Origin of the sequence: Flavobacterium helocola (assembly GCF_038289885.1) — a bacterium.
Taxonomy (GTDB): Bacteria; Bacteroidota; Bacteroidia; order Flavobacteriales; family Flavobacteriaceae; genus Flavobacterium; species Flavobacterium cheniae.
Genome location: NZ_JBBYHT010000008.1, coordinates 1 through 57671 on the forward strand (window position 1 = coordinate 1; position 57671 = coordinate 57671).

Annotated in this window: 55 protein-coding genes and 1 rRNA gene (1 of these 56 running past the window's edge); 19 read left to right on the forward strand and 37 right to left on the reverse strand. The window is 30.3% G+C overall.

What is annotated here, in order from left to right; genetic code table 11:
* Positions 1-82, forward strand: a 5S ribosomal RNA gene (rrf, locus tag AAEO58_RS12710); the annotation flags it as partial.
* 955 nt (positions 83-1037) lie between these two features.
* Here the strand turns inward: rrf and AAEO58_RS12715 are convergent.
* The 3 genes from AAEO58_RS12715 to AAEO58_RS12725 all read right to left on the reverse strand — a co-directional run bounded on the left by AAEO58_RS12715 (position 1038) and on the right by AAEO58_RS12725 (position 3917).
* Positions 1038-2447, reverse strand: coding sequence for an MBL fold metallo-hydrolase (locus AAEO58_RS12715; protein WP_341683778.1), 1410 nt, complete (start codon positions 2445-2447; stop codon positions 1038-1040).
* A gap of 61 nt (positions 2448-2508) precedes the next feature.
* Positions 2509-3285 carry a sulfite exporter TauE/SafE family protein gene (locus AAEO58_RS12720; protein ID WP_341683779.1) on the reverse strand — a complete coding sequence of 259 codons (777 nt, stop codon included), beginning with the start codon at positions 3283-3285 and terminating at the stop codon, positions 2509-2511.
* Positions 3285-3917 (reverse strand): Crp/Fnr family transcriptional regulator, encoded by a 633-nt coding sequence (locus tag AAEO58_RS12725; RefSeq protein ID WP_341683780.1) that lies wholly within the window; start codon positions 3915-3917, stop codon positions 3285-3287. The genes AAEO58_RS12720 and AAEO58_RS12725 overlap by 1 nt, the downstream gene beginning before the upstream one ends.
* Before the next feature lie 189 nt (positions 3918-4106).
* Here AAEO58_RS12725 and AAEO58_RS12730 point away from each other — a divergent pair, with 189 nt between their 5' ends.
* Genes AAEO58_RS12730 through AAEO58_RS12745 form a run of 4 tightly spaced genes read left to right on the forward strand, consistent with a single transcriptional unit; the run spans position 4107 to position 6833 of the window.
* Positions 4107-5693, forward strand: a complete 1587-nt coding sequence (locus tag AAEO58_RS12730; protein ID WP_341683781.1) for an ATP-binding protein — start codon at positions 4107-4109, stop codon at positions 5691-5693.
* Complete coding sequence (locus AAEO58_RS12735; RefSeq protein ID WP_341683783.1) at positions 5686-6066, forward strand: response regulator; 381 nt, start codon at positions 5686-5688, stop codon at positions 6064-6066. The genes AAEO58_RS12730 and AAEO58_RS12735 overlap by 8 nt, the downstream gene beginning before the upstream one ends.
* 10 nt (positions 6067-6076) lie before the next feature.
* Entirely contained in the window at positions 6077-6610 is a 534-nt protein-coding gene (locus AAEO58_RS12740) for a hypothetical protein (RefSeq protein ID WP_341683785.1), read from the forward strand.
* A 4-nt stretch (positions 6611-6614) separates the two neighbouring features.
* Positions 6615-6833, forward strand: coding sequence for a hypothetical protein (locus AAEO58_RS12745; RefSeq protein ID WP_242004848.1), 219 nt, complete (start codon positions 6615-6617; stop codon positions 6831-6833).
* Here AAEO58_RS12745 and AAEO58_RS12750 read toward each other — a convergent pair whose 3' ends face one another.
* Positions 6834-7391 (reverse strand): 2'-5' RNA ligase family protein, encoded by a 558-nt coding sequence (locus AAEO58_RS12750; protein ID WP_341683788.1) that lies wholly within the window; start codon positions 7389-7391, stop codon positions 6834-6836.
* Between the two features lie 3 nt (positions 7392-7394).
* Positions 7395-8393, reverse strand: a complete 999-nt coding sequence (locus AAEO58_RS12755) for a metal-dependent hydrolase (RefSeq protein ID WP_341683789.1) — start codon at positions 8391-8393, stop codon at positions 7395-7397.
* Positions 8394-8561: 168 nt separating this feature from the next.
* Here AAEO58_RS12755 and AAEO58_RS12760 point away from each other — a divergent pair, with 168 nt between their 5' ends.
* Positions 8562-9854 (forward strand): hypothetical protein, encoded by a 1293-nt coding sequence (locus AAEO58_RS12760; protein WP_341683790.1) that lies wholly within the window; start codon positions 8562-8564, stop codon positions 9852-9854.
* Between the two features lie 2 nt (positions 9855-9856).
* On the opposite strand, the gene AAEO58_RS12765 is transcribed toward AAEO58_RS12760, so the two are convergent.
* A complete protein-coding gene (locus AAEO58_RS12765) occupies positions 9857-10579 on the reverse strand; it encodes a class I SAM-dependent methyltransferase (RefSeq protein WP_341683791.1) in 723 nt (240 codons plus the stop codon).
* Between the two features lie 428 nt (positions 10580-11007).
* Between AAEO58_RS12765 and AAEO58_RS12770 the strand changes: the two genes are divergently transcribed.
* The 10 genes from AAEO58_RS12770 to AAEO58_RS12815 all read left to right on the forward strand — a co-directional run bounded on the left by AAEO58_RS12770 (position 11008) and on the right by AAEO58_RS12815 (position 20615).
* Entirely contained in the window at positions 11008-11385 is a 378-nt protein-coding gene (locus AAEO58_RS12770) for a hypothetical protein (protein ID WP_341683792.1), read from the forward strand.
* A 212-nt stretch (positions 11386-11597) separates the two neighbouring features.
* Positions 11598-12434: a DUF3347 domain-containing protein gene (locus AAEO58_RS12775; RefSeq protein ID WP_341683793.1), complete on the forward strand. Its 837-nt coding sequence runs from the start codon at positions 11598-11600 to the stop codon at positions 12432-12434.
* A gap of 6 nt (positions 12435-12440) precedes the next feature.
* Positions 12441-12905 (forward strand): TlpA family protein disulfide reductase, encoded by a 465-nt coding sequence (locus tag AAEO58_RS12780; protein WP_341683794.1) that lies wholly within the window; start codon positions 12441-12443, stop codon positions 12903-12905.
* A gap of 1 nt (position 12906) precedes the next feature.
* Positions 12907-13404: a heavy-metal-associated domain-containing protein gene (locus AAEO58_RS12785; RefSeq protein ID WP_341683795.1), complete on the forward strand. Its 498-nt coding sequence runs from the start codon at positions 12907-12909 to the stop codon at positions 13402-13404.
* The gene (locus tag AAEO58_RS12790) at positions 13404-14222 is read left to right on the forward strand and encodes a hypothetical protein (protein ID WP_341683796.1); all 819 of its coding nucleotides are present in this window, start codon (positions 13404-13406) and stop codon (positions 14220-14222) included. The genes AAEO58_RS12785 and AAEO58_RS12790 overlap by 1 nt, the downstream gene beginning before the upstream one ends.
* Before the next feature lie 18 nt (positions 14223-14240).
* Positions 14241-14981: a DUF3347 domain-containing protein gene (locus AAEO58_RS12795; RefSeq protein ID WP_341683798.1), complete on the forward strand. Its 741-nt coding sequence runs from the start codon at positions 14241-14243 to the stop codon at positions 14979-14981.
* Positions 14982-14993: 12 nt separating this feature from the next.
* The gene (locus AAEO58_RS12800) at positions 14994-15554 is read left to right on the forward strand and encodes a helix-turn-helix domain-containing protein (protein ID WP_291251911.1); all 561 of its coding nucleotides are present in this window, start codon (positions 14994-14996) and stop codon (positions 15552-15554) included.
* A 79-nt stretch (positions 15555-15633) separates the two neighbouring features.
* Positions 15634-18054, forward strand: a complete 2421-nt coding sequence (locus AAEO58_RS12805; RefSeq protein ID WP_341683799.1) for a heavy metal translocating P-type ATPase — start codon at positions 15634-15636, stop codon at positions 18052-18054.
* Between the two features lie 12 nt (positions 18055-18066).
* A complete protein-coding gene (locus AAEO58_RS12810) occupies positions 18067-18288 on the forward strand; it encodes a heavy-metal-associated domain-containing protein (protein WP_341683800.1) in 222 nt (73 codons plus the stop codon).
* Positions 18289-18350: 62 nt separating this feature from the next.
* Positions 18351-20615 carry a multicopper oxidase domain-containing protein gene (locus tag AAEO58_RS12815; RefSeq protein ID WP_341683801.1) on the forward strand — a complete coding sequence of 755 codons (2265 nt, stop codon included), beginning with the start codon at positions 18351-18353 and terminating at the stop codon, positions 20613-20615.
* Between the two features lie 31 nt (positions 20616-20646).
* Here the strand turns inward: AAEO58_RS12815 and AAEO58_RS12820 are convergent, their stop codons facing one another.
* The 17 genes from AAEO58_RS12820 to AAEO58_RS12900 all read right to left on the reverse strand — a co-directional run bounded on the left by AAEO58_RS12820 (position 20647) and on the right by AAEO58_RS12900 (position 41604).
* On the reverse strand, positions 20647-21291 hold the full coding sequence (locus AAEO58_RS12820) for a nucleotidyl transferase AbiEii/AbiGii toxin family protein (protein WP_026726488.1): 645 nt from the start codon (positions 21289-21291) through the stop codon (positions 20647-20649).
* Positions 21291-21785 carry a helix-turn-helix transcriptional regulator gene (locus tag AAEO58_RS12825; protein WP_341683802.1) on the reverse strand — a complete coding sequence of 165 codons (495 nt, stop codon included), beginning with the start codon at positions 21783-21785 and terminating at the stop codon, positions 21291-21293. Before AAEO58_RS12825 ends, AAEO58_RS12820 begins: the two co-directional genes overlap by 1 nt.
* Before the next feature lie 251 nt (positions 21786-22036).
* Complete coding sequence (locus AAEO58_RS12830; protein ID WP_341683803.1) at positions 22037-22324, reverse strand: DUF6922 domain-containing protein; 288 nt, start codon at positions 22322-22324, stop codon at positions 22037-22039.
* A gap of 73 nt (positions 22325-22397) precedes the next feature.
* On the reverse strand, positions 22398-23648 hold the full coding sequence (locus AAEO58_RS12835) for a type II toxin-antitoxin system HipA family toxin (RefSeq protein ID WP_341683804.1): 1251 nt from the start codon (positions 23646-23648) through the stop codon (positions 22398-22400).
* Positions 23649-23654: 6 nt separating this feature from the next.
* Positions 23655-23945: a helix-turn-helix domain-containing protein gene (locus AAEO58_RS12840; RefSeq protein ID WP_341683805.1), complete on the reverse strand. Its 291-nt coding sequence runs from the start codon at positions 23943-23945 to the stop codon at positions 23655-23657.
* A gap of 240 nt (positions 23946-24185) precedes the next feature.
* Positions 24186-26327 carry a UvrD-helicase domain-containing protein gene (locus tag AAEO58_RS12845; protein ID WP_341683806.1) on the reverse strand — a complete coding sequence of 714 codons (2142 nt, stop codon included), beginning with the start codon at positions 26325-26327 and terminating at the stop codon, positions 24186-24188.
* Positions 26328-26332: 5 nt separating this feature from the next.
* On the reverse strand, positions 26333-26971 hold the full coding sequence (locus tag AAEO58_RS12850; RefSeq protein WP_341683807.1) for a ribonuclease H1 domain-containing protein: 639 nt from the start codon (positions 26969-26971) through the stop codon (positions 26333-26335).
* Positions 26971-28761 carry a GmrSD restriction endonuclease domain-containing protein gene (locus AAEO58_RS12855; protein WP_341683808.1) on the reverse strand — a complete coding sequence of 597 codons (1791 nt, stop codon included), beginning with the start codon at positions 28759-28761 and terminating at the stop codon, positions 26971-26973. Before AAEO58_RS12855 ends, AAEO58_RS12850 begins: the two co-directional genes overlap by 1 nt.
* Before the next feature lies 1 nt (position 28762).
* Entirely contained in the window at positions 28763-30802 is a 2040-nt protein-coding gene (locus tag AAEO58_RS12860) for a hypothetical protein (protein ID WP_341683809.1), read from the reverse strand.
* Positions 30786-31778, reverse strand: a complete 993-nt coding sequence (locus tag AAEO58_RS12865; RefSeq protein WP_341683810.1) for an HNH endonuclease family protein — start codon at positions 31776-31778, stop codon at positions 30786-30788. The genes AAEO58_RS12860 and AAEO58_RS12865 overlap by 17 nt, the downstream gene beginning before the upstream one ends.
* A complete protein-coding gene (locus AAEO58_RS12870; protein ID WP_341683811.1) occupies positions 31775-33922 on the reverse strand; it encodes an AAA family ATPase in 2148 nt (715 codons plus the stop codon). The genes AAEO58_RS12865 and AAEO58_RS12870 overlap by 4 nt, the downstream gene beginning before the upstream one ends.
* Positions 33923-34001: 79 nt before the next feature.
* Entirely contained in the window at positions 34002-34856 is an 855-nt protein-coding gene (locus AAEO58_RS12875) for an abortive infection system antitoxin AbiGi family protein (RefSeq protein ID WP_341683812.1), read from the reverse strand.
* A 9-nt stretch (positions 34857-34865) separates the two neighbouring features.
* Positions 34866-37193, reverse strand: a complete 2328-nt coding sequence (locus AAEO58_RS12880) for a hypothetical protein (RefSeq protein WP_341683814.1) — start codon at positions 37191-37193, stop codon at positions 34866-34868.
* Entirely contained in the window at positions 37183-37389 is a 207-nt protein-coding gene (locus tag AAEO58_RS12885) for a hypothetical protein (protein WP_341683816.1), read from the reverse strand. Before AAEO58_RS12885 ends, AAEO58_RS12880 begins: the two co-directional genes overlap by 11 nt.
* Before the next feature lie 156 nt (positions 37390-37545).
* Entirely contained in the window at positions 37546-37821 is a 276-nt protein-coding gene (locus AAEO58_RS12890) for a hypothetical protein (RefSeq protein WP_341683817.1), read from the reverse strand.
* Positions 37822-37991: 170 nt separating this feature from the next.
* Positions 37992-38840, reverse strand: coding sequence for a hypothetical protein (locus AAEO58_RS12895; protein ID WP_341683818.1), 849 nt, complete (start codon positions 38838-38840; stop codon positions 37992-37994).
* Between the two features lie 28 nt (positions 38841-38868).
* The gene (locus tag AAEO58_RS12900; protein ID WP_341683819.1) at positions 38869-41604 is read right to left on the reverse strand and encodes a class I SAM-dependent DNA methyltransferase; all 2736 of its coding nucleotides are present in this window, start codon (positions 41602-41604) and stop codon (positions 38869-38871) included.
* A gap of 475 nt (positions 41605-42079) precedes the next feature.
* Here AAEO58_RS12900 and AAEO58_RS12905 point away from each other — a divergent pair, with 475 nt between their 5' ends.
* A complete protein-coding gene (locus AAEO58_RS12905) occupies positions 42080-42595 on the forward strand; it encodes a hypothetical protein (protein WP_341683820.1) in 516 nt (171 codons plus the stop codon).
* Between the two features lie 175 nt (positions 42596-42770).
* Here the strand turns inward: AAEO58_RS12905 and AAEO58_RS12910 are convergent, their stop codons facing one another.
* From AAEO58_RS12910 to AAEO58_RS12970, 13 genes are all read right to left on the reverse strand, one after another.
* Complete coding sequence (locus tag AAEO58_RS12910; RefSeq protein ID WP_166236821.1) at positions 42771-42995, reverse strand: hypothetical protein; 225 nt, start codon at positions 42993-42995, stop codon at positions 42771-42773.
* A gap of 68 nt (positions 42996-43063) precedes the next feature.
* Positions 43064-43654 (reverse strand): AAA family ATPase, encoded by a 591-nt coding sequence (locus AAEO58_RS12915; protein WP_341683821.1) that lies wholly within the window; start codon positions 43652-43654, stop codon positions 43064-43066.
* A 15-nt stretch (positions 43655-43669) separates the two neighbouring features.
* Positions 43670-44446, reverse strand: coding sequence for a plasmid recombination protein (locus AAEO58_RS12920; protein WP_341683822.1), 777 nt, complete (start codon positions 44444-44446; stop codon positions 43670-43672).
* A gap of 435 nt (positions 44447-44881) precedes the next feature.
* Entirely contained in the window at positions 44882-46075 is a 1194-nt protein-coding gene (locus tag AAEO58_RS12925; RefSeq protein ID WP_341683823.1) for a VapE domain-containing protein, read from the reverse strand.
* Positions 46076-46171: 96 nt separating this feature from the next.
* Positions 46172-46459 (reverse strand): helix-turn-helix transcriptional regulator, encoded by a 288-nt coding sequence (locus tag AAEO58_RS12930; protein WP_166236825.1) that lies wholly within the window; start codon positions 46457-46459, stop codon positions 46172-46174.
* A gap of 75 nt (positions 46460-46534) precedes the next feature.
* On the reverse strand, positions 46535-47560 hold the full coding sequence (locus AAEO58_RS12935) for a hypothetical protein (protein WP_341683824.1): 1026 nt from the start codon (positions 47558-47560) through the stop codon (positions 46535-46537).
* Between the two features lie 4 nt (positions 47561-47564).
* Positions 47565-48695, reverse strand: coding sequence for a tyrosine-type recombinase/integrase (locus AAEO58_RS12940; RefSeq protein ID WP_341683825.1), 1131 nt, complete (start codon positions 48693-48695; stop codon positions 47565-47567).
* Positions 48696-48843: 148 nt separating this feature from the next.
* Positions 48844-50256: a tRNA uridine-5-carboxymethylaminomethyl(34) synthesis GTPase MnmE gene (gene mnmE / locus AAEO58_RS12945; RefSeq protein WP_341683826.1), complete on the reverse strand. Its 1413-nt coding sequence runs from the start codon at positions 50254-50256 to the stop codon at positions 48844-48846.
* A gap of 255 nt (positions 50257-50511) precedes the next feature.
* Positions 50512-51630 (reverse strand): DNA polymerase III subunit beta, encoded by a 1119-nt coding sequence (gene dnaN / locus AAEO58_RS12950; protein WP_073584276.1) that lies wholly within the window; start codon positions 51628-51630, stop codon positions 50512-50514.
* An 87-nt stretch (positions 51631-51717) separates the two neighbouring features.
* Positions 51718-53400 (reverse strand): gliding motility-associated ABC transporter substrate-binding protein GldG, encoded by a 1683-nt coding sequence (gene gldG / locus AAEO58_RS12955; RefSeq protein ID WP_423972066.1) that lies wholly within the window; start codon positions 53398-53400, stop codon positions 51718-51720.
* Positions 53400-54125, reverse strand: a complete 726-nt coding sequence (gene gldF, locus AAEO58_RS12960; protein ID WP_133610940.1) for a gliding motility-associated ABC transporter permease subunit GldF — start codon at positions 54123-54125, stop codon at positions 53400-53402. The genes gldG and gldF overlap by 1 nt, the downstream gene beginning before the upstream one ends.
* Positions 54126-54168: 43 nt before the next feature.
* Positions 54169-54465, reverse strand: a complete 297-nt coding sequence (locus tag AAEO58_RS12965; RefSeq protein ID WP_341683828.1) for a putative quinol monooxygenase — start codon at positions 54463-54465, stop codon at positions 54169-54171.
* Positions 54466-54474: 9 nt separating this feature from the next.
* Complete coding sequence (locus AAEO58_RS12970; protein WP_341683829.1) at positions 54475-55302, reverse strand: SAM hydrolase/SAM-dependent halogenase family protein; 828 nt, start codon at positions 55300-55302, stop codon at positions 54475-54477.
* Between the two features lie 106 nt (positions 55303-55408).
* On the opposite strand from AAEO58_RS12970, the gene AAEO58_RS12975 reads away from it, so the two are divergent.
* Both AAEO58_RS12975 and AAEO58_RS12980 read left to right on the forward strand, forming a co-directional pair.
* Positions 55409-56362: a PhoH family protein gene (locus tag AAEO58_RS12975; RefSeq protein ID WP_262318035.1), complete on the forward strand. Its 954-nt coding sequence runs from the start codon at positions 55409-55411 to the stop codon at positions 56360-56362.
* A 122-nt stretch (positions 56363-56484) separates the two neighbouring features.
* Positions 56485-57435 carry a phosphoribosylaminoimidazolesuccinocarboxamide synthase gene (locus tag AAEO58_RS12980; protein WP_341683830.1) on the forward strand — a complete coding sequence of 317 codons (951 nt, stop codon included), beginning with the start codon at positions 56485-56487 and terminating at the stop codon, positions 57433-57435.
* A gap of 108 nt (positions 57436-57543) precedes the next feature.
* On the opposite strand, the gene AAEO58_RS12985 is transcribed toward AAEO58_RS12980, so the two are convergent.
* Positions 57544-57671, reverse strand: the final stretch of a protein-coding gene (locus AAEO58_RS12985) for an AIPR family protein (protein WP_341683831.1). 1561 nt of this gene lie beyond the right edge of the window; only the last 128 of its 1689 coding nucleotides appear in the window; the start codon falls outside the window, past its right edge; the stop codon is at positions 57544-57546.

Sequence of the window (57671 nt, forward strand, 5' to 3'; positions counted from 1 at the left end):
TCTTCCCATTCCGAACAGAGAAGTTAAGCCCGATTGCGCAGATGGTACTGCAGTTATGTGGGAGAGTATGTCGCCGCCTTTCTTTTGAAAAGCCCTATCAGTAATGATAGGGCTTTTTTGTTATTAATAAATGCCCCGATGGGACTCTAAATATAAAAAACCACCTCAATAGGGTGGTTTTGTTGTTTTTATACTTCATGAAAGGCTAACGCGAGCGTCTCGCTCGTGGATTTCGTTTGTTTTGTGAGCACGATCTGGAGATAGAAATTTTACTTTAGTTATAAATTATTCTAGACATGGATAAAAATTTTTAAAAATTACTTCTTTATTACTACATGTATTTTCTAAATTTATTTCAAATATATGATCATATATCTTGGGTCCTGAATAAAAACAACTATCAGAAATACTTGTAAATTTAAATTGGTTGTTATCTAAATAGAATAAGATGTTGTTTTTATGGTAATTAGAATATGGATTATTAGAAGATTCATTAATTTCAATTTTATTATTTTCTATGTTGATATAGTAGAATTTACTTGAATTTAAGTCATAAATTACCCCACTGAAATCATTTGAATCAAAATTAAAACTAGGTTGGTAATAGTAAATAATAGATTTAGAGTCTTTAAGTGAATTGTTTAACTTATAATAAATATCTTTTGATATTTATTATTTAAGTTAATACTTGATACCTTGGAAAGTTCTTTGTGATAATTTACACTTTTGCAACCAAGGAAAGTCAAGAAAATAAAGAGAATGAATTTTTTCATTTTAAGGAAATTACAAGATTTTTGTATGTAATTAAATTAATTCTGAATATTAAATTAATTTTTTTGCAATTTATAAATTATTTTTCAATAAATATTGACTGAAAACCAATTCCGCGTTAGGGATAGGAGTAATTGTTTGAGCTCTTACTTAAAATGCCTAAGAATTTTAAGTAAAGCGATTGCGGAAAGCCCGACCCTTGGGGAACGCCCATAAAAAAATCCGACTCATCTAAAGTCGGATTTCGTATTTTATCTTAAATTGTTTTATTTCAATGTACTCGGGCAAACATATGCCGTTAAAGGAACGTCTGTAGTTCTAATGCCTGTCATTCCTTTTTCTACATTTATCATGTTGTGATAGCCTCTTGATTTCAAGATAGATGACATAATTACAGAACGATAGCCACCTGCGCAATGAATGAAGAATTTTTCACCTTTTGGTACTTCGGCTAATTGTTCGTTAACGTAATCTAATGGAATATTTTTAGCATTTACAACATGTTCGGCTGTATATTCTCCCGGTTTTCTTGAGTCGATAACTGGTGCGGTTTCGTATTTTGATGCGAAAACTTCTGGTGAAATGGATTCAATGCTATCGGTTTCGTAACCTGCGGCTTTCCATGCTTCGATTCCGCCTAATAAGAATCCTAAGGTGTTATCAAACCCTACACGAGATAATCTAGTGATGGTTTCTACTTCTTTTCCTTCTGGAGTAATTAATAAAATTGGTTGTTTTGTATCTCTGATTAATGCTCCAACCCAAGGCGCAAATTGTCCATGTAATCCTATGAATATAGAGCCAGGAACATGTTCTTTTACGAAATCATTCTCGTTTCGAACATCTAAAACTAAAGCATCTGTTTGATTGGCAACCGCTTCAAATTCTTTTGGATGTAAAGGTGTTTCTGCTTTTGACATCACCGCATCTAAACTTTCATATCCTTGAATATTCATTAATACATTCTGAGGAAAATAAGCTGGAGGAGGCGTTAATCCGTCTAATAATTCTTTGATGAATTCTTCTTTCGTCATATCGGCTCTCAAAGCGTAATTGACTTTCTTTTGATTTCCTAAAGTATCCGTTGTTTCTTTACTCATGTTTTTCCCACAAGCACTTCCAGCACCGTGATTTGGATATACAATTAAATCATCACTTAACGGCATGATTTTATTGCGTAAAGAATCATATAAATGGCTTGCTAATAATTCTTGTGTTAAATCTTCTACTAATTCCTGAGCTAAATCAGGACGACCCACATCACCAATAAACAAAGTATCTCCGGTGATAATTCCGTGCTGTTTTCCTGTTTCGTCAGTAACTAAATAACATGTACTTTCTAAAGTGTGTCCTGGTGTGTGAATGGCTTTAATAGTAACTCCGCCCACTTTGAACTCTTGTCCGTCAGTAGCTACAATACTTTCAAAATTTGGTTTTGCGGTTGGACCATAAACGATTGAAGCTCCTGTTTTCTTAGCTAAATCTAAATGTCCCGAAACAAAATCCGCATGAAAATGCGTTTCAAAAATGTATTTGATTTTTGCGTTGTCTTTATTCGCTTTTTCGATATAAGGTTGTACTTCTCTCAATGGGTCAACAATGGCTGCTTCACCATTGCTTTCAATGTAATACGCTGCGTGAGCAATGCATCCTGTATATATTTGTTCGATTTTCATATTCTATATTTTTTACAAATTTACGTTCTAAATTTTATTTCTTCTGTACCCAAAGTTACATTTACATTTCTTTTAACAAGATAATGGCAGCCATTACCAATACAAAGTAAGCAAAAATCTTTTTTAATTGGCTTTCATTCGTGTATTTTGTGAGGTACATTCCAATAAATATTCCCACAACCGAAATTGCTGAAAACGTTAACAAAAAGATCCAATCGATTTCCAAATTCTGCACATCACCGATAAATCCTACCAATGAGTTCATTGCGATGATGAATAGGGAAGTCCCAACGGCTTTTCTCATAGGTAATTTGGCAAACAAAATTAACGATGGAATAATTAAAAATCCACCGCCAGCACCAACTAATCCAATGATTATTCCGATAATAAAGGTTTGAATTCCGATTAAAATTAGATTTCTATTTTCTTCATTATTAGTGTCTTGATTCTTCTTTTTTAGTACCGAAAGTGCTCCAAAAACCATAATTACTGCAAAAAACAGCATTAAAAACGTGTTTTTTGTGATGAGAATTGGTGATTCAATAATGATTTCAGGAATTCTTGGAACTATAAATTTTCGGGTTAAGTAAACGGCTATGAAAGACGGAATCGCAAAAATGAATCCGTTTTTGATGTCTACCAAGTTTTTTCGGTAGTTTTGAATCGCGCCAAAAGTAGAAGTAGTTCCTACGATAAAAAGCGAATAAGCTGTTGCCGTAACAGGACTTACACTCATTAAGTACACCAAAATCGGAACCGTTAAAATAGAGCCACCGCCACCTGTTAGTCCTAAAACTAATCCAATAAATAATGCGCCAACATAGCCTAAAATCTCCATTAGAATTGAAGGATTTCTATTTTATTTCGGTGTAATTTGATTTTTCCTTGCAACTCTAACGCTTTCAATAATCGGGAAATTACGACTCTTGATGTATGCATTTCGTAAGCGATTTCTTGATGTGTATTTTTGATTTCGGTATCGCCAATTACTTTTGCCTTATCGGTTAAATATTTGTACAAGCGTTCGTCTAAATTCATGAAAGCCAAGGTGTCAATCGCTTCTAACATTTCGTTTAAACGGACATTGTAGCTATCAAAAACAAAGTTTCTCCACGTTTTATATTTGGTCAACCATTCTTCCATTTTTTCTACAGGAATCATTAGCATAGCACCATCGGTTTCAGCAATGGCACGAATACGACTTTTCGATTGTCCCATACAACAGGTTAAGGTCATGGCACAAGTATCGCCACGTTCTAAGAAATACAACAATAATTCATCGCCATTTTCATCTTCTCTCAATATTTTAATCGCGCCAGTTAATAAAAGTGGCATCGTTTTGATGTAATCTCCAATTTCAATTAGGTAATCATCGGCTTTAAATTCTTTATAAACTGCTACTTTAGCAATTTCGTCCAATAAAGCTTCTTCAAAAATATAGCTGTACGCTTGATCTAAAATATCTCTCATTTGTAATCCTTTTTGTAAAGATACTCTAATATTCTAATTTTATTTGGTAACAAAAGTTACAAATAAAATTAGAATAAAAATTCTTATAGTAGCTTTTGGTCGATTTTTTTAAGCAAAAAGAAGAAAAAATAATTTATTTAAAAAATAATTTAGTAAATTTAGTTGATATGTTTTAAATACTTCAAAAAAATGAAAGCACCTTTGATTCCAAATAATGAAGGCGATAGATTAAATGAATTGTATTCATTTAAGGTGCTTGATTCTTTCGAAGAAAAAGATTATGACTATATCACTCATCTAGCTTCTCAAATATGCAATACAAAATATTCGTTGATTACTCTTATTGATAAAGACAGACAATGGTTTAAATCAAAATGTGGAATTGCTATTAATGAAACACATAGAGACGTAAGTTTTTGTGGTCATGTAATTGTTGAAAATAAAGATGTTTATATTGTAGAGGATGCTAGAAAAAGTTCAACTTTTTTTGATAACCCATTTGTTGTTGAAAATCCAAATGTTGTTTTTTATGCAGGTGTTCCATTGCGATCAGAGAATGGTTTTGCTTTAGGTACATTATGTGTTTTTCATGATGATTTAATAGAATTATCAGAGGAACAATTGTATTCTCTAAAGGGACTTGCTAGTCAAGTTATGAATCTACTGAACTTAAGAAAAACTAATATAATTCTAATTGAACAATCAAAATTATTACATGCGAAGAATAGTAATTTAGAAGATTTTTTTAAATTTTTTCAGGATTTAATTGTTGTAACGGATTTAAAATTAAACCTAATTAATTCAAATGAATCATGGTCCAAAAATTTTGGTAAAAATGAATTAACTAATGATGAACAAAATTTTTTAGATTTTGTGTTTTGCGAAGATAAAAAAGTTGTTGATTTACAGGTTGATAAGGCTTTAAAAATGAGTATTTCTGATAATTTTGTTTGTAAAATGAAAGATAATGATTTTGTTTTCAAGGAGATTATTTGGAGAATATATTTCTTAGAAGATAATTACTATTTTTATGGAAGGGATGTCACTCATCAAAAAAATACAGAGTCAAATTTACTAAAACTTCTTAATTTATCTAAATCGCAAAATGAGCGTTTACAAAATTTCGCTCATATTGTTTCACATAATTTGAGATCGCATTCAACTAATATTAGCTCATTAGTTCATTTAATAGGAGAAAAATATCCCGTTAAAGAAAATGAATTTTTTAAAATGTTATTGTTAGCTTCTGAAAATATGATTGAGACCACAAATAACTTATCGGATGTTGCTCTGTTGTATAGTTCAAATAAGGATGAATTAAATAAATTTAAATTAAAAAAGTTTATAAAAAAGTCTATTGATACATTTCAGCTTGAGTTAAATCGAAACAATATTTCAGTTGATATTAATGTTCATGAATCTATTGAAATTTATGGTTTTGCGGAATATTTAGATTCGGTTTTTCAAAATCTAATTTCAAATGCAATTAAATATTCTAGAGAATCAAATTACAAGTTTTTAAGGATAGTAAGTCATGACGAAGAAAACTATATAAAACTAAGTTTTGAAGATAATGGACTTGGGATAGATTTATCTCGTTATAAAGACAAGATTTTTGGAATGTATAAGACTTTTCATTATACTGAAAATTCAAGAGGTTTAGGATTATTTATTACAAAAAATCAAATGGAAGCGATGGGAGGATGGATTGAAGTGGAAAGTGAAGTAAATATTGGATCTAAGTTTAATTTATATTTTAAAAAGAATAATGATTAAAAAAATCGCTATTATTGATGATGATCCTATTTTAATTTTTACATTAAAATATCAAATTAATAAGATTAATTCAGAATTTGAAATATCTCAGTTTTCAAACGGAAAAGAAGCATTTGATTTTTTTTCTGATGATACTAATTCCGCACATTTTCCTGACATCATTTTTTTAGATATAAATATGCCAATTTGGGATGCTTGGGATTTTTTAAATGAATGGGAAAAATATAAATTTGTAAAATGTCCTTTGATTTATATTCTTTCAAGTAGCATAAATCCAAAAGATATACAAAACGCAAAAAAATATTGTTTTGTAAAATCCTTTTTGATAAAACCTATAGATTTTGAAAACCTAAAATTAATTTTAACGTATTGAATTTTTTTAAATGTATAACAAAAACAATTTTCATAAGTATACATTTTGTGAATTTATTGAAATAGAACCAAATAAGATTTCTAAAATCAAAACAAGTTACAAAAGCAAATCGGGTAGCGAATATTGTTTTACTGAGGAAGGCGTTTATCGTATTTCCAATCACTGGGGAAGAGCTGCAAATTGTAGGTGGAGATTAATTTCAGAAATTAAAAATCCAAATCAGAAAGAACGAATTGGTTATGCAAAATGGACTGATTTTTATCCTAATAATGAAACCGAAAACTTTTTTTATGTAGAAGTAAAATTCGATACTAAGGAAGTAACCTTTCAACACAAAAACAATCCAAACTACGATGAAAATGCCGTTTTGCGAAATGCTTCAGAAACTGCAAAAATCATCAGACAAATTAAAGAAATTTTAGAATCGGATGCTTGGGCGAAATATTTGGATTATAATGATTTGGAGGAACTTCGAAGAGATATAATTCAGAAGTTAATTACCACAAACATCCCATTACAAACGATAAAAAAAGAGTTATATTAAAATCATGGAAGACCAATTTACCACAATAAAAAAAGATATTCAATTGATTATTGATAACATGGCTATCAAGAATTTTTCTGAAGCCAGCATCAAATTAATTGAGGTAAGTGATGATTTAGACGACATGATGGACGAAACTGATGATGTATTCGTATTGAGAGAAATTAGTAAATATCAAGTATTATTGAATCATTTACAGATTAAAATGAGTACGAAAGAATAATTAAAATAAGGTTAATTGTTCTTTTTCAGGTTTCATTTCGCTCAAAAAAGGTATTGTTTCTAAAACGTCATATTGTTTTCTTTCGGGATTAAAAATACGAATCGTTATACCTTCGCAAGTAAAGTTTAAGTGAATTTTTTGAAACAAATTGTAGGCTTCTTTAAGCTGTTCTTTGCTAAGTTGTCTTCCAATAGAAATATGCGGTTCTGAACTTTTATGACTAACAGAAAATTGAATTTGTTTTGGAATTTCTTTCATGATTTCAGCCATTTTGGTTTTACTTTCGATATCTGGAGCAATAAAAAACGCACCATTCGTGAAATTTTCAAATGAGTTAAAAGTAACATCAAAACGATTTTGATAACGACAGTAAGCTGTGATTCGGGATTTTATATTTTCATAAGTAGCTAGTTCGTAATCAAACTCACAAATAGTTATATGCGCCAAGGAATTCTTACTCGGAAACCAACCAATTTTATTGCTCAATTGTTCTTTGAGCTCTTTAACCGCTTTAATGACAGTTTCAGATGGATGAAAAACTACTGAATATTTTGCCATACATTAATTACCTTTTATTCGTGTAAAAATCTTTTGTAGCAATGCTTTTCCATCTCGTTTGGCTTTTGGAACTTCCTTAGCTCTATATGTTCCATCAGACATTGGAATCATTTGGTAACTAAAAGCAAACTGGGGATTTTTAGGTGTATCATTCAACAAACCGAAACGTAAATCATTAAAATATAAGCGATTATTTTCTTCGGAAACCAAATACCAACCTTCACTTATTTTTTTAAGTTGCTGGAAATCATTCGAATTTACCAATTTTTCTTCCAATTCTCTATTTTTAGAATAGAAAACAAACTGAATCGGTTGGGAGTCAAATAGAGAATAATCAGCAAGATAATATCCTTTTGAAGTGGATACATTAGCGTTCCAAAGAATACAGTTGAAAGCAGTTGGTTTTACAATTAATTCTTGATGAGCTATATTTTGATATTGTAAAGCTTTTTCGAATTGATGAACAGCAAAAAGTTTCAAAATGCAAGTTACAAGCAAATATGAAGAACTTATAATTAATCCGTGAATTACATATTTTCTTCGAATTAGAGAGTCTTTGTTTTTCCAAACAAAAATCAAGCTAATCAATAGCGGAATCGTGTATAAAGGATCAATTACAAATATGGTTTTCAAGGCAAATCGGTAATTTAAAGGCCAAAGAATTTGTGTGCCCCAAGAGGTAAATACATCCAACAAAACATGGGTAACTAAGCACGAAAGCGACAATAATGACGCGCTTTTAAAACTGATTTTATTCTTTTCAATTTTAGAAATCAAAAAGCCCAAAGCTGGCGACAAAAAAACAAAAAAGAGAAAGGAATGACTCAAACCTCTGTGAATCGCAACGCCTTCAACATCACTTAAAAATTTTCCCACTACAATATCTAAATCGGGAATCGTGCCTAAAATAGCGCCATACAAAAAAGTTTTGTTTTGCAGTTTTTTACCTGCTACCAATTCGGCTGTGGCAATTCCAAGGACTATTTGAGTGAGAGAATCCATATGAGGCTTAGTTTTATCTCTTTTTAAAATGTATGAGAGACTTCAAATTCAGTTTATAATTGTAAATGGTTCTCAAAATTAAGAATTCTAATTAATTTTTTTGTTTGGCTAATAGATAATTGTAAATTTGGAAAATAGGAACACCCTAAAGTTACGAATTAAAAGAAAATGGCAAAAAATATCATATTAAAAAAGACAGATATAAATAAAAGTGAAAATAAAATCGTATATCTTCAAGAAACAGATGGAAGCCTAAACCCCTATTTCAATGAAAATTTATTTGTTCAATATGATATAGATTTAAACAATATTCCAGAGTCTATTTTAAATATTTCGTATGTTGCTAATGTTTATCCAATATGTTGGTTTTTAGGAGCGACTTTAAAAGTTAAAACATTAGATAAAAATTTCTTTCTAAGTATTGAAAAGGTTAAGCATGAGTTTGCAAAATATTATCCCGAAATACTTACGAAAAAGTCTCAGTTAATAGTAGAAAATTTAGAAGTAATTACTTATGATTCTAATCTATCTGCTATGCTTTTTAGTGGTGGAGTAGATGCTCTTTATACCTATTCGAGGTTAGATACCGATGAAATTCAGTTGATAACGATACACGGAGCCGATATTGAAATTGATAATACGTCTCAATGGGAAAAAGTTCAGGAAGTTAACCGAAAATCACCTCTAACCTTAAAAAATACAAAGTACTTTTTAAGAAGTAATGTGCGTGATTTTTATGCATTTAAGGTAGAAAAGTTAATTTATAACAATACACAAGATTGGTGGACACTTCTTCAACACGGATTGTCGTTAACATCGCTTTTAGCACCTATTGCTTATAAAAATGAAATTGGCAAAGTATATATCGGTTCAACATTAGATATATCTAAGGAAACTATGCCTTGGGGTTCGAGTTATATTGATAATTTTATAGCTTGGGGAAATACAAATGTAATTCATCATGGTCAAGAAGCGAATCGTTTTCATAAGATGCGATTACTTTGTGATTATTTTGAAGAAAAGCAAATCCCAACACCTTTCCGTGTCTGTTATCACCATTTGAATACTAAATTGAATTGTTCACAATGTACTAAATGCTATCGAGCAATAGTGTCACTTATTATTCTTGGCAAAGACCCAAGAGAATTTGGATTTGAGATTCCGTCTAAAGATAATTCTGTTGAAATTTTTTACGACAAATTAATAGAGGTCATTCAGGAACAAGTGTTTAATCAAGCGGTTTATTTTTATTGGTTAGAAATTTACGACGAAATGATTAAGAGAGAAACAAAACCATTTATATTTCACGATACAACTTTAGAAATAAGTAAATTAGAAGCAATAAAAAACCTACTTACTCAACTGCAAACAAAACCTAAAAGTTGGAAAAACATAAGAAGAGGAATTAAGAGCGCTATCAGAACTTCGTGGTTTCGATTGCAAAATCAATTCAGAAATTAGTTCTATGCTTTTTTTAATTGGAATAGGAGTAAACCCCAATTTACTTCGATACCTTTATCAGTGGTTTTCGTCCCTAAAATCTGTTCTATGCCATGTAATATTGTTGGATCATCCGCTTTATCTAGTCCAAAGAACAGTTTAAAAAACGTAACCATATCCGATACAGTAGCAAACTGAAAAGGATATTCTTTGTATTCACAAATACTGATACAGGATTGAATATCTTCAAAAGCCTCAAAAGAAGTTTCTAGGAAAAAATCACCTTTATGACCTAAAGAATTGTAAGTATTTACAAATTCGTTCAAAAACACATCTACACTCGTTCCTTTTTTTACATCAGCAAAAATGAATGATCCACCTGTTTTGGTAACACGAAGACATTCTCTAATAAATTGAGGAACATTTTTTAAGTGATGCATACCACTTAATGAAAAAACAGCATCAAAAGTGTTTGATTCAAATGATAATTTTTCTGGAGTTACTAGTTGGATTTCATCAATGGCAAAACCTTCTGAGAAATCACCTAAAGTAACTTTTGTATTCTTTGGAGTATAATTTCGTAAGTAACCGCCACCTGAAGGAACATCTAACAAATGAACATCATTTTCAAAATTTATTCCTGAAAATAAGTTGTCAAATTCATGCTTTCTAGCTTCAGGAAACTGTTGCATGGCATAATGGTAGTCGGCAGCTCTTTTTTGAAAAATAATTTGGTAATCGTTCATCTTAAGTGTTTATTACAAAAGAAGGTTTGGTTTATAAATAGATGATAGGGCTACGTTGCAAAAGTATAAAAAAATCCGGAAGGATAAGTGGTTCGTTTGAAAGAACAGATATCATCAAAGGATAATTAAGAGTAGTGTTTTTTTATTTCCCGATACAATATCTTTTTTCTCTTTATTCATAAGGGTTAAAGAGGGTGGAGGTGTACTCGGGGTGTTACAAAAATTAATTTTATTTAAGTTTTAAAACTTTAACAAAAATAAGTAAAAAAATAAAGATCTTGGATTAAAAAATAGTTGTTTAATTTTAAAATGGATACAATTATTTAAAAGTAAATTGGAGTTAACAAATGCTTTTGAATTCTATTTAACAATATTTTATACAAACAACAATTCATTTTTTATACATTTGTGATGTTTTAAAGTTAAAAATGAAAAAATATCACATAATATTAATAGTTTTATTAGGCATGTTTTTAATGCCTAGTGCTGCTATGGCTTGTGGTAACTCTAATTCAAAACATTCTTGTGAAAAAGAAGTTTCATCTAACAAAAATGAAAAGAAATGTTGTTGTAGTAATGACAGTTCTGAAAGCAAAGATGAAAAGGGATGTAAAGGTGATTGTGGTCACTCAAATTGTGGTTGTTCTATGACTTGTCCATCTTCTTCAATCATTTTTTTACCAGAAATTACTTTTAAAATTAACTTTATTCAATATTCTTCAATAGAGAAAGTTAAGTTTTCATACACGGCACCATCAATCTCAGATGGTTTTCATTCTATTTGGCTAATACCTAAAATAGGCTAAATTCTTTTTTTGACAGCCATTAGTGTGTCAAATTTATAGCATTTTGCTATCAGATCAATCATTCAGTTTACTTTCCGTTTTTATAATTATTATTAATTATTTCAAACCGATAGACTTCTAAACTGTAATTCATTATTTTTTTATCAACTTATCAAAGGAATTCACTTTGATACTAATACATTATTAAAATGAAAAATTCATTTAAAAATATAATGATAGCAACTTTTGTATTGCTATCTATTACAATCAATGCACAAATAAAAAATGCTAAAACCGAAACCGTTACCATTTATGGTAATTGTGGAATGTGTGAAACCAAAATCGAAAATGCTGGAAATATCAAAAAAGTAGCTAAAGTAGATTGGGATCAAGATTCGAAAATGGCTACTTTAACTTATGATACTACTAAAACTAATCCAGACGAAATACTAAAAAGAATAGCATTAGCAGGATATGATAGTGATAAGTTTCTTGCACCGAATGATGTCTATGACAATCTTCATGGATGTTGTCAATATGATAGAGTTGCTAAAGTTCCAGTCAAAGTGGAGGAAACAACAGGAAATCATAATAATCATTTAAATCATACTGAAACGCCAAAAATAGAAGCTCAAGAAGTTAACCAACTTAAAGTTGTTTTTGATAACTATTTTGTGGTAAAAGATGCTTTGATTTCTTCTGATGGAAATACAACTTCTATCGCTTCAAAGGAATTACTAACTGCAATAAACAATGTTAAAATGGACAAATTGGATATGGATGTTCATATGGTTTGGATGAAAGTTGTAAATCAAATTAAAAAAGATACTGAACTGATTTCAAAATCAAAAGATATTAATAAACAACGAAATCACTTTACAACATTATCAAAAGACATTTATTCATTATTAAAAGTTGCAAAGTATGAGGTTCCAGTTTATTTCCAACATTGCCCTATGTACAATGATGGTAAAGGTGCAAATTGGTTAAGTAAAGAAAATGCAGTAAAAAATCCTTACTACGGCTCAATGATGTTAACTTGTGGAAAAACGGTAGAAACTATTAAATAATCTAAAATGAGAAGAATAATTTTTGCATTTTTTTTAATTACTAATATAGCCACTGCACAGATTGATGTTGGAGATACAATACCATCAATAGCATTAAAAAGTACTAGTAATACAGAGGTAAATATTACATCTTTTAAAGGGAAATATGTATTAATTGATTTTTGGGCATCATGGTGCGCTCCTTGTAGGTTAGGCAATAAAAAGTTAGTAAAACTACATAATAAAGTTAGTTCAGATAAAATGGAGATTATCGGAATTTCAATTGATACAGATACTAATAAATGGCTAAAAGCTGTTGAAAAAGATAAAATTAAATTTACCCAATTGATAGATTCCAAAGGTTTTGATGCTGAAACAGCAATACAATTTGGTGTAGAGGAATTACCATCGAAATTTTTATTCAATGAAGAAGGTATTCTAATTGCAAAAAATCCAACAGAAGAAGAAATAATTAAATTAATAGAAAAGTAAAATGAAAAAAATAAATAAAGTATATATGGTCGTTGCATCAATGGTTTTGATGTTTTCAATAAAAAGTAATGCACAAATTGTTAAAGCAGAAATTAGAGCAACGGGTTTAACTTGCTCAATGTGTTCAAATGCGATTAACAAACAACTTAAAGCATTACCAGAAGTTACCAATGTTGAAACTGATTTAAATACCAATACATTTACTGTAACTCTTAAAGAAGGAAATGAATTAAGTCCAAAAACATTTAAAGAAAAAGTAGAAAAAGCAGGTTTTTTTATTGGATCATTAGTGATAACTGCAAAAGCTGAAACCATTAGTAAAAGTCCTTACATTTTAGTAAATGACAAAAAAGGTGTTACTGAAGTTGTTCAATTTCAAGTAGTAGATAAAGGTTATGTTACAGAAAAAGAGTTTAAAAAATTATCAAAATCATATAAGGAAATTGCGACTTATGTTGCAAACAGTGAAGATGATTTTCATATTAAAATTTTAAACTAATGAGAAATTTTTTTATTCTAATTATTCTATTAACTATTCAAACGAGTGTAAGTCAAGAGTTGTTTCTAATAACAGATCCAGCTAGTAATGTTCCGGCAAACTCATTAGGTGTTAACCTGCTTCAATCACGTTTTAAAGAAGAATTTAAATCAGGATATAGTTATCATCTGATGCCCGAAGTTACATATGGGATTAATAAAAATTTGATGGTTCGTGCATCTGCTTTTGTGAGTAACAGAAGTAATGATTTAGTAACAGAGGGAGGAAGCTTTTATGCCAAATATCGTTTTTATTCTACAGATGATTTAAACAGTCATTTCCGTATGGCAGCTTTTGGAAGATATAGTTTCAATAATGCCGACATACATCAGGAACAAATTGAAGTCATGGGACATAATACGGGTTTTGAATCTGGAATTGTGGCTACTAAACTGATTAAAAAATTAGCAATTAGTTCATCAATTAGTTTTGAGAAAGCTTTTGATAACAAACCAGATTATCCATTTCCAAGCGAATTAGGAGATAATGCCACTAATTACACTCTTTCTTTTGGAAAATTAATGTACCCTAAAAAGTACACTAGTTTCAAACAAACCAATATCAATTTAATGGTTGAATTTGCAGGTCAAACCATTAACGAAAACGGTAAATCATATTTGGATGTTGTGCCTGTAATTCAATTTATATTTAATAGTCAGGCGAGAGTAGATGTAGCTTACAGACATGAGTTAATGAGCTCAATGGTGCGTTCGGCGCCAAATGGAGTATATTTTAATTTGTATTATACTTTCTTCAATTTAAAAAAGCAAAGTAATTAATTTTAAAAATCAATTATCATGAAAACACTATTTATTACAGCGTTGTTAGCAATTATAATAACTTCTTGCAATCATAAAGCAAAAGAAACCGATGGTATAGAAACAAAATCAACTTCGAACGAATTGTATGCTTGTTCTATGCATCCAGAAATTACAGGAAAAAAGGGTGAAGAATGTTCAAAATGTGGAATGGAATTAACAGAGCCTGTACCACAAAAAGAAGCAACACATAATCACAATGATGGTTCACACGAACATAAAGATACAACAACAGTTGAAGCTCAAAATGTTCAGGAAAAGACGGAAGTTTCTCAAGAATCAACAAAACAATTTTCAACATCAGAAATTATTGCTAACTATTTAAAACTTAAAAATGCTTTGACAAAAGATGATAGTAAAGCAGCTGCTATAGCTGGAAAAAGTTTATTAAAAACATTTAATAGTACTGATACTTCTTCTCTTGATACAAAATTAAAAAATGAACTTTTGAGTATACTAGAAAAGGGTAGCGTTCATGCAAAGCATATCGGAGATAATTCTGGCAAAATTCATAATCAAAGAGAGCATTTTATTATGCTAAGTAATAACATTAATGATTTAATCATAACCTTTGGTTCAAAGCAAAAACTATATCAAGATTTCTGTCCCATGGCAAATGATGGTAAAGGAGCTATTTGGATAAGTGAGGTTAAGGAAATTAAAAACCCTTATTATGGTGCTGAAATGTTGAGTTGTGGTAGTTTGAAAAAGACATTCTAACATAAAAAGGCAATGAAACTCTATATTAAAAATATGGTTTGCGATCGTTGTAAAATGGTTGTTAAAAATGAAATCGAAAATTTAGGCTATTCACTAGTAAAAGTTGAATTAGGAGAAATTGAACTGAATCAAGAGATTACAGATATTCAAAAAAAGGATATTAAATTAAATCTTGAGAAGTTTGGTTTTGAAGTAATTGATGATAAAAGAAGTCGAATAATTGAACTTATCAAAAATAAATTAATTGATTTGGTTCAAAATAAAAATGCAGATTTAGATAAAAATCTATCGTTATTTCTCTCAGAAAACCTAAATCAAGATTACAGTAAACTAAGTAATTTATTTTCAGAGATTGAAGGTGTTAGTATAGAAAAGTATTTTATAAATCTAAAAATTGAAAAAGTTAAAGAGCTTATTATTTATGATGAATTAAGTTTTAGTGAAATTGCTGATTTACTTAATTACAGTAGTGTAGCACATTTAAGTAACCAATTTAAAAAAATAACTGGTTTTACACCAACGCATTTCAAACAAATAAAAGAAGCTAAACGAACGCAAATCGATAAATTATAAATAGTGTAAATCATTTCCATAATTATACAAGTCAACTTAAGCAAATCATCAGAACTTTGTACCAATAAAACTTATAAAGATGAAAACTGAAACAAGAAAACAGATTTACATTCCTCTTGAAAATGTTGAGAGTGAGCACTGTGCTTTAATAGTTGATAAAGGTATACAGTCTGTAAAAAACATTACAAGTCATACTGTAGAGTTAAATAACAATCGAGCAGTTATTGAAACAGATAAACCTGAAGAAGTTATTCCGAATGTTGTAAAAACTATTCGTGATTTAGGATATGAAGTAACAACAATAAAAAAGACAATTCCGGTGCTTCAAATGACTTGTGCTTCATGTGCGATTAGTACAGAAAGCATCGTAAAATTTTTACCTGGTATTGTTTCATCACAAGTTAATTATGCAACAGCCACTTTAACAGTTGAATATATTCCGAGTTTAGTTACAGTAAATCAAATGCGTCAAGCAGTTCAAAGCATTGGTTATGATTTATTTATTGAGGAAGGAAATGAAAATTCTGAAACTTTAGAAGAACTTCACCAAAAAAAATATAATTTACTAAAAAAGAAAACAATTGGAGCTGTTTTTTTGACATTACCACTAGTAATTATAGCCATGTTTTTTATGGATATTCCTTACGCTAATTACATTATGTGGGTGTTATCAACTCCTGTAATTTTAGGTTTTGGTAAAGACTTTTTTATAAATGCTTGGAAGCAAACTAAACATGGGTCTGCCAATATGGACACACTAGTTGCATTAAGTACAGGTGTTGCTTATATATTTAGTGTATTCAATACTCTTTTCCCAGATTATTGGCATTCAAAAGGATTACACGCTCATGTTTATTTTGAATCTGCAGCAGTAGTAATTGCTTTTATTTTATTAGGTAAGTTACTGGAAGAGAATGCTAAAGGAAATACATCTTCAGCAATTAAGAAGTTAATCGGCTTACAACCCAAAACCGTTAACATATTAGATACTGAACAGAATCAAATAGCATTACCTATTGAACAAGTTGAAGTTGGAATGACCATCATAGTTAAGCCAGGAGATAAAGTAGCGGTTGATGGAATGGTGACACAAGGAAGTTCTTTTGTAGATGAAAGTATGTTAAGTGGCGAACCCGTTCCAGTGAGAAAAGAGGCAAATGACAAAGTGTTTTCGGGAACGATTAATCAAAAAGGAAGTTTTCAATTCAAAGCGGAAAAAGTAGGAGCCGATACCATGCTTTCTCATATTATTAAAATGGTGCAAGAAGCACAAGGAAGTAAAGCTCCTGTTCAAAAATTGGTAGATAAAATAGCGAGTATTTTTGTTCCAATTGTCATCGGAATTGCCGTACTATCACTTATTGCTTGGATAATTTGGGGTGGTGAAAATGGATTCACTCAAGGATTGTTAGCTTTAGTGACAGTTTTAGTAATTGCATGTCCATGTGCTTTAGGATTAGCCACACCTACAGCCATTATGGTTGGTGTTGGAAAAGGAGCAGAGGAAGGAATTCTAATCAAAGATGCTGAAAGCTTGGAATTATCTAAAAAAATCAATGCCATTATTTTAGATAAAACGGGTACAATAACCAAAGGAAAACCCACTGTAACCGATGTTATTTGGGCAGAAGAAAATGATAGTTCTAAACAAATTTTGATAGCTATCGAAAAACAATCGGAACACCCGTTGGCAGAAGCAGTTGTAAGTTTTTATAAAGATGAAAATTCGGTAAATGTAAATCACATTGAAAGCATCACAGGAAAAGGGGTGAAAGCCCACTATAAAGAAGAATATTATTTTGTTGGAAATAAAAAATTGCTTTCTGAAAATGGTATAAGTATTTCTGAAAAACTAGATCATGAAGCTTCAAAATGGCTATTAGAAGCTAAAACCGTGATTTGGTTTGCCGATGCTAAAAATGCGTTATCCGTTTTAGCCATTGCCGACGAAATCAAAGAAACCTCCATAGAAGCCATTCAAGAACTTCAAAAAATGAATATTGAAGTGTATATGCTAACAGGTGATAATGCAAATGCAGCCAAAGCTGTTGCTGAAAAAGTAGGAATTACCAATTTCAAAGGAGAAGTTTTACCAAAAGATAAAGCGGATTTTGTAAAAGAGCTACAAGCAAAAGGCAAAATAGTAGCTATGGTGGGTGATGGTATCAACGATAGTACCGCTTTAGCACAAGCTAATGTAAGTATCGCGATGGGAAAAGGAAGTGACATCGCTATTGATGTAGCCAAGATGACCATTATCTCATCTGATCTTTCTAAAATTCCATTGGCAATAAAGATTTCAGCAAAAACCGTGAATACCATTAAGCAAAACCTTTTCTGGGCTTTCATTTATAATATTATTGGCATTCCACTTGCAGCCGGAATTTTATATCCAATAAATGGGTTTTTATTAAATCCAATGATTGCTGGAGCTGCTATGGCATTAAGTAGTGTAAGCGTGGTTGCGAATAGTTTACGATTAAAATATTTTAACAATTAAAACAACATCAAAATGAAAAATAACACATTAAAATTCAAAACAAATATCAATTGTATGGGCTGTGTAGCCAAAGTAACACCAGAATTAGATCAAGTAGCCGCAATTGAAAATTGGAAAGTTGATATTCACAACAAAGAAAAAATACTAACCGTTGAAGCTTCATCAGAGAAAGAAAAGGAAATTATGCAAGCGGTGGAAAAAGCAGGTTTTAAAATCGAAAAAATCAATTCATAAGTCTTTAGTGCTACTTGAAACAAAGTAAGGTGGCATTTTTATTAATCTTTGAAAATATAAAGATGAAAAAACAAAAAAGTGTTTCAAGAATAGTGGTAACTATGCTACTTATGTTAGTTTCGATACCCAACTCATTTGCTCAAAAAATAGTGCGATACGATTTGTATGTGCGTGACACGATTGTAAACTATTCGGGAAAAGAAAAAAGAGCCATAGCAGTCAACGGTCAAATCCCAATGCCAACTTTAACTTTTACAGAAGGTGATATTGCCGAAATATATGTCCATAACGAATTAAAGGAAAGCACTTCGTTGCACTGGCACGGACTATTTTTACCCAATAAAGAAGATGGTGTGCCGAATTTAACCCAAATGCCCATTCAACCTGGCACAACCCATAAATATACGTTTCCCATCATCCAAAACGGAACGCATTGGTATCATTCGCATTCTGGATTGCAAGAACAAATCGGAATGTATGGTATGTTCATTATGAATAAAAAAGAAAACGATCCTACTTTTAGAAAAGGTATCGATGATTTACCAACAGTTCCTTTAATTTTAAGCGAATGGACCGATTTAAAACCAGAAAACGTTCACCGAATGTTGCACAACGCTTCCGATTGGTTTGCCATAAAAAAGGGTTCCACACAAAGTTATAGTGAAGCCATTAAGCAAGGGCATTTCAAGACAAAATTAGGTAACGAGTGGAAACGCATGAATGCTATGGATGTGAGTGATGTTTATTACGAAAAGTTTCTAATGAACGGAAAAAGCGAAAGTCAATTAGCTCAGTTCAAAGGAGGAGATAAAGTCCGACTTCGTATTGCCAATGGAGGTGCTTCCTCTTATTTTTGGTTGACCTATGCAGGTGGAAAAATTACAGTGGTTGCTAGTGATGGAAATGATGTAGAACCTGTGGAAGTAGATCGATTACTAATTGCTGTTTCAGAAACCTATGATGTCATAGTCACAATTCCAGCCGATAATACGTCATATGAATTTTTAGCTACTGCCGAAGATAGAACAAAGTCGGCTTCAGTTTACATTGGAAATGGTATCAAACAATTGATTTCACCCTTGCCAAAATTAAAATATTTTGAAGGGATGAAGATGATGAACGATATGATGAAAATGAACGGTGAGTTAGACGATATGGGAATGAGCATGTCTTTAAATCAAATGGATATGAACGTAGTTATGTATCCTGAAATTACTGGTGAAGAAATAGAAAAAAGTAAAGAAGCAACTCCTAAAACGGAAATGCATCAAGAACATTCAAAACATAATAAGTATGATGCTAATGCATTGGCGAACATCACCACACTTAATTATGCTATGCTTAAAGCCACAGAAAAAACAGCGCTACCAAAAAATGTAGAAGTTAAAGAACTTCGTTTTGAGCTTACTGGAAATATGAACCGTTATGTTTGGAGCATGGACAACAAAGTAATTTCAGAAACCGATAAAATTTTAATAAAGAAAGGTCAAAATGTTAGAATTACGCTCTACAACGGTTCCATGATGCGTCATCCCATGCATTTACACGGACATGATTTTAGAATCATTAACGGACAAGGGGATTATGCACCTTTAAAAAACGTAATGGATTTAATGCCAATGGAAACCAATGTAGTAGAATTTAATGCTAATGTTGAGGGCGATTGGTTTTTTCATTGTCACATCTTGTATCACATGATGGCAGGTATGGGTAGAATTTTTACGTATGAAAATCAAGAATCAAACCCATTAATTCCTAATCCAAAATTAGCCCAACGCAAATTGTACGCAGATGACAGAGCTTTTCATATCATGGCAGAAAACGATTTTGCTACTAATGGAAACGATGGTATGGCAATGATTCAAAATACACGATGGAGTTTAGGTGCAGAATGGCGTTTAGGATACAATGACATGCACGGTTATGAAGCAGAATTTCATTTAGGAAGATATATTGGAAAAATGCAATGGTTAATGCCCTTCATAGGTTTTGACTGGCGTTACCGCGACATGGAAGGCGAAGTTGAAAAAAACATTTTCGGACAAAAAAACACCAAAGACCATAGAGCTGTTTTCAGTGCCGGATTTGCCTATACCTTACCCATGTTAGTTCAGTTTCAAGCAGAGGTGTTTCATGACGGAAATCTAAGATTACAATTAATGCGAGAAGATATACCAGTTTCCAAACGTTTACGAATGGGGTTCATGGTCAATACTGATACCGAATATATGCTAGAAGCACGATATATTCTAAAACGAAATCTCAGCCTAAGAACACATTATGATAGCGATATGGGATTTGGAGTAGGGTTGAATTTAAATTATTAATAGAAAAGAGCGCTTTCAATTGTGCTCTTTTTTATCTAAAATTATTTTTTATTATTTCTTCAAAATCCTCTTTTATAAACTCCCAATATTTTCCTTTATAGCAAATTGGGTCAAAATCATCATCAGCTTGTTCAAAAGAAATAAAGTTTTGAATGATTAAATCTTTATCATGGCTATAAGGGTATCTTTGTTCGTGTAATTCTATCATTTGGCTTATAGAATAGGAATCAAGTAAATTATGTAAATCCCAATAATCCTTTTTTCTTCCGCCTCTTTGAATGACATCTATCTTCATAGCAATAATTTCTTCAATAGTAGCCATTCTTATTCCATCTACTTCGATAAAAGGTTGAATAAATGTATCGGTATAAAATATATCTAATTTTATAGTGTTATTTTCATTATTTCCAACGAAATATGCCTTCCCCATTGCAGGTGGAACATCTAAAAAATCAACATAGTCAAAATTGTTTTTCAAAAAATCTTCAATCTCTTTAAAATTTAATGTACCATATTCAGCATCACTAAATAAATCAATATCTATGGATTCTCTATGCCCAATTTGAAGACTTAATGCAGTACCACCAACTAATCTAAAGTTTTGAAAAATAGGAGCATCCATTAGAGTAATGAGACTATTTTTTAGCAAATCATTTACGGTATTGTAATAGAGCATTATGCTTTTTGTTTGTTTTCATTAATAGTGTAAGGTTTTCTTCTTGAGTTTTGAAGAGCCACACTAATCTTAGGTAAACCGTAAAATGCTTCTAGCTCTTTTTTTTCGGTTTCATTTCCTCTTTCGTAAACACGTTGAATAATTGCTCTGTATTGCTTATCCCAGTTAATTTTAGAAATATCGGTATCCCAAAAAAGTGATTTTCTTAGATTAGATAAGTTAGGAGTATGGAGTGATTTCTTTTTTTCTTCAGCTATTTCATAAAAAGTTTGAAGAAATGCCATTGAACCTTCTTCTAAACCGAGTGCTGCTTCAATTTTTAAAGCTAATGCAGTATTGAGACTTCTTCTGCCTTTAGTAATAGCATTAATGGTTTGTGGATGTTCTCCTATAGAAAGGGCAAAAGGACGCTGAGAAATCTCTTTTTTTGCTAATAAACGCTCTAAAATGATTCCTGGATGAATACCTTTATATTTTTCTAGTTCAAAACTCATAATACAAATGTAAACAAATTTGTTTACATATTGCAAGAATGTTGCCAGAGTTTAGAACTAAAGATGATATTTATGATGAATTAATAAAAAGTAAGAAATTTCTTTCTATTTTGCCGATACAATATCTTTTTTCTTATTATTCATAAGGGTTAAAGAAGGTGGAGGTGTACTCGAGGTGTTACAAAAATTAATTATTAAGGGGAAAAATTATTTTTTACAAATTTACAATTTTTCTGTTATAGTTAAGTTTTTTATATTTTGAAACGATAAAATGCGGCTATATTATATCTTTTAGCAACCATTTCACATACTGAGTTAGTAATAAGTTCTTTTGTGCTTTTAAGGTATTCAACGATGTCTTCTCTGGAATAAAGACTTTCTAATATTTGTATGTCTTTTTCAAAAGTTTCTGGAATTGTGGCATACAAAGCTCTTGGGATTATAATGTCTTTATCCTTATCAATATTTAGTTTACTATAATCTATATCCCAAAACAAATGTTTGGGGAAGATAGTTGATATGTCAACTTGTTTATTCATAATATAAACTTATGAAATATTGTTTAATGAATTTTATTTACGTTTTCTTAGAATCGAATTTAATTCTACTAAATTAATATTTAAACGCTTTTTCCATTAACTGTTGTTCGCTTCTTGAAATTCCAATTTTGTTTGCAATTTCTTTCCATTTGCTTACAACACTACTAACTTCATTAATTATAGTGTTCATTTGTTTTTCATTTAGCCTGAAGTATTCTCCAACACTTTTAGCTAATTCAAAATCTAAATCATTGTTATACATGTCAATATTTAATGACAATCCATCTTTGTCAATTGAAGGATTTAAATCATATGCAGGAGATAATATCCAACCCTCATTAGTTAATATAAAACCATGATTTCTAAGATGATCATCTGTATTTGAAATGCTTATATTAAAAACGATTCTGCGCCACAATTGATGCAGATTTTTTTCAATACTTACACCATAGTTACTAATAAATTCAGCTATTTCTAAGTAACTTGGGTGATTGTCTTTTATTGTTTCTTCATTATTTCCAGTCATAGTCATTGCAGATGCAAAATGAATTCTTTCCCCATTTTCTCTATCAAAACGTTTCGTGAAAAAGGTATTATAATTACCCATTATTTTTTCTATACGACATGGAGCCATGTCAATTCCAGCTTGTATTGCTAATTCATAGGCTAAGTATTCCCATGCTGCTTTATCTATTGTATCTGACTTTGATGGAAATTTGGCTATCCACAAACTTTTATCCGTATCTAAGATATTGGCTTTGGGTCTTGCTCCTCCTAAAGAAGAACCAGGTGCAATTAATATTGAAAGCCATTTTCTTATTTCATCATTGTCTTTATCATCTTCAATGTTTTCAGCCGCGTTTTGAAGCTCTCTAATTGACGACCAAGGTGGAGTTGAAGCAATCTTGTTATTATCTAGAAAATCGCCATTTGGATCAATTTTGAAGCGTAGCGCACCCATTCTGCTTTCATCGTAAACGCCTAAAAGAAAATCTATATCATAAAGAGTTGGTGTCTTTACATTATTTTCTTTAGCTAATTGTGCTGCTTTACGTTTCATCAGTGTTCTTCCCCATGTATCGGGCATACTATCTAAAAAAATACCAAAGTTTTCTTTTTGATTTGGATATTGAGAACCTGAAAACAAACTTATGTCTGGATCTAATAAAAACTTTTGTCCTGTTTTAAGCCATAAAGCATCATACTCAAAACTAAAAGCTTTTTTACCTTTCGCTTGTTGAGCAGATAATACTCCAATAAGTTTAGGTTCCTCCATACCTATCCAATCGGCATAAACATATATGTCAGTTTTATTTAGTGCCATATTTCATTATTTTAAAAGTTCCAGGTCTTGTAATCTTCTGCCTAATTCATCGTCGGCAGCTAACTTTAAAAAATCATCTTGAAGTCCTAATACTCTCAATACATTAAAGTAAGCTCCCATTGCTACACCTGAATTTCCAGATTCAATTAAGTATAATGTAGAACGTGATATATCAGCACGTTCAGCAACTTGTGTCGTGGTTAATTTGCGTCTTTTACGGGCTACTTTTATATTTTCTCCCATTTTTTCAAGTATCAAATCGTACTTCGGAAAAATAGATTGCTTTTTAGTATTCATAAAAAAATGATTGTTATTATATACAAAATTAACCTTTTTGTTTTAAATAACAATCATTTTCGTAAGTTTAATATTGGGTTTATTTAATTTTACTTGCAAAAAAGTAAGTTTAAAAGTTGTCTAGAGTCTTTTTTAAAATGAAATGGTAAATTATTCACCGCATATTTTGCGGTGAATAGAAGAGTTATTCACCGCATAATTTTATTATTTTATAACAGGGGTATTATATTTTGAGTAGTGTCATTTTTTATTACCACACTTTGGACAAACAATCCAATCTTCTTTCATAGGGGCATGACATTTTACACATTCATTTTGTCTATGATTTATTTTTCCTAATTGATTACTTTTTGAAGTATATTCATCTGGAATTTCATTCAAAAAGCTTGATTCATTTCCTTTTTCTGTAACTAAATATAATTTGTCTTTTGCTCTTGTAATTGCTACATAAAACAATCTTCTTTCTTCTTCTAAAAGCAAATTATAGTCCGCTTTTTTGATAATTTGAAACAATCTATCTTCTAACCAAACATCCGGAAAACCTCCTTTTCCTTCGGTAAGACCAATGATGAAAACTACCTTTGCTTCAAGTCCTTTTGACGCATGAATTGTTTTACCATTAACAAAGAATTTATTTTGTTTGAACTCATTTCGGTAACTTGAAAACATATTATTCCTTCTGTACAAGAATAAAATATCATCTTTAGCATATCCCTCTTCTAATAGCTCTTGTACTTTTTCAATACAATATCTTATATTATCATCTAAATTATTCCCTTTTTGAATAATGATTTTTTGCTGAGAATCTTTTACAGCTGCAATGTCTTTATCAATTTTGTGTTTGTTGTATTTAATAACTTCATTACTTGCTTCTACAATATTTCTCTCACTTCTATAGTTTTGATTGAGTTTAATTACTTGTGCATTTGAGAAATACTTTTCAAAATTGATAATATATTCTACATTGGATCCTCTAAAACCGTAAATACTTTGCCAATCATCACCAACACAAAATAATTGAGTTTCTGGCTTTATAAGTAATCTTATAAGTTCAACTTGTAAATTATTTACATCTTGAAATTCATCAACTAATACATATTGAAATTTATCTAGATAACGCTGTCTTACATCTTCATGGTTTGTAAATAAAGAAGTTGTCTTAGATATTAAGTCATTAAAGTCAAGATATGATTTATTGGTGGTGTAAGCTATATATTCTGAAATAATTGGAATCGCTAATTCATAAAACACTCTGATACGTTCATGTTTATCTTCTGAAGCTCTTTTAATTACTTCATCAAGAGAGATATTCTCTACTTTTATCATATCACAAATTCGAATGATTTGACGAACAAAGTCTTTTACTTCTTCAAAATATCCTTTGAACTCTTCTAAAAAGCTCAATTGTTTCTTTTCATGAAAATCGTATGGTAATCTACTTTTTACAATTTTATCTAAGGTGTGATTGAATACAGCTGAATCTTGAGTGTCTTTTTCAAAAGTTTTGGCATACAAAATATTTCCTTTGGCAAACTGTTTTTCTTTAGCTTCCATTGGATAACTCAAATCACTAACGTGCTCTAGATACAAATTAGCATCTGGAATATAAAAATCAGGATGAAAATCAAAGTCTTTTACATTCAGCAAAGGTTCATATTCAAAAGAAATACTATGTCTGTAAAGCCAATCTGCAATATATTGTTCGGATTTAGACTTTACTTTTGTACTATTCAAAGTGGTGTAAAACTTACCATCAGTTACTTTAGTATTTTCGTATTCTTTTGAAATATGAATTTTATCTACTAAATAATCCAAAACATAACGCTTTGTTTTTAACAAGAAAGCATTATCATCACATTTTTCAATGAAGATTTTGTGGAATACTTCAAAGACAGTTTCATCAGCTATTCTGTTAGAAATATCTTCAATGTCTGTTGATTTTTCATCACCAATAATCTTAAACTTATTATCAAATTCCTTTACACCATCTGATCGCAATACACTATAACAAAAACTATGAAAAGTACGAACCGTTAATCCTTCAATCCATTTGTATTTACGCTGCCAATTTCTACGTTCGGCGTCTTTTTCTTTCTTAGTTAATACCTTACTAAAAATAATACGCTCATATAAACCCGTTGTATCAGCAGCTACAATTAGACGATCCATCATTTCATTAGTAGCATTTTTAGTAAATGTAATTGCTAAAATACTAGATGGATGTACTTTCTTTTCTTCGATTAAATAAATGATTTTTTGCAACAATGTTTTTGTTTTGCCTGAACCTGCACCGGCCAAAACTAAAAGACGCTTATTATCACTAACAACAGCTTCTTGTTGTTTGTCGTTTAAACCATTTAATATGTTGTTATTGTCTAACATAAAATTTATTTTCTCCCAAAATCAGCAGGGTTTTCACCCCATGCTTTGGTTTCCCATTTTAATAATTCGTTTTCATAGGTGTTATTTTCTAACCATTTTTCGGCTCTTGCTATCAATTCGAATAGTTTTTTGTTTTTCTCACTTGGTGGATGATTCGTTCTTGCCTTTTTTTCATTTACCCAGCCTAATGCAATTCTACTGTCTGAGTAAATAGGAATTTTCCAATGCCATTGTTTTGATAAAGCCAATGCGTGTACTATAGCTAAAAATTCAACAATATTGTTAGTGCCGTCATCTAAAGGACCGACATGAAATAATACTTCATATGTTTTTAGATAAACTCCTTGATATTCAACTACACCAGTATTTGTATTCCAAGCTCCATCTACTGCAATTGCATCTTCAATAGGCTCACCTATGAGCGCTAAGGCTTCTTTTGAAAGCGTGCTCACTACTTTTTTATTTTTTCCTATGTAATGTGAACTTGAATCATGAAAAGCTTGTTCTGCCAAGGCTTTAGATTCAAACGATTTAAAAACTGCTCCATCAAAACCATTAGTTTGTGCTTTACAGTCTTCCCATGAAGAAAACACACCTGTTTCTCTTCCTTTCCAAACGACATAAAATTTAGGTTTCTTAGCCATTACAATGAAAAATAATAATCTTTAATCTTTTGAGCCATCAACTTTCTTCGCATTACTAAGAAATCTTGATAGTTTTCTAATCCCATTGTCATAATTTCAGCTGGAACACAATTCGCATTTAAATTCGCTAATAATTCCTCTTGAGAAGCCAAACCACTTACTAATCTATTGTCAGATGCAATTTGAGAATTTACCAATTCAAAATATTCTTTGGGTGGTTTATTTCCTACTTTAATATTGATTTCCGATTGCATATACACATAGTTGGCAATCTGATTGTATTTTCCTCTGTCTAATCCGTTTTTCTTTAGAAAATCTCTAGGGAACAAATGGTGGATGTCACCTCTTAGGGATATTAAGTCTCCTACTAATACATCTTTAGATAAGAAACCTCTATCATTGGCTTTAACTTGGGATGCTAAAAACACATTGAAATAAGGACTACTCGCTACTGAAGTATCTAAACTTTGTGGTAACGAAGCATTCCAAAATGCCTCTGATAATTCTCCTTCTTCCTTTTCTTTCAAATACTCATCAAAAGGGCGATTGTGAATTTGTTTAATATCAAAATCAAAGACTGATTCAGGCGAACCTGAATAACGACCTGTTAATACCGAATACACAAACCAACGTTTTACATAGCTTTCAATGTGAACCGAATTAACACCTAACTCTCTCAATTTTAAATATAAGATGTAAGCAAAGTTTAAAGCATTTTGCGAACGTATCAACTTAGGCGAAATAAATCCGGCTGACTTGATTATCATAATGAAACGTTTAAAATGAGTTTCATTAATGAAATTGAAAACTCCTTGTTTCAATTTCTCAAAAGATTGTTCGGCAATGCTATCTTCAAAGGAACGTGTTTCAAAGTTCCTACCCGATAGTAAACTCACTAAATCGGATAAACGCCCTCTGTTGAATTGAGAGGTAAAAGCAACACGAATTAAATCAGTATACTCAGGGTCGTACAAATCTTCGTTTTCAGATTTTAACCATTGCATTTTGGCAAAAAACTCCGTTTTAGCAAACTCTGGGTCATTGTCAACGATATGTTTGTAGAACTCTGGAGAAATAGCTAAATGACAAAAATAATCTATGGCTTTACGCAATACGTTGCCTTGATATTCGGTATTGGAAGCGATTTTACTCATGGCAAAATCTGCCTGACTTAACACGACTCCTTTAGAGTTAATTCTAATGAATATCTCTGTTACGGTTTCAATATCTAAATCGTGCGATAATTCAATAATTCCTATTTGTTTTTTAGGAATGTTAATCAAATTCGTAAAAGCACGCTCTACTAAATCTTCATCGGCTTCAGGATTAACGGCTAAATAATTACGCACTAGTTTCAAAATACTAATCTCACCACTTACGGCTTCTGCTATATTGGGAATCCAAGTGTGGTCTTTTAAAATAGCTGGATTTTGTACTTCAAACTTTTCTAAAATAGGATTGAAAGCAATTTTGATTTTAACACGTTGGTAGGTTTTATCAATAACATATTCACCCAGTAAAGCAGCTGTTAAGGCGGTTACACGTTGTTGCCCATCGATTAATATCTTCTTGCCTTCACTCATACTACCGTCTTTTAAACGGACATTAGGATTACGCCAAGCAATTACATAGCCTACAGGAAAGCCCTGATACAAACTATCCATTAAGTCTCTGACTTTTGAACTGTCCCAAACAAATGGGCGCTGTATTTCTGGTATGGCAATTTCACCTGATTTTACCCAGGTTAAAAGTGTTTCTATTAAGTGTTGGTTTACGGAGTATTTTTGCATATTATTGTTTTTTTTTCTTCAGGGTGTCTTCTAAATATCTTATTTGCTCTCTAATAATATTATCATAAAAATTATCATTATCATCAATCTCAGATAACATTTCACTTAATTTAATTCTTATAATTGGTTCATCTATTAAAGAGATTATTCCTTTATGAAATTTAAGAACTTCATCATTTATTCTGTATTTTTCTTGAGAATTTTCATTTTCAAATTTTCGTTTATTGAGTAACTCTTTATTTAACCAATCAATAGTCATATCAATTTTATCTTTTGCAAAGTCTCCAATAAATCCATTTGACATGAAAAAATTATCACTTAATAATTCATGTATATTAGCGCCAAATGTTTTTCTGCTACCTTTTTTTTGAATTGATTTACCATTTATAACTTCTAAAAACATAATATTATTACTAGGAATATCTGATAAAATAAAAGGTGAATGCGTAACAAAACAAATATTAATAGATTTAATTTTTCTCAATTCAATCCTGCTTATGCTATCTAAAAAATATTTAATGAACGATTTTTGCATTTGTGGATGAAAATATAATTCTACTTCTTCAAAAATGATATTTATATTTTCATACTTTATTTTATTTCCTGTTACAGAATCTAAATTATAAAGATGATAAAGTAAAGAACTTACCATATATATTTGCTGTTTTTCACCTGAACTCAGAGAACTAAACTTGATTAATTCATCTAATTCTTTTACAGGTTTAAGAACTATATCAATATCAAAAATTGGAGGAGGTATTAATTCTAAAATAGATTGGTTCCTTTTTTTTATTTTTTCAATTTTTTTTGAAAGTTCTTCAATATTTAATTGAATATCATCATCTATTATATTTATTAAATCATTCTTTAAATAATTTAAGGTTTGTTTTAATTTAAAGGTAATATGACTATCGTCATCTTTAATTTTATTGATAAATTCTTTGAATAGACTTGTATCAAACTTGTAATGTTTTGGAAGTAAAAAATGTTTATAATCTTCATATTTTTTGCATATTGAAACAAGTTTATATACAATATATTGTCTTGCTAAATCATATTTAACATTTTTAGAAATAACTAATTTTATATGAGGAATACCATGAATTTCAAACATTAAAGAATTTACTAAATCATCTTTCTCTCTAACTGTAAAAGCACCTAGTTTAAAAAATCTTTCTATATCTTCTCCTTTACTATCTTTTACCCAATAAGAAACCTTTTCTTTTTTAGGCTTAAGTTTTAATATTAGAGTATCAGCTTTTAAATTATCACCAAATTTTCTAAAATCAATTTTACCTTTTTGAGAAGTTCTAAGAATGTTTGCTAATAATCTTTGTTTAACCAATTCATTTTCTCTATTAATATCAAAATTACCAGCAGTTCTCATTGGATTCAAAACTAATGGTGTTTGATAAGAATCGTTTTTGTGAAATAACTCCTTTAACCAATTTATAAATACTCCATTTTTTATAAATCCAAACTCAAAACTATTGTAAGCATAATGAGAATAATTAACGGCTTCAGTATAAAATAATTTACTCAAATCAAACCTAGATTGTTCAGATTTTTCATTTAATAACAAGTTTGAATTGAAACTAAAAACCTCAAATTTTGATTCATTTACTATTATTTTGTAAAACTTATCTGTTTTATAATAAAACTCTACATGAATACCATCAACTATCTTTAAATCAGCAGTAATAGTTTTTTTTGGCAAATCCGATTCAAATTTAAAATTATAAGCAATGTTATTAATAGCTCTAAATAGCAATTCAATAATCGAACTTTTCCCTGATCCGTTTTTACCAACTATTGCACAAATATTAATATTTACATTATTCTTAATTTCATTGTCATTAAATATTCCATTAACAATCTCCTTATTAATTATAATTTGTTCTTTACCATCATTATTTATAATAATTTCATAATCAGAATAGAAATAATATAACTTTTCTTTTTCTAATACCTTAGTATAGTTAGAATCACACTCTTCAAGAGCTTTTATTCCAATGATTTTGAAATTACTTTGTTTCATCATTTATTATTCCTAATTCTATTAATATGTCTTTCTTCATTTTACTCAATGGTCTTTTTTCAAACTTAGTTTCTTCAATATAAACACCAAATGCCAATCTATATACTTCTTCGGGAGAAATTATTCCTTTATATAATGTAGATAATTTTTGCAAATAACTTTCAGAATAAACATCCCTTATTCTCCTCAATTCCTTGATTTCTTCTTCATGAGTTTCATATATCTCTTTAATTTTAAAAGCATTAATAGTATTTAACCCTTTTTTACTATTTGGATTATTTAGCATATTGAACCCGAAAGTGTTTAAGGATTTGTTATAATAACTAAATTTTATTTCCGTGTTTATTATTTTTTCATCATCAATATAGGGATGTAAATAGTCATTAAGATTTAAATTTGTAGCACCTTTTAAAGAACTATTACAGATATGGCATGAAGGAATTAAATTATAAAATGATAGTGCTAATAATGGATATTTACTTTTTGGAAACCAATGATCAAATTCTGGTCTAGTTAATTTTTCAGGTGTAAAAACTGTTTTAGTATACATTCTGTTACAGTAAACACATGTACTAATATCTAGATTATTAGCTAAATTATAAGTAGAATATTTTGTTGTTTTTATAGAGAATGAAGTTTCGTAATTAAAAATGTCTTCAACAAAAGAGTTCAAACGTTTGTACTTTGTAACATTTTGTTTTTCAGCTCTAGTTTTTGGGGTTTTATCAATATTTAACCTAAAATTATCATATCCATCTAACGAGTAATTACTTATATTTGAATAAAACTGATTATTTAAGTCTAATATTTCTTCTGGTTTACCTTGTAAAAAAATCTTCAAAGTAGCATCTGATAAAAAGGCTTTAATGTCGCTATTTGTACAACGATTAACTCTTCTTTTCAAAATTGAAAATAAACCTTTTATATGAAAATCTAATGCAGATTTAATTTTTGCATCATTAGAATTAATGTAAATCATAACATTCTTTTTTTATTTTGTAGATATTCAATTTCTTTATCTATTAATTCTTCCTGTATATTTTTGTCACCTTTTAATTCTTCAAGCATTTCAGCTAACTTTAATTTTAATACATGTTCATCAATAATTGATATTATTTTTTTGTGAAATTCATATTGTCCATTATCCACAATATATTTTGTTTTTAAATTTTCTTTTAGTATTCTTTGTTTGTTAATCCATTCTATGGTAGCGTTTATTTTTTCTTTTGCAAAATCACCAATAAGACCATCATTAACAAAAAAACTGTCGGCTAATAAATCAGTAATGTTTGCACCAAAAGATTTTTGACTCCTTCTTTTTGAATCAACAATAAAGCTTGAGTTACCATTTTTATCTAAATAAAAGATACACTGATTAGGAATGTCCGATAAAGTTAGTGGGTCATGAGTACTAAATATGATTTGAATAACAGGATTTTCTCTAGTATAAATGTATTTCTTTTTTTCTTCATCATATTTTTGCGGATTAATTTTTGAAAAAATAAGAGGAAGAGTTTTTGAAATTGCATTAATAAATTTCTTTTTCCACAAAGGATGAAAGCCTAAATCTGGTTCATCTAGTAGTAATAGATAATATTCATTATTCAAATGTTTACTTTCTTTATTAGTATCAATGTAATTATACAAAGAAGAATAAAAATCTAGCAATGCTTTCTCTCCTGTCGATAGTTTTTTATTTGGAGAAAAATCAAAAAGAGAAATATATATTGGGCTTTTTGGAAATATTTTTAAAATATATTTATAATTATAGATTAATTCATCAAAGAGTAATTTACTCTGATAATCTTGTATACTAAAAATTAAATCTCCATCTATTAATTTGACAAAATCACTATCTATAATTTTTGTTATTTTTTGATAAAATGTCAATATAGCTTCAAATGATTCAGTATAACTTATCATTCTTTCTTTTATGGGGTTCATATCAACACCAGAAAGTTTTGAAAAAGAATCTTTTTCAATATGTGCTATAATTTTTTGACTATCTTCAATTTTTATCCCTTTTAAATCAGTTTTTATTTTCTCAGTTAAAGATTTATACTCATTAACAAAATACATTTCTAGGAAAAAATTTAGTCTGTCATAAAAATTATTTGTTTCATTAATTCTACTAAAATCAATTCCTCCTCCCAAACCTGTTTGAGGAAATGTAGCACCAAGCAATAAATAACTTAAAATGTTTACTTCAAGATTTTTAATAAAATCAAATGAATTATGAATGTAATCGTAACCAGTATTATCTGAGTATTTGTAATCTTTTAAATTCCACAATTTATCAAACTGTTCAGTAAAACTTTCACTTTCTAGAAGACTAATGCTTTTCTCATGAGATTTAATCATATCTTCTATCGAAAATTCACTATAGAAATTTTGCTTGTCTTTAAGTCTACTTATTTCACCTTTTAGCTCATTTTTTAATGCATCACCTCTATGTGGATTTCCAAAATTTGATTCTAGATATGGTGCTCTTATTCTAGATTTTCTTAATTTTTTAACATTTATTTTTATATAATCATAACTTGGAAAATCATAATACGCATCCTTTATTTTTTTGATTATTGAGTCATTTAAAAAATTAACATTTCTATTGACAGAGTCAAGATAATAGTCCTCCAAATTATTATCAAAATAATTTATAAGAGAAATGGGTGAAAAAGTATCAACAAGATCATAATCCAAAGTCGGAGAATAATATAAAGGTTCAAATGACTTATGTTTAATTTCATTAAAAGAAGCCACAAAATTAATTATAACCGTTTTTTCTGTTTCATTAATTATGTCAAATGAATCAGAATTACTTTTTTCAATTAAATAAATTAACTTTTTACTACTTGAATCAATAGAATTATTTAGGGATCTAAGAATTGTAGTTTTTCCAACTGCATTTTTTCCAACTATACAACTTACCAATGAAATATCATTTCCCCAAAATTCATTAATGAAGTTTTCATTTTCAGTTACTTTATTTACTTCAATTTTAGAATTTTTACTTTTAAATAAATAGTTGAATTTGCCTCCTAGATTTAAGGTGAACTCAGTATGATTTTCCCCAAATAAATGAGGAAATGTATTTTCTGGTATATATATTGCTGCAATTCTCATGATCATTTAAATTAATTTTTAATAAATTCCTAACTATTAATATGTTTTTTTGAGCTTAAAATTAATTTAACTATCAATATCATAAATCTTCTAAAATTTGCTCCATTGATATCAATCTTGTGCTTAAAAGCTTCAGTTCATTTGAAGTCGCCTTATTTCCAAAAATCATCTCTAATTGATTAATCATTTCTGGTATTTCATCATCTTTTTCAACAATTATAAAACGAATATCTTTTGGCTCAAACACTAACTTTACATGTTTAGCTAGTTTTATATTTAATGCTCTTCTTTTTGTTTTATCAATATAATTTTCTTTTGTGTAACTATCTTTAATTCCGTTTTTGAATAAAAAATCTCTTGTTGGTGTGAACCTCCATTCCCTTTCATCATAAAATTTCACTTTATTCTTAAGATAGTTATCATCCCTGTAAAACTTACCTTCATAAGGTTTTATATACCTAATAAAATTAGAAAGATTATTATGGACACTATTTATTTTTTTACTTAATTCGATATCTCTTTTATTGTAATGTTCAAATAGCTTTTCTGTAGTTTTAGTAAGTTTAATGTTTTTTAATTCTTTTTCATCAATATCAAAAAACTTTTCAATATTTTCAAAAGCATAATTTAATATTTCGGTTGTTTCAGAATTTGGATAAGAATATATAACAGGGCTTACTTTGTTTTTCATACCCCATTCTTTTGTCAATCCAATGGCATATCTACCATATGTTTTAGTATGATTCTTGACATGTGATAATGGAATATCACAAAAACATGTCATAGGGAAAACAATTTCAGCTTTGTTATTGATTAAGTTTTGATAATTTTCCAAACTATATCTTACAAAAAGTCCATTTTTTAAAATACTAGTTAAATATTTTTTTTCAGTAGTAAAATGAAATAGTGTATTTGAGCTTATGTTAGTATCCATTTTTAGTATCTATGCTTTAACAAGTGGAAATAATTTTACAGAACCATTTTTAGTTTTCCAGTGGTCAACATCTTTTGACAAGGGTAATTGTCCTGTTACTGAACAAATTAATATCTTACCTAATTCTAAAGATTTTTTTCCGAATAATTCAACATCTTCATCAGAAGCGTCTTGATCTAAATTAAAATGTGCGCCCACTTGATTACGAATAAATAATAGTTTTTTTAAATCTTCAATTACAGGTTGTAACTGATATTCAACTTCATAATCTTCTTCCTCGCTTCTATCGTTTATTCTTATACTTCTATGGATAGTTTTAATATTTTTTAAATATTTAGATTGCAGAGTATCAATTAATTCTCCTAAAGTATATTTAGAAGATTTACGTTTTGGTAGATGATATTCGTAAATATCAGTTAAATAATCTAATATATTTTCTAGAATTATACCGCTTTTACTTGCTATGATTTGTCTATCGAAATAAGAAGTATCATTTAATGCTATTTCCAATTCTTGGAGTTCTACACGACCATTTTGTACTCTTATTCCAGTTTCTTTAGACCATTTTCGTAGTTCGATAAAGTGTACTTTTGCCCCTGGCGCACGATGCGTTCTATATCTATCTTTCCAAGGTCTGTAGTGTGTTGTAATTATTATTTGTCCAAAATACTCTGCTTCATCGTGCAACAAATTTATAAATTTATTTAAGTGGCTTTCATCAACCGACATTACTACATCATCTAAAACTAATATAGTATTGCCATCACTATACTTTTTTGCTAACGCTAAGAAAATGCATATGCTTAAAGTATCGAGATGAGACTCGCTGTAAACGGATTGTGGTGTAATTTCTTTTTCTGAATGGAAATTTGCCTGTAGCTCTAAAGAATTTTTATACTTGGGATTCAGAAATAATTTAATTCCCCCCAAACCTTCATCTGGGTGAAGCAATTGATACATTCGTTCTACATCACTTGATATTGACAGAAGTTCATTGTCATAAAACTTTTTTCTTTCTGTTTCAACAATAGTAAAAGCTTTATTTGTTGCTTTTGAAAGCGCTACTAATTTTTCAAACTTTTCAGTGTTTGTAGTTATTGAATTGAATTGTTCTTTAATAATATTATGTTGTTCAATTGCTTTACGCTTTGTTTTTTCAGCTTCATCAATTTTACTAAAAAGGACTGTTAAAGCACTTAAATTATCGGTAAAACAAGTATAATTAATTGTTACATCTAAACCAACACCGTCTACAAAAGGAACTATTTCTGGTAGTTTTTCTCTGTATTTACTAATGGAATTTTTGTATTTGATTATTAATTCGCTAATCGTTGAAATTGCACTTGTTTGAATTGCAATATTTTTATCGTGATCTTTTGTATTTGTATCAAGTATTTTAGCTGCTTTGTCTAAAGCATCCATTGATATGATTTGTTTCTCAAGTGAAGTAATTACAACAGTCTTTTCAAAATCGCTTGAACAAACCGGACAACTATTAATGTTTCCCTGTTCAGCTATATATGTCTTAGCATTTTTCAATAAAGTTAATAGTTCTGTATTATTTGTTGTATTTTCTAATTTGAGTTTGTTTACTATTTCTTCAGAATTTTTTTTTGTTTGTAATGACTGCTTAATTGTATTATTTAATGAAACTATTTCTTTATGTTTTATATCAATTGCGTTCCATTGTTTAATAAGTTCAACTAAAACTAGATAATCTCTATTTTCTTTTGATAAATCTTTCTCAGATTGAGCTTTAGCCCAAATAAGCATTTCTCCATCAGGTTTTCCCTCAATTTCCCAAGATTTCTCTAAAGTTATTTTAGCACTAGAAAGTATTTCAGTTGTTCTTTGCAAATCTGTATCTACTTCTTTATTAACTTTTCTTAATGCATCTTCTGAAGTTAAGATATTCGAAACATCAATGTAATCTTTTAATGTATCGTATCGTTTTGCTGCTTCTGCATTTATCAAATTGATTATTTGATTTCTTCTTAAAAAACGAATAGAAGGTATTCCAACAATTGGATTTTTTATAAAAGTTTTAGAGGCTCCAGATAGCGTTGCAGAAAATAAACCAATATCAGTATCTAATTTAATTGAAGTCTCTCCATTACCTGTTCCTAATGATTTCAGAAATCGCATATCAATAGATGACTTATCGTCTAATGAACCTTTTTCATTTGTAAGTAAACATACAAATGCATCAGAAATAGTAGATTTTCCATTACCGTTTTCAGCAAAAATCATTGTGATTTTTTTTGTCTTATCAAACTCAATGGTTACTGGCTGTGTTGCTCCCCTAAATGATTTTATATGTAGATTATTAAGCTTCATTATTACTTACATTTTCGTCTTTGGGTTTATAAAGAATTTCTTCAAAAGCAACTTTCCAATCAAAATCTTTCAATTGACCTTTAGCTAATTTTATTACTAATTGGTTTTCAGAAGCATTAATTAGCCCTTCTTCTTTCAATTTATCATCTATGATTTTTGCTAATAATTCATTGCAATCTATATTTCTTGATGTCATATTATTTTTACTTTTATTATCAACTATTATCTACAATTCCTATTTCCTCTTCACTCAAACCATACAACTCATAAACCATAAAATATTGCTCACACTTTAGAGTTTTTCAATTGGAAATGGAATAATATCCTTGTTGGAATATTATTTATTTAATTTTCACTTTAATTTATTAATATCACTAACTAACTCTAATAATTTAAATACAGATATACCAGTATCTCTAAGTATATCTATTGCATAAATAAATATTGTTGTTAGAAAAGTTCCTATTATAAAATTCTTAAATTCAAAATCAATCAATTTACTATCATTTATTATTAAAACTAAAAGAGATAATATTATGAGTATAATTTGTTCTTTTAGTGAAAACTTCATTTCAATGTAAGTACTTTTAAAATCTAAATCATTAAATTTAGTTTCAAGTTCTGCCATTTTGATTGATAATAATCCTGTCGTTGCAGTATTTATTGCTAATAGAGTCAGGAGTATAATTATTAAATTAGAAGAAAGAAATTCTAATAGGAAATTAGACTCTAAATAGTAGCTTATCAAATTTAAAATAAATGAGATAATGACAAAAAATGAGATGTTTTTTAGTGTATTCAACTTTTTAAAATTTCTTTATACATTTTGATGACTTGTTCATGGGAACCCTCGAGATAAATCTGCTCAATATCAATTTTTTTAATATTATCACTTGTTTTTAATTGTTTCGAAATACCTTTCACTTTCACTTTTATTTCTCCACCACCTTTGGAAGAATAATCAACAAGTCCTTCCAATTCTTTATTAGATTCATTAATTTTCTCCAATTTCCCATTCTCTGGTGCTTTTAAAATAATGTTACTTCTATGAGCATTTGTGTTTTCAGCAAATTTCTTAAATGCTTCTGGTAGTGATTTTGATATATTTGCTAAATTAGGTTTAATCATTTCAATATTTATATATTTAATTTTGCCTTGGTACCTCTTAACTAAAGTCCAAAAAGTCTTTTTATCGAAAACTTCATTGGTTTCAATGTTTAAATATTTTGTATGAAGATATTTTCTGAAAATTGTAATGAGGATATTTTTAGTAGCATTAACAGATGTAAACACTTCAATATCTTCACTTATATATATTTTTTGAACATTAGGATCATTATTGACTATTAGATAAACATAAGGTTCAGTTTTTATTTCTTTTTCTATAAAATCTTCAACTATTTTATCATATTTTTTGTTTGAAACTTTAAATAGATAGATGCTGTCAGTGTTGTCTAAAAGTTTAAATAGATTTTTCTCTTTTTTAGTTTCTGGTAGTGATTGTATTATTTCTTCGAAAATTTTATTTTTTGTTTCTCTAAGTTCTTCAAATGATGGTTTTGGACCATGCAATTCTAGTGCTGTTTGTTCAGTTTCCAAAGGTAATAGATGATATCTATACTCGCTAAAGGTAATAGTTTTACTCATTTTTTTGTAATTTGGTTGATCTGTATAATTATTTTTTCCCTTTCTTCTCCTTCACAAATAATCCAGCTGTATATTTTTCATACAACTCAAATAAAAACTCCATGCGTTTGGCTTCGCTAGTGAAAACTTGTTTGCTGTATGCGGCATCAACGGCTTTATCTAATTCATTGTGGGCTTTTACTAAAGCTGGTGGCATAGTTAACGGATTGTATAAATCTGCTAATGTATATTTTGGGAATTCATTTCTAACTTTGATAACTTTTTCTACAGCATTCTCAATTGTAATTTTTTGTTTGTCGGATATATTCTCTGGCCAAGGAAAGTTATTATAGACTATTTTGTTTGAATAGATATAATCGCTTTTCATTCTACCACAAACATAACTCATCCAGGTCATATGCATTTTGCTCTCCAAAACACCAAAAATAAAATGAGTTGCATTTGGAATAAATGAAGCGGTATTGTTAACTATAAATTCAGGTTCAACATATGCAAAAGGTATATATTTCCTCCTTTCAGAAGATACTTTGGGAAACATCAAATATCTTGTATTTGGTTGTCTGTCTTCTGAGAATAATGTAGGGAAATTAGCCCAATGCTTCGTTCTTGCTTTACTACTTGAAAGTCTAAAGTTTTTTACTCTTTCAATTCTTTCTTGAATAAATGGAATATGTCTAATTTCATTTAAAGGTGCATCTTTTAACCAAAGACAATAACGAACATTTCCATTAATAAAATCTCCGCCTCCAATGAAAGGTCTAATAAATTTAGAGCTTTCAGGATATTTTTGTTTTAAAAAATCAACCTCTTCAACTGTCAACATAAAATGTCCACTATCTGTAGTTTCACTCCCTTTTATTATTTCAGGAACATCACAAAGAGGCTTAGTTCTAGAAACAATAAACATATCTTTTCCCTCAACTAAATATGGACTTATATTTTTTGCTTTAATTTCTTGTGCTACTCCACTAATATTCTCATACTCAAAAATTCTTTTTATAGTTACATCAAAATTTGCAAACCCTATAATAACTACGTGAACTGCGGCATTCCCTTTCGCTTCATTACCCCATTTAAATGTTTGATGAGCAAAGTGAATTTTTATTTTATATATATTAAATAATATTCCCCAAATATTTCCAACTTGTTCGCCTTTAACTATTGAATTTGTAGAGACATAAGCAACTTTTATCTTTGTGTTTTGTATGTATTTTGCCGCTTTTAAATACCAAGCAGTAACATAATCCAATGTCCCACTACCATTTGTTCCAGCAAAAATCAGTTCCATATCTTTTTTCTGTTCAGAATTTTGGATTTGCTTACCTATAAATGGTGGATTTCCAATGATGTAAGAAAGTTTGTCTTTTGAAATAACTTCATCCCAATCAACTCTTAAAGCATTTCCATGTACAATTTTAGCCGACTTTTTCAATGGTAAACGGGCAAAATATTGTCCGAATTCATTACTAATGAGCATGTTCATTTGGTGGTCAATTAACCACATGGCTACTTCGGCAATACGTGCAGGAAATTCTTCGTATTCAATACCGTACATCATGTCAACATCGAGCCAAATGATATCGCTAATGTCTAAAACTCCTTGTCCTGATTTGTAGGTAGCTCGTAATACTTCTAATTCAAGTAAACGTAATTCACGATAAGTGATTACTAAGAAGTTACCGCAACCACAAGCAGGATCTAAGAATTTAAGTTGACTAATCTTTTTATGGAATTCAGGCAGTTTGTTTTTATTTCCTTTGATGCTTTCAAACTCAGCCCAAAGTTCATCTAAAAATAAGGGTTTAATTAGTTTTAAGATATTGCTTTCACTGGTGTAATGCGCTCCTAAGTTTCGACGTTCTTTTGGATTCATTACACTTTGAAACATAGAACCAAAAATAGCCGGTGAAATTTTACTCCAATCGATGTAACAACAATCTAATAAAGCTTGGCGCATTTTACTATCAAAACTTGCCATTGGTAAAATTTCTTCAAACAATTTACCATTAACATACGGAAAGTCGTTTAATTGCTCGTCCAAGTTTTTGAAACGTTTGTCTTTTGCCGTGTTCAACACCTGGAACAATTCTTGAATTTTGGATGCTAAATCACTTCCATCTTCGGCGGTTCTATGTTCTATGTAATCTTGAAATTGTTGCTTATCAAAAATAGTAGTGTCTTCCGCAAACAAACAGAATAAAATCCGAACCAAATAAACTTCTAACGGATGCCCTTCGTACCCAATTTCTTCTAATCGGTCGTGAAGTTTTCCCATTAATTCCGCTGCTTTTATGTTGGCAGGGTCTTGTTCCTTGTATGTTTTCTTTTGATACCCTAAAAGATAACCAAAGCTTTGCACATTTAGTACTAATTCGTCTAAAGTAAAGGATAAAGTCGTTTGTTCTTCGGTATCGTATAATCTAAAAATGTGGAAATCACATACCAAAACATATTTCGGTAGTTCGTTTTGTTTTAATCCGTGTGTATAATCAATTGCTTGTTGAAATGCTTTGTCAAGGTTTTTACCACGACTTTTCATTTCAACCAAAATAGTTCCTTTCCAAAGTAAGTCGATATACCCATCGGCATCCGATAGTTTTTTTACTCTGTGTTCAAATGTTCCAATCTTCTTACGAGTGATTCCAAAGACATCAAAAAAAGCGTCTAAAAATGGTTTAGCATCAGCTTCTTCATTAGTGGTATCTTTCCATTCTTTTGAAAACTTAACTGCTCTGTCTTTTATCTCATTCCAGCTTAACGCCATTTGTTTTTATTTTAATTGTAGTATAATTCCCAAACATAACGAAAAAAAAGGGTATTTACAACCCGTAAAAATACCTGATTTTCATACCAGGTATTTTTACGGGGGTACCATTGGAAACAAAGGTAAACAAAGGGAAAACAAAATAAATGAGGAAAACCGTAAACGGAACTGTAAAAATAGTTTCCGCTAGTTAGTTGCTTTTGTTTGTCTTTGTTTTCTTTTTTTGATACTTGAAAAAAGAAAGAGAAAAGACTAAAAAGAATTGGATTAGAATTTCTATTTTTACATCAGAAAAATATATTTAATCGCGTAAGCTATTAATGAGGTCAAAGAAAACTAGGAATCTTCTTTTACAACCGAAATTAATAGACTTACGCCTGTGCATGATACTTGCGTGGGCGTAGTCTTCTGGTTGTTGGGCTTCCTAGTGCCTCTTTGACGGTTGGCTAATGTCTCACGCATTTTTTTTATGCTTATGGAAAACTCAACTTTACTTGATGTTAGAACCGTATTTTTAAATATGGTTTTATTTGGAGCTAAAACAACTCCTGAACTTTTAATTGATTCATTTACTTCGGATGAATTTATCAATCTTTTAAATATGGATGATGGCATTGAAAAGGATACTTTTTTTCGTAAGATTTCAATTGAATTTTTGTTGCTATTAAACGAAATAGAGCGAATTAATTTAATTGATATTTTAAGTACCAATGAAACTTATAATCAATTCCTATTTGTAATTTATATGCTTACCAATAAAGATAAAAGACAAACAGAAAACAGTATAAAAATTAAAATTTGTGAAGACTTAATGGAATATAAAAATAATGGTCTAATCACGGATTCAGTTTTAGCTTATTTCAGAGTCATGTTAGATAGATTGACTTTATTTGATTTCAATAAACCTGGAATGATTAATAAATCTGAGTACATGAAAATTTCTACTCAATTGCTTTCAAATAATATGGAAAAATATTTTTTGGAAAATTAAATTTCATTAAATTTGTTTCACTGGAGCTGGGTATAGTCTTGGCGGAGAGAGTAACTTCGGTGAAACCGACCAAAAAGTGAGATCAGACAGAAAAAAGACTTGAGTTAATCAAGTCTTTTTTTGTTTTGGATGGTATAAGATATGTTTTTTCATTTCTTCTAAATTCCGATATTATTTAACAAATGAATTTTCTTAGAGCTTCATTCATGATTTCTTTCATGCTCATTTCTTCATTAATCGATTTCAATTTCAATTTTTTGTATAACTCTTTTTCAATGTAGAATGAAAATTGTATTTCTTCAATTTCTTTAATTGATACAGGTACAATTTTTTGAATTTTGCTCTGTTCATTGTTAGACTTAACCTTGTTAATTAGGTCATTTATATTATCTGATTTCATATTTATATAGATTTATAGATTTATAGTTTTATAGAATTATAGATTTATAGAATTATAGATTCATAGAACTATAACAACAAAAACAAAACCTCTTTTGTTAGTTGGTCTAATTGGAATTTTGCATTACGGTCATTTGTAACGCCATTCATAATTACAGACCTTGTGAAAGCAACTAAATCACTAATGTGTGTTTTAGCAATTGGTACATTATATTCTTCCAAACTAATTAATATATCTTGCGTTAATGTCGTGTTTGGTTTAATCATATTAAATACGATGAGAGTTGAATTTGATTTGTGTTCATGTTCAATAAGTTTCAATGTACTTTTAATAGCCAATATGTCTAAAATTCCAGCTTTGGTTGGGACCAGGATTAAATCTGCAATTTGAATCAATTTTGATAAATGATTTGATAAATAAGGTGGCGTATCAATAAATATGAAATCATAGTTTAAGTTTGAAATACTATTTATTTCTTCAACAAATGGAATCACATCGAAATCAGTAACGATTTCTTTCAATTGACTCAAACTACCTTGTAAGTCAAAGTCGAGAACGGCAACTTTAGAATTACTTGAAAAGTTTTGTGCTAGATTGAAGGTGAGTGTACTTTTACCAACTCCTCCTTTTTGATGGGTAATTAGGATTATTTTTGCCATATTTTGGTTACTTGGTTAACGTTTGTATTTAAGAGTTTTAGATTTTTCTTTTTCTTTTTTCTTTAAATGTTTTATGAATTCATCTGCCAAATTATGTTCTTTTAGAAAGTCTGAAAATTTATCCCTTTCTTCACGATTTAAAATTTTTAAATAATAATCGCTAAAAATTTTGCCCTGTATTTCAAATGCTCTTTTGTTGTAAGTGGCTAGTTTTTCATTTAGTATTTTATCTAATTGCTCTTGTTCTTTTTTGACTTTGTATTCTAAGGCTCCTAAATGCTTTCTATCGGATTTAATACCTCTTTGCATGTTTAATGCTTCAGCAAAATAATCTTGAATTCTTGACAAATCTTCTTTGTCCCATTTTACAGACTTTCCTGTTTCTCGATTTATATTTTCCACAACCAAATGAGCATGATAGTTTGGTTTCCACTCATTAGTTTTTTTGTCAAAATGACCTTCATCTCTATGGATATGAAGTTCTTTTAGACTGACATTAAATTTCTTTCCGAAATTATTAACTACTTGAACTAACTCGGCGTCTGTGTGATCTTTTTTAAAAAGGAAAACCCCCTCAATTAGAAACTTAGCTTTTGCTTGAGCTGACCTTCCTGTTTTCTCTTTGATGATTTTTTTTAATTCTTCAATCACTTCAGAATGTGGTTTCATATTACCATATGATTTGTTCAATGGTGTTAATTCTTGTCGAACATAATCAAATTCTCTTTGTCTTAAATTATGTGACTGACTAGTAGGTTTAACGTTTTCAAAATGTATTGAGGATTTTTCCATAATTAACGAATTTAAAGCGTCGCAGACCCCCTCGGGAGAGCCCACAACTAGAATTTTTTCTATTCTAGTTATAGTGGGCTATAACTACTCCGTATGGTTAACTCGACGGATTGATTTTTTTTAATTGATTTTTAAACTCCTGACAGCTTCAAAAAAAAATTAACTTAAGGGAAAAAGAGAAAATAAAATTCTTATTTATTTCCTTTAAGTTAAATTTCTGATTTTCGTTATCTAATTATTTTCCAATTTTGGCTACCTAGTTACCTAAACCAGTAAACTCAATTGTTTACGAAGTTTTTTTATATTACCTAATGGTTACCTTGTTACCTAAATTTTTAAGGTAAGTATAGGTAGACTATTTTTTCTTTAGTTACCTTTTAAAAAGTCTTATTATATAAGGGTTTAGGTAACTAGGTAAGTTAGGTAACTAATTTTTTAAATATTCATTATTTCAACTGGACTAATACTGAATTTAGGTTTTGCTAAATAACCATAAACTTGTTTTTTTGGATGTTTTATTCTGCTGAATTTAAAACCGCTTAAAGCCTTGCCGATTCTTTCTCTGTTAAGTTTTAAACCCAATGGGATTAGTTTTGTCATTATTTCTGTTGCTGTATTGAAATAGATGATATTATCTGTCTTTTCGAAGTATTTTAATACTGTTTCCTGTTCGATGGTGTAATTGGTATATTTTTCATTTCTCAACTCATTTTCAATTACATCTTGATGGGTTAATTCTGCTTCAAAACTATTGTCATAAAAGGCTAAATAATAAGCTTGTGACCACACTTTATCCATATCAATTTCTTTAGAATAATTAAAGTCAATTCTCCCAATGACATCAAAAATTATCCATCGGACAGAACCTGTCTCATCTGTAAGAAAATCGACCATATTGGTTGAACCAATAAATGAGCAAATACGAGGTAAATTTTCAGCTTTTCTTTCATATGGTAAACGCTCGTTGATATAAAACATACTAATTAATGATTTTATGTAGTTAACTTCAGCTTTTCCGATTACAGACAATTCTTCTAAATTGATTAAGAAGTTTTTACACATTTTAATCCTGGAATCCTTATCAGTTCCAATATTTACCCCCATATAGTTTTCAAGTTTCTTTGGGATAAAACTGTTTAGATAAGTAGATTTTCCGGCATGCTGATCACCATTGGCTAACACGATACAGTGTTTGTTGATTTTTTCTTTTTCAAAAGCACATTTTACAGCTCTAGCAAACCATTTTTTTAAATGGTAGATAAAAGCTTCATCATCATCAGTTTTTACATAGGAAGCTAATTTTTTGATATAATCAACATCTTTATTCCACTTCGGCAATTCTAAAAAATATTCTTTAATCGGATCATATCTTTCAATTAAATTAGATTTTATAAGAGTTTCTAGCTTATTGTAGTTAGTTTCAATGTTATTACGATTTAATTCAATAAGTAAAGAATATAAATTTAAAGGTTCCCAATAATCATCGCCAATAATGTTTATTTCGTAATCCAATGAAATAGTATTGAAGCGTATTCTATATTTAGTATTAATATATTTGATGATTCTATCAAATATCGTATTTGATGCTGTATCAGTTTGATACAACAGATTTTTGTCTTTATCTTTCATACAATAACAGAATTATTGTATATTTGCAATGCACATATACAAAGAGATTAAAAAATATAAGCACAAGTGAATTCGCAGTTCAATTGTGCTTTTTTTTTATTTTGATTTTGCCACATAATCAAATGCTTTTTGAGTCAATTGAGCATTTGAAACAGATTTGTTTTGTAAAAGAAAAGAATCAATCTCATTTTTTTGGAAGAACAAAGTTTTTCCATTTGGTTTAGAATAGGGTAGGATATTCTTATGAACCAGTTTGTAAATATAACTTCTTGAAAACCCAGTGTAATTAATTAGATCTTCAACCGTTAAAATTTGTTTTACACTACTTACTAATAATGTTTCTAGCTTGTTAAGCTTCTCGATAATTACTTCATTTGCGTCCATATTTTTACTTTTTTTAAGTTTATATGAGCAAATGTCAGTATAGGAAAATAGAAAAATATTAAGGTATTAAGGACCTTAATGTTTTTTTATTTTTTCAAAAATCGAACGGATTATTTTAATGTTTGGCGAATTTTTTTCACTTTGACTGCCTCCACTATAAAGAGTTGAAGCTTTAAATATTCTATCTTTTGTCTTTATATTACCTGCGTGTTCAATAAAAGTTAAAGGTATTTTTTCATTGAGATCTTCATCAAAACATTCAATAAAAAATTTAACTTCAACATTTGTAATTTTAAAATGAATTACCGAATCGTGGTCTTTCCAGTCTAATTTAAATACTTTTATGAAATCTTCTTTAGAAGTTCTATCAATATCAATAAAATCATATCTATTTAACTCATTATATATTTCTTCTAACACTTCATTTTTAACTTCTATCTGATAATTACCTTTGATTTTTTTTAAAGAAGAATTGTTCTTGATCTGATTATTTTCAATAGATTCATTTGAAAGAGATTTGATCTTATTTTCAATACTGTTTAGAAGATTATTGTAATTTTTCTTATTGTATTCTAACTCCTCAATTAAATCAAAAATAAATGTATCATTTTCTATAAAGAGCTTGTTAGTTTTTTTTAATTGATTTTTTAAAGTTGGAATTAATATTTCTAGCGGATCTAAAAAATATTGTAATAAGTACTCTTTAATTATTAAAAGTTTTTTAACGAGTGTTTCGGTAGAATATTCTTTTGTTTTTAAATGATTAATGATTAATTCTTCAAAATCTTTATTACAATTAAAAACTAAATAATAATCTTTACTTGAATTCGATGTGTTACTGTTGGACCTTGGGAAAAAATCGTAAATTTTGTGATTTGACTTCTTTCTTTTTTTTGTGAAATGACTTAAATATTCTTTTGTAAATGGGAATAGTGGTTTTTCAATAAATACCTCACAAAATAGACTGAAATGTTCAAATTCGTTTAGCTTACTTATTCTTTTTTTTATCTTTTTATTGGTTTTTTCAGGGTTATAATCAAGTATTATTGATTTTCTAATCTTGAAATATTCTTTGTTTTTTTGGAAATAGTTAGCAATCATGTTTTTAAATTTTTATTTCAGGAATCAAGTTAGCTGCTTCTTTCATTTTTTGATCTACAATCTTAGCGTAAATCGCTGTAGTTCGGATCTCTCGATGGCCAAGACGTTTTGAAACAGTATAAATGTCGGCTCCATTTTCGAGTAATAGTACAGCATTAGTATGTCTGGCACTGTGGAAAGTAATGTGTTTTGAAATACCGGCTCTGTTACACCAACGTACAATCTCATTATTGTAAACCGCTCCATATTTTAAACCTTTAAAAACCCTTTCTGAAGGGTGTTGTCTTTCACCTAGTAATTCTCTTGCCTGACTTGAGATGTATAAATATTCAACACCATCTGTTTTTTCTTGTCGAAAATTTACTCTACTAATTCCATTGTCTTCATCTCTAACTTCGCCCCAGGTTAAAGTATTGATATCAGACCAACGCAATCCAGTTAAGCAGGAAAAAATAAAAGCATTTTTAAGTACTTGGTATTTACAATTTGTGCTAGCGAGAGCTTGTAATTCTTGATACGTTAGATATTCTCTTTGGCTTTCAGCTTGCTCAAAAGATTTGATTTTTGAAGCATAATTGATAGATAGATAGCCTTCGTCAAAAGCAGCTCTCAAACATGCTTTAAATTTATTCAGATAGGAGTATTTTGAATTAAGGGAAAGAGGTAAATTACTTTTAGTTTTTGCTTCCTTGTCAAAGTAGTTACGAACCATTTTTGCAAATTCTTCATCAATCTCTTCAAATAGTAAATTAGGATTGATACATCTTTTTAAATGTAGAAATGTAGCGGTCCAGTTTCCGTAGTTTTTTGGGGAATGGCTTTTTTCTTCAGTTTTTTCAATAAAAAAATCCAGGAAGCGTCTTTTTGATTTTGAAGTATTTTTAATATCAAACTTACCCTGAAAGAATTCAGCTTTTCTAATAGATAGAATTTGCTCCGCTAAAAGTTCAGTTTCTTTGTTTTCTTTCTTTTCAGCAGCATTAAGAGGATTTTGATGAAGATAAAGTTTTAAATACTCAAAGTCTCTTATATGAATTCTTTTGCCGTCTTTATCTAATTGTGAGCCTTTATAATATTCAAGGTAAAGACTGTACTTGTCGTTCTTAAGTTTTTTCTTTTTTAAAGTGATTTTCATAGGTGTACATTTTTACACCTTTTTGGTATGAAGGTGTACATGAGATGAAACAAATGTACTAATAAGGTAAATCATAAACAAGTAGAAAGACTTGTAAATACTTGCTAGTCAAGTAAAAGAACAAAAAGTAAATCAAGAGAAAGCGGTTTTATTTCCCGATACAGAAATTAGCAAAAATATTCCCAAGCAATTCATCATTCGTAACTTCACCAGTAATCTCACCAAAGAAATATAATGCACTTCGAATATCAATCGCCATTAAATCAGATGAAATTCCAGAATCTAATCCCCATTTCACTTTCTGAATTTCTTCTAAAGCTTTTAATAAGGAATCGTAATGACGTGTGTTGGTTACAATCGTTTCGTTGTTTCTTAATGCACCAGTGTTTACAAAGGACATCAATTCATTTTTTAATTCTTCAATACCTACTTTTTGTTTTGCAGAAATAAAAATTGAATTCTCAATTTGTGATTTTAAATTAGTAAGCAAACTTTCATCTAGTTTATCTTTTTTATTAAAAATCGTAAGTAAAGCTTTTTGTGGGTATTTGTTTCTAATTTTTTCAACTTCAACTTTTAAACGTTCCAAGCTTTCCATTGTTAATTCGGTACTGTCAACAAGGAACATTACAACTTGAGCTTGTTCAATTTTTTCAAAAGTTTTTTGAATTCCAATGCTTTCTACATGGTCTTGTGTTTCACGGATTCCTGCCGTATCAATAAATCGGAAACCAATTCCGTTGATAACCAATTCATCTTCAATCGTATCACGCGTAGTTCCAGCAATATCAGAAACAATGGCGCGTTCTTCATTCAATAAAGCATTCAATAAAGTCGATTTTCCAACGTTTGGTTCTCCCACAATCGCAACTGGAATACCGTTTTTAATTACATTTCCAACAGCAAACGAATCAATCAAACGTTTTAAAACAAACTCAATGCGTTCTAATAAATCATGAAATTGTGTTCTATCGGCAAATTCAACATCTTCTTCTGCAAAGTCTAATTCCAATTCGATTAAGGAAGCGAAATTCAATAATTCTTCACGCAGTTTAGCAATTTCGTTACTGAAACCACCGCGCATTTGTTGCATCGCAATTTGGTGACTCGCTTCATTATCCGAAGCAATCAAATCAGCAACTGCTTCCGCTTGTGATAAGTCTAATTTCCCGTTTAAAAAAGCACGTAAGGTAAATTCACCTGCCTGAGCCATTTTAGCGCCTCTACGAAGCAATAATTGGATGATTTGTTGTTGAATAAAAGTAGAACCATGACACGAAATTTCAATTACATTTTCACCTGTGTACGAATTCGGACCTTTGAAAATAGAAAGTAACACTTGGTCATACACTTTGCCAGCCTGTCCTGAGCTTGTCGAAGGGTCGACAATATGTCCTAAATGAATCGTATGGGTTTTCTGTTTCGTAATATCCTTTCCAGAAACCGATTGAAATACGTCAGCCACTATCGTAATAGCGTCTTTACCAGATAATCGAATAATAGCAATCGCACCCGCTCCAGACGGTGTGGCCAAAGCAACTATGGTTTCTTGTGGAATCATGTTCTAAATTTAAGGTACAAAGATAAATCAAAGTCAGAAGTTAGAAGTTAGAAGTTGGAAGTTTTTTTAGTAACACAAAGTCTCTCGAAGTGTCACCAAGTTTTCTTTTGCGTTCTTTGCGAAAAAAAACTTTGCTTCTTTGCGTTTAAATTAAAATTAAAAAACCACTAAAGCCGAAGCTAAGTGGTTTTTAAAGTTAGTTAGGGTTGGTTATAAGATTTTCAGATTTAATACTGTAAAATCAAATATTGTAAATTAGTTGCTCAACATTACTGGCATTACTAGCATAGTAACTGTTTCGCCTTCGTCTAAGCCGTCAACTGGAGTTAAAATTCCAGCTCTGTTTGGCATTGACATTTCTAATTGGATTTCATCACTTGATAAATTATTCAACATTTCTGTTAAGAAACGTGAGTTGAAACCGATTTGCATGTCGTCTCCTTGGTAATCACAAGTTAAACGCTCGTCTGCTTTGTTTGAATAATCGATATCTTCTGCCGAAATATTCAATTCAGTTCCAGCAATTTTTAAACGAATTTGGTGCGTTGTTTTGTTAGCAAAGATAGCCACACGACGAACCGAGTTTAAAAATTGAACTCTGTTGATTAATAATTTGTTTGGATTTTCTTTTGGGATAACCGCTTCGTAGTTTGGATATTTCCCATCGATTAAACGACAAGTTAATACATAATTCTCAAAAGAGAATGTAGCATTTGAATCGTTATATTCGATTGAAACTTCAGCGTCAGAAGCTCCTAAAATTCCTTTTAAAATGTTTAAAGGTTTCTTTGGCATAATAAAATCAGCTACTTGTGATGCTTTTACATCGGTACGAGCATATTTTACTAATTTATGAGCGTCTGTTGCTACGAAAATTAATCCTTCTGGTGAAAATTGGAAGAAAACACCACTCATTACAGGGCGTAAATCATCGTTTCCAGCAGCGAAAATCGTTTTGCTTACTGCAGTTGCTAATACTTCCGCAGGAACTAATGTTTTTGAAGGATCATCTAAAACTACTGCTTTAGGGAATTCTTCTCCTGGTGCGTAAGCAATCGCATATTTACCCGAGTTTGAGCTAATTTCTACAGTTGAATTGTCTTCAACAGTAAAAGTTAACGGTTGTTCTGGAAATGTTTTTAAGATATCTAATAAAAGTTTAGCTGGAATAGCAACACTTCCTTGACTCGTAGAATCAATTTCTAACGTAGCCGTCATGGTAGTTTCTAAATCAGAAGCTGAAACTTTTAATTGGTTGTTGTCTAATTCAAAAAGGAAATTATCAAGAATAGGTAAGGTGTTACTACTGTTGATAACACTTCCTAAAACTTGTAATTGTTTTAATAAATACGAACTCGATACTATAAACTTCATCATCTTGTATTTTAAAATCGTGATTTGATTTTATATTTCACAAATATATTCTAATTATACTCAAACGCAAAAACAAATTATCAACAACTAGCGGCTGTATTTTCTTTTGCGTAAGAAAGTAAATAAAAACCCAAAGATAGCCAAAATAACTATTGGTAATCCGACAGTTATCATTTGTGCCATGGTATAATTTTTATACACTTCTTCCTTATTTAAAAGTGGTAAATCAACATCTTTACTTCGGATGTTAATAAGTCCGTTGTCGTCTAAAAGGTAATTTACGCAGTTCATTAAGAACTCTTTGTTGCCATATAATTGATTCGTCCACTTGTCGAAACCTAATTCTAATGGTACGCCTTTATCCAATTGGTTTTTAATAATATCACCATCCGAAATTACAATCATTTTATTATCTTTTCCAGTTGCTTGGAACGAATTATCTTTGAAAGGTAACACACGATTTTGGTATGCTGATTTGAATTTTCCTTCCATTAAAACTGCTACCGGAAGCAATCCTTTACCTTCATATTCTTCAGGAGTGGTTTCTTCTGTAACCATATCTAATGAAATCGGACTTGGTGTTCCAACGGTTTTCGAATATTCAGACGAACTCAATAAAACCGTTTTCTTGATATCGTTTTTCAGGATTTCGATTGGAGAAGCAAATTCAAACTTAATCCCTTCCATGTTTTTCACAATCGGATTGGTTGAAGTTGGATAGATAAACGGTGCAAATTTCCAAGTGTATTCTTGCATTTGGGTTTCGCTTCCTTGATTTCCTGATGCTAATTTGATTGGTGTTGCATATTCGTCTTTTACCAATAACGGATTGATTCTAATTCCGTATTTGAAGAACATATCTGTCAAATTCAATTCGCGTTGCGATGCTAAAATAGTACCGGTTTCGTTGTACAAACTATCCATATCAGCTGAAACTACATCTACTAACCACAAGGTTTTTCCACCATTCATGATGAATTGGTCTAATACTTGTTTTTCTTCTTCGGTGAACGCTTCCGTTGGTTTAGCAATTACGGCTAAATCGTATTTTTTAAGCGCTTCTAAAGTCTGAGTAGGTTGTTTTGTTACTGAATCTAATGTAAAAGGTCCGATGTAATAACTTTCTTTAACCGTTCTTAAGAAATCGGCCATGAAAGGTTCTAACACTTCTCCATTCCCTTTTATTACGGCGATTTTCTTTTGCTTTTCTTTTGAAATTTTATTGATCGCTTCCGCAAAACCAAATTCCAAATGCTGTACTGAACTAATTACTTTTTCTTCAGTTGTAGCACCCATTAAGTTTTTCAATAAGGCTACTTTTGTGAATCTATCACCATATGTTGCTTGCGCCCAAGGGAAAACTACTTCTTGCGATTGTTTTCCTTTGTCTTCCACAGTGATGCTTAACGGTTGCATGCCTTTCGCGTAGAATTCTTTCATTTTTTCTACTCGCGTTTCCTCTTTTTCAATCGGATTTTTGAAGTTGAAAATAATGTTTGAATTGTAAGCGGTGAATTCCTCTAAAAGTTGTTTGGTTTCGTTTTGTAAACGCTTGAATTCTGGTGGGAAGTTGCCTTCCAAATACACTTCAATGTATAACGGACTTTCTACATCTTTTATAATGTTTAAGGTCGTTTCCGATAAAGTATAGCGTTTGTCTTGCGTTAAGTCGAAACGTTTAAAAAAGAAGTTGCTAATTAAATTGATAACGATGATGGCTAAAAATACAATTCCTAATTGCTTTAAAGCTTTTGATTTGTTTGCTGCCATTACCATTTCAAAGATTTAAGTTGATAAACCGTTGCCGATAAAAACAAAAACGTCACACTCACAAAGTACACAATATCACGCGTGTCTAACACACCGCGACTCATACTTTTAAAGTGATAATCCATTCCTAAAGCAGCAAACATTGAACTGTAATTTCCAAGGAAAGAAGCAATGCCGTCAAATCCGAAATAGAAAAAGAAACAACAAAAAACAGCAATTATAAACGCCACAATTTGATTGTCTGAAAGCGTAGAAGCAAAAATTCCAATCGCCGTGTAAGCCGCAATTAAGAATAACAATCCGAAATACGAACCAAGTGTACTTCCCATATCAATATTGCCTTGCGGATTTCCAAAATGTGAAATCGTCAATACATAAATAATCGTTGGAACAATCGCTAAAATGATTAAAACTAAAGCGCCTAAGAATTTTCCGTTTACGATATCCCAATTAGAAAGTGGTTTGGTAAACAACAACTCAATCGTTCCTTGTTTTTTCTCATCTGAAAAACTGCGCATGGTTACGGCAGGAATTAAGAAAATTAAAATCCATGGTGCCAATTTGAAAAACGGACTCATATCGGCAAAACCCGAGTTTAAAATATTGAATTCGCCTTCAAAAACCCAAAGAAATAATCCGTTGAGTAAAAGAAAAATCCCGATGACTAAATATCCAATCGGCGAACCAAAAAAGGATTTTATTTCTCGTAATAATAATGCTTTCATTTTTTATTGTTTAACTGTTGAAACGTTTATTTGTTTAACTGTTTTATTCTAATGTTGCTAATCTATCTACGCTCCAAGCTTCTGGTTTGTCGCTGAATAAAGTTTTTGTGTAGGTCCAAACGCCATCAAACAAAGCCGATTTTCTATAATTCTCTAACGCTTCTTCGTTTTCCCAATAACTATAAGTAAAGAAAATGCGCTTGTCGTTTTTGTCTTGATACAATTCTAAGAAACGGTTTCCTTCGAAGTTTCGTATGTGGTGTTTCACTTCTTCAAAATTATTTAAAAAAGCTTCGATTTTATCTTCTTGAAAACGCATTTTTACAATTCTTATGAACATAGTTTTGTTTTATTTAAATTTTACCGAAATACTATCTCTAAAATGCAACCCTAATAACGTAGCGGCAGAACCCACTGTTTTAGGATTACTCTTGTAAATAGCAATTTCTAAATACCCATTTTCGTTGAACAAAGCCAAGAAGTCGCCTTCTAAATCTTTCAGTTGCTTCGTATCAGAAACTGGAAAATCGGAATAGCTTTTGTGCAAACGGGTTATCTTTTTATTTTTAATGATGATTTCAAATTTTCTACCTCTAACCGTATCGTTAAATTGTTTTTGCGAAATATTAGTAACGCAATTTCCAAACGAATCGATATACACGATTTGCCCTTTTATTTCAGATAAATCATCAGAAACAGATGAGGTCAATACACTAACCGATTTCAAAGATTGAATTTCCTTTCCAATAACATTCAGCAAACCACCTCTTGAAATATGACAAGCGACAGCTACAAAAACATCCATGTCACTCACATTGGTATTCAATCTATCATGAATAGTAATAGCTACAATTTTCTGTGGGATTTTCTTCTGAATTAAGGTGTTCAAGATGCCATTATCGGCACAAATAAAGTAATGATCGTCCCATTGCATTGCAATATGTTGGGTATCACCTACACGTTCACTATCAACACCAATAATATGAATAGTACCTTTTGGAAAATTAGAATAAGCGGCTTCAATACAGTAACTCGCTTCTAATGTGTTGAATAAGTCAATTTCGTGCGAAATATCAACAATAACTGCGTCTTTTTGTTCCGACAGAATTTTGCCTTTCAAAGCGCCTACGAAGTAGTCTTTGTGTCCAAAATCGGTAATTAGCGTAATTATTGACATTTTTTTGTTTATAACTTATTTGAAATCCAACAGTTGTTTTTACTAAATTTGATTGCAAAGCTACTATAAATTTAGCGTTTCAAAAATAATTAAAAAAAGAAAGCCTTTGAACGAAAGAGTAATTGAATTAACCGACATCGCTCCAAAAGAGTTTTGGGGTGCGCAAGATGCTCATCTTGAATCCATTAAGAAGTATTATCCAAAACTTAAAATCGTAGCACGAGGAACTACTCTTAAAGCGTATGGTGAGCCTGAAATCTTGGATGAGTTTGAAAATCGCTTCAGAAGATTAATGAATCACTTTACGCGTTACAACAGTATAGATGATAATGTTATTTTGAGGGTTTTAGAAACAAGTCATCAACATGATGCCGAACACATGCACGACAGAGACAAAATTTTAGTGCATGGAATAGGAGGTAAGCTAATTAAAGCGATGACGCCTAATCAACAAAAACTAGTGGATACCATTCACAAAAACGACATGGTGTTTGCTATCGGTCCAGCTGGAACAGGAAAAACCTATACGGGTGTTGCCATGGCGGTTAAAGCTTTGAAGGAAAAACAAGTCAAACGAATTATTTTAACGCGTCCAGCCGTAGAAGCAGGGGAAAATTTAGGGTTTCTTCCAGGTGATATGAAGGAAAAACTAGATCCGTACATGCAACCTTTGTATGATGCATTGCGTGATATGTTGCCACCACAAACCTTAGAAGATTATATTTTAAAAGGAATTATCCAAATTGCACCGTTGGCTTTCATGCGTGGTCGTACGTTAGATAATGCCTTTGTAATTTTAGATGAAGCGCAAAATACTACGCATTCCCAAATGAAAATGTTCTTAACACGTATGGGAAAAAATGCCAAATTTATGATTACAGGCGACCCAGGTCAGGTAGATTTACCAAGAAGAACCATTTCAGGATTGAAAGAAGCGATTCTAATTTTGAAAGATGTAGAAGGTGTGGGAATTATCTATTTAGATGATAAAGACATCGTGCGTCACCGATTAGTGAAGAAAATTATTGATGCATATAAGAGTATTGAGAATAATGATTAGATAAGAGTTCGAAAAGAATTGAAATTTAAAGGGGTCGAATTCGATCCCTTTTTTTTATGAAATCTTTTTTGGAAGAAAATAAATAGTTTACTTTTGCACCACACAAACAACAACACAGCATAATGAATACAATTACGACTACCCATTTCAATTTTCCAGGTCAAAAATCGGTTTACCGTGGAAAAGTTAGAGAAGTTTACAATATCAACGATGACTTATTAGTGATGGTTGCTACCGACCGTCTTTCGGCATTTGATGTGGTTTTACCAAAAGGAATTCCTTACAAAGGTCAAATACTAAATCAAATTGCGACTAAGTTCATGGAATTAACTGCTGATATTGTACCCAATTGGTTAGTAGCTACGCCAGATCCAAACGTGGCGGTAGGACATTTATGTGAGCCTTTCAAAGTAGAAATGGTAATTCGTGGATATTTATCAGGACATGCAGCGCGTGAATATGCAGCAGGAAGAAGAATCCTTTGCGGTGTGGAAATGCCCGAAGGATTAAAAGAAAACGATAAATTCCCAACACCAATCATCACACCAACTACGAAAGCCGATAACGGTTCACACGACGAAGACATTTCGCGCGAAGCTATTTTAGCTAATGGAATTGTAACCGAGGAAGATTACCTAGTTTTAGAAAAATATACCAGAGCATTATACCAAAGAGGAACTGAAATTGCAGCCTCTCGTGGTTTAATTTTAGTAGATACAAAATACGAATTCGGGAAAACAAAAGACGGACAAATCGTATTAATCGACGAAATCCACACACCCGATTCTTCTCGTTATTTCTACGCAGAAGGCTACCAAGAAAGACAAAACAACAACGAAGAACAAAAACAATTGTCAAAAGAGTTCGTGCGTCGTTGGTTAATTGAAAACGGGTTCCAAGGAAAAGAAGGCCAACAAATTCCAAACATGACCGACGAATACATCGAAACGGTTTCAGAACGTTACATTGAGTTATTCGAAAACATTATTGGAGAAAAATTCGTAAAAGCGGATATTTCAAATATCAACGAGCGAATTGAGAAAAACGTTTTGAATTATTTACAGAATAGATAAGATATAGAAAATCCCGCGAAAGCGGGATTTTTTTGTTTTATGTTTTGCCACGCGAAGGGATTTGTGTGTGAGCTGGGGATGGATACGCACTGCGCCAAGGTAGGGATATTAAATATCTAAAGTTTCGTAAATAGATTTGAAACTGTCTTCGGGATGTCTTACAACAGATTTTTTATGACTTGTCAAGACATTTATATTCATTTTGTCGCAAAATTCTTTATTTTTAAAAAGGTTTT

Excerpts from the sequence above, each read along its gene's own strand:
- AAEO58_RS12715 (WP_341683778.1), bottom strand. The coding sequence starts at position 2,447 with ATGAAAATCGAACAAATATATACAGGATGCATTGCTCACGCAGCGTAT.
- AAEO58_RS12720 (WP_341683779.1), bottom strand. The coding sequence starts at position 3,285 with ATGGAGATTTTAGGCTATGTTGGCGCATTATTTATTGGATTAGTTTTA.
- AAEO58_RS12725 (WP_341683780.1), bottom strand. The coding sequence starts at position 3,917 with ATGAGAGATATTTTAGATCAAGCGTACAGCTATATTTTTGAAGAAGCT.
- AAEO58_RS12730 (WP_341683781.1), top strand. The coding sequence starts at position 4,107 with ATGAAAGCACCTTTGATTCCAAATAATGAAGGCGATAGATTAAATGAA.
- AAEO58_RS12735 (WP_341683783.1), top strand. The coding sequence starts at position 5,686 with ATGATTAAAAAAATCGCTATTATTGATGATGATCCTATTTTAATTTTT.
- AAEO58_RS12740 (WP_341683785.1), top strand. The coding sequence starts at position 6,077 with ATGTATAACAAAAACAATTTTCATAAGTATACATTTTGTGAATTTATT.
- AAEO58_RS12745 (WP_242004848.1), top strand. The coding sequence starts at position 6,615 with ATGGAAGACCAATTTACCACAATAAAAAAAGATATTCAATTGATTATT.
- AAEO58_RS12750 (WP_341683788.1), bottom strand. The coding sequence starts at position 7,391 with ATGGCAAAATATTCAGTAGTTTTTCATCCATCTGAAACTGTCATTAAA.
- AAEO58_RS12755 (WP_341683789.1), bottom strand. The coding sequence starts at position 8,393 with ATGGATTCTCTCACTCAAATAGTCCTTGGAATTGCCACAGCCGAATTG.
- AAEO58_RS12760 (WP_341683790.1), top strand. The coding sequence starts at position 8,562 with ATGGCAAAAAATATCATATTAAAAAAGACAGATATAAATAAAAGTGAA.
- AAEO58_RS12765 (WP_341683791.1), bottom strand. The coding sequence starts at position 10,579 with ATGAACGATTACCAAATTATTTTTCAAAAAAGAGCTGCCGACTACCAT.
- AAEO58_RS12770 (WP_341683792.1), top strand. The coding sequence starts at position 11,008 with ATGAAAAAATATCACATAATATTAATAGTTTTATTAGGCATGTTTTTA.
- AAEO58_RS12775 (WP_341683793.1), top strand. The coding sequence starts at position 11,598 with ATGATAGCAACTTTTGTATTGCTATCTATTACAATCAATGCACAAATA.
- AAEO58_RS12780 (WP_341683794.1), top strand. The coding sequence starts at position 12,441 with ATGAGAAGAATAATTTTTGCATTTTTTTTAATTACTAATATAGCCACT.
- AAEO58_RS12785 (WP_341683795.1), top strand. The coding sequence starts at position 12,907 with ATGAAAAAAATAAATAAAGTATATATGGTCGTTGCATCAATGGTTTTG.
- AAEO58_RS12790 (WP_341683796.1), top strand. The coding sequence starts at position 13,404 with ATGAGAAATTTTTTTATTCTAATTATTCTATTAACTATTCAAACGAGT.
- AAEO58_RS12795 (WP_341683798.1), top strand. The coding sequence starts at position 14,241 with ATGAAAACACTATTTATTACAGCGTTGTTAGCAATTATAATAACTTCT.
- AAEO58_RS12800 (WP_291251911.1), top strand. The coding sequence starts at position 14,994 with ATGAAACTCTATATTAAAAATATGGTTTGCGATCGTTGTAAAATGGTT.
- AAEO58_RS12805 (WP_341683799.1), top strand. The coding sequence starts at position 15,634 with ATGAAAACTGAAACAAGAAAACAGATTTACATTCCTCTTGAAAATGTT.
- AAEO58_RS12810 (WP_341683800.1), top strand. The coding sequence starts at position 18,067 with ATGAAAAATAACACATTAAAATTCAAAACAAATATCAATTGTATGGGC.
- AAEO58_RS12815 (WP_341683801.1), top strand. The coding sequence starts at position 18,351 with ATGAAAAAACAAAAAAGTGTTTCAAGAATAGTGGTAACTATGCTACTT.
- AAEO58_RS12820 (WP_026726488.1), bottom strand. The coding sequence starts at position 21,291 with ATGCTCTATTACAATACCGTAAATGATTTGCTAAAAAATAGTCTCATT.
- AAEO58_RS12825 (WP_341683802.1), bottom strand. The coding sequence starts at position 21,785 with ATGAGTTTTGAACTAGAAAAATATAAAGGTATTCATCCAGGAATCATT.
- AAEO58_RS12830 (WP_341683803.1), bottom strand. The coding sequence starts at position 22,324 with ATGAATAAACAAGTTGACATATCAACTATCTTCCCCAAACATTTGTTT.
- AAEO58_RS12835 (WP_341683804.1), bottom strand. The coding sequence starts at position 23,648 with ATGGCACTAAATAAAACTGACATATATGTTTATGCCGATTGGATAGGT.
- AAEO58_RS12840 (WP_341683805.1), bottom strand. The coding sequence starts at position 23,945 with ATGAATACTAAAAAGCAATCTATTTTTCCGAAGTACGATTTGATACTT.
- AAEO58_RS12845 (WP_341683806.1), bottom strand. The coding sequence starts at position 26,327 with ATGTTAGACAATAACAACATATTAAATGGTTTAAACGACAAACAACAA.
- AAEO58_RS12850 (WP_341683807.1), bottom strand. The coding sequence starts at position 26,971 with ATGGCTAAGAAACCTAAATTTTATGTCGTTTGGAAAGGAAGAGAAACA.
- AAEO58_RS12855 (WP_341683808.1), bottom strand. The coding sequence starts at position 28,761 with ATGCAAAAATACTCCGTAAACCAACACTTAATAGAAACACTTTTAACC.
- AAEO58_RS12860 (WP_341683809.1), bottom strand. The coding sequence starts at position 30,802 with ATGATGAAACAAAGTAATTTCAAAATCATTGGAATAAAAGCTCTTGAA.
- AAEO58_RS12865 (WP_341683810.1), bottom strand. The coding sequence starts at position 31,778 with ATGATTTACATTAATTCTAATGATGCAAAAATTAAATCTGCATTAGAT.
- AAEO58_RS12870 (WP_341683811.1), bottom strand. The coding sequence starts at position 33,922 with ATGAGAATTGCAGCAATATATATACCAGAAAATACATTTCCTCATTTA.
- AAEO58_RS12875 (WP_341683812.1), bottom strand. The coding sequence starts at position 34,856 with ATGGATACTAACATAAGCTCAAATACACTATTTCATTTTACTACTGAA.
- AAEO58_RS12880 (WP_341683814.1), bottom strand. The coding sequence starts at position 37,193 with ATGAAGCTTAATAATCTACATATAAAATCATTTAGGGGAGCAACACAG.
- AAEO58_RS12885 (WP_341683816.1), bottom strand. The coding sequence starts at position 37,389 with ATGACATCAAGAAATATAGATTGCAATGAATTATTAGCAAAAATCATA.
- AAEO58_RS12890 (WP_341683817.1), bottom strand. The coding sequence starts at position 37,821 with ATGGCAGAACTTGAAACTAAATTTAATGATTTAGATTTTAAAAGTACT.
- AAEO58_RS12895 (WP_341683818.1), bottom strand. The coding sequence starts at position 38,840 with ATGAGTAAAACTATTACCTTTAGCGAGTATAGATATCATCTATTACCT.
- AAEO58_RS12900 (WP_341683819.1), bottom strand. The coding sequence starts at position 41,604 with ATGGCGTTAAGCTGGAATGAGATAAAAGACAGAGCAGTTAAGTTTTCA.
- AAEO58_RS12905 (WP_341683820.1), top strand. The coding sequence starts at position 42,080 with ATGGAAAACTCAACTTTACTTGATGTTAGAACCGTATTTTTAAATATG.
- AAEO58_RS12910 (WP_166236821.1), bottom strand. The coding sequence starts at position 42,995 with ATGAAATCAGATAATATAAATGACCTAATTAACAAGGTTAAGTCTAAC.
- AAEO58_RS12915 (WP_341683821.1), bottom strand. The coding sequence starts at position 43,654 with ATGGCAAAAATAATCCTAATTACCCATCAAAAAGGAGGAGTTGGTAAA.
- AAEO58_RS12920 (WP_341683822.1), bottom strand. The coding sequence starts at position 44,446 with ATGGAAAAATCCTCAATACATTTTGAAAACGTTAAACCTACTAGTCAG.
- AAEO58_RS12925 (WP_341683823.1), bottom strand. The coding sequence starts at position 46,075 with ATGAAAGATAAAGACAAAAATCTGTTGTATCAAACTGATACAGCATCA.
- AAEO58_RS12930 (WP_166236825.1), bottom strand. The coding sequence starts at position 46,459 with ATGGACGCAAATGAAGTAATTATCGAGAAGCTTAACAAGCTAGAAACA.
- AAEO58_RS12935 (WP_341683824.1), bottom strand. The coding sequence starts at position 47,560 with ATGATTGCTAACTATTTCCAAAAAAACAAAGAATATTTCAAGATTAGA.
- AAEO58_RS12940 (WP_341683825.1), bottom strand. The coding sequence starts at position 48,695 with ATGAAAATCACTTTAAAAAAGAAAAAACTTAAGAACGACAAGTACAGT.
- mnmE (WP_341683826.1), bottom strand. The coding sequence starts at position 50,256 with ATGATTCCACAAGAAACCATAGTTGCTTTGGCCACACCGTCTGGAGCG.
- dnaN (WP_073584276.1), bottom strand. The coding sequence starts at position 51,630 with ATGAAGTTTATAGTATCGAGTTCGTATTTATTAAAACAATTACAAGTT.
- gldG (WP_423972066.1), bottom strand. The coding sequence starts at position 53,400 with ATGGCAGCAAACAAATCAAAAGCTTTAAAGCAATTAGGAATTGTATTT.
- gldF (WP_133610940.1), bottom strand. The coding sequence starts at position 54,125 with ATGAAAGCATTATTATTACGAGAAATAAAATCCTTTTTTGGTTCGCCG.
- AAEO58_RS12965 (WP_341683828.1), bottom strand. The coding sequence starts at position 54,465 with ATGTTCATAAGAATTGTAAAAATGCGTTTTCAAGAAGATAAAATCGAA.
- AAEO58_RS12970 (WP_341683829.1), bottom strand. The coding sequence starts at position 55,302 with ATGTCAATAATTACGCTAATTACCGATTTTGGACACAAAGACTACTTC.
- AAEO58_RS12980 (WP_341683830.1), top strand. The coding sequence starts at position 56,485 with ATGAATACAATTACGACTACCCATTTCAATTTTCCAGGTCAAAAATCG.